The 46,262-nt window shown below is 43.5% G+C and carries 24 protein-coding genes and 2 pseudogenes (1 of these 26 cut by a window edge); 22 read left to right on the forward strand and 4 right to left on the reverse strand.

Going from position 1 to position 46,262, the window contains the following annotated elements; all coding sequences use genetic code 11:
* The 5 genes from TY03_RS02925 to lpxA form a co-directional block, all read left to right on the forward strand.
* Positions 1 to 1,412, forward strand: the 3' portion of a protein-coding gene (locus TY03_RS02925) for a glycoside hydrolase family 3 N-terminal domain-containing protein (protein ID WP_042367159.1). 1,009 nt of this gene lie to the left of the window's left edge; 1,412 of the gene's 2,421 nt are visible here — the last part of the coding sequence; its start codon lies beyond the left edge, outside the window; the stop codon is at positions 1,410 to 1,412.
* 342 nt (positions 1,413 to 1,754) lie between these two features.
* Positions 1,755 to 2,864, forward strand: coding sequence for an efflux RND transporter periplasmic adaptor subunit (locus tag TY03_RS02930; protein WP_042367161.1), 1,110 nt, complete (start codon positions 1,755 to 1,757; stop codon positions 2,862 to 2,864).
* 3 nt (positions 2,865 to 2,867) lie between these two features.
* On the forward strand, positions 2,868 to 6,041 hold the full coding sequence (locus tag TY03_RS02935) for an efflux RND transporter permease subunit (protein WP_042367163.1): 3,174 nt from the start codon (positions 2,868 to 2,870) through the stop codon (positions 6,039 to 6,041).
* 8 nt (positions 6,042 to 6,049) lie between these two features.
* Positions 6,050 to 7,435 (forward strand): efflux transporter outer membrane subunit, encoded by a 1,386-nt coding sequence (locus TY03_RS02940; RefSeq protein WP_042367165.1) that lies wholly within the window; start codon positions 6,050 to 6,052, stop codon positions 7,433 to 7,435.
* Positions 7,436 to 7,453: 18 nt separating this feature from the next.
* Positions 7,454 to 8,224: an acyl-ACP--UDP-N-acetylglucosamine O-acyltransferase gene (gene lpxA / locus TY03_RS02945; RefSeq protein WP_042367166.1), complete on the forward strand. Its 771-nt coding sequence runs from the start codon at positions 7,454 to 7,456 to the stop codon at positions 8,222 to 8,224.
* Between the two features lie 175 nt (positions 8,225 to 8,399).
* Here lpxA and TY03_RS02950 read toward each other — a convergent pair whose 3' ends face one another.
* Entirely contained in the window at positions 8,400 to 9,041 is a 642-nt protein-coding gene (locus TY03_RS02950) for a carbohydrate-binding family 9-like protein (protein WP_042367331.1), read from the reverse strand.
* 128 nt (positions 9,042 to 9,169) lie between these two features.
* On the opposite strand from TY03_RS02950, the gene TY03_RS02955 reads away from it, so the two are divergent.
* The 13 genes and pseudogenes from TY03_RS02955 to TY03_RS03005 all read left to right on the forward strand — a co-directional run bounded on the left by TY03_RS02955 (position 9,170) and on the right by TY03_RS03005 (position 32,115).
* On the forward strand, positions 9,170 to 13,219 hold the full coding sequence (locus TY03_RS02955) for a hybrid sensor histidine kinase/response regulator transcription factor (protein ID WP_042367338.1): 4,050 nt from the start codon (positions 9,170 to 9,172) through the stop codon (positions 13,217 to 13,219).
* A gap of 103 nt (positions 13,220 to 13,322) precedes the next feature.
* On the forward strand, positions 13,323 to 14,861 hold the full coding sequence (locus tag TY03_RS02960; protein WP_042367168.1) for a sulfatase-like hydrolase/transferase: 1,539 nt from the start codon (positions 13,323 to 13,325) through the stop codon (positions 14,859 to 14,861).
* A 541-nt stretch (positions 14,862 to 15,402) separates the two neighbouring features.
* Complete coding sequence (locus TY03_RS02965; RefSeq protein ID WP_081713030.1) at positions 15,403 to 17,115, forward strand: SusC/RagA family TonB-linked outer membrane protein; 1,713 nt, start codon at positions 15,403 to 15,405, stop codon at positions 17,113 to 17,115.
* 148 nt (positions 17,116 to 17,263) lie between these two features.
* The gene (locus TY03_RS02970; RefSeq protein WP_042367170.1) at positions 17,264 to 20,386 is read left to right on the forward strand and encodes a SusC/RagA family TonB-linked outer membrane protein; all 3,123 of its coding nucleotides are present in this window, start codon (positions 17,264 to 17,266) and stop codon (positions 20,384 to 20,386) included.
* Positions 20,387 to 20,451: 65 nt separating this feature from the next.
* Positions 20,452 to 21,409, forward strand: a pseudogene (locus tag TY03_RS02975) (IS982 family transposase).
* A 15-nt stretch (positions 21,410 to 21,424) separates the two neighbouring features.
* Complete coding sequence (locus tag TY03_RS02980) at positions 21,425 to 23,233, forward strand: RagB/SusD family nutrient uptake outer membrane protein (protein WP_042367175.1); 1,809 nt, start codon at positions 21,425 to 21,427, stop codon at positions 23,231 to 23,233.
* A gap of 30 nt (positions 23,234 to 23,263) precedes the next feature.
* The gene (locus tag TY03_RS02985; protein WP_148335559.1) at positions 23,264 to 26,260 is read left to right on the forward strand and encodes a SusC/RagA family TonB-linked outer membrane protein; all 2,997 of its coding nucleotides are present in this window, start codon (positions 23,264 to 23,266) and stop codon (positions 26,258 to 26,260) included.
* A 15-nt stretch (positions 26,261 to 26,275) separates the two neighbouring features.
* Complete coding sequence (locus TY03_RS02990; protein WP_042367177.1) at positions 26,276 to 27,955, forward strand: RagB/SusD family nutrient uptake outer membrane protein; 1,680 nt, start codon at positions 26,276 to 26,278, stop codon at positions 27,953 to 27,955.
* A gap of 108 nt (positions 27,956 to 28,063) precedes the next feature.
* Complete coding sequence (locus TY03_RS02995; RefSeq protein WP_148335560.1) at positions 28,064 to 29,191, forward strand: hypothetical protein; 1,128 nt, start codon at positions 28,064 to 28,066, stop codon at positions 29,189 to 29,191.
* Positions 29,192 to 29,210: 19 nt separating this feature from the next.
* Positions 29,211 to 31,442 (forward strand): polysaccharide lyase family 8 super-sandwich domain-containing protein, encoded by a 2,232-nt coding sequence (locus tag TY03_RS03000; protein WP_148335561.1) that lies wholly within the window; start codon positions 29,211 to 29,213, stop codon positions 31,440 to 31,442.
* A 179-nt stretch (positions 31,443 to 31,621) separates the two neighbouring features.
* The gene (locus TY03_RS23160) at positions 31,622 to 31,792 is read left to right on the forward strand and encodes a hypothetical protein (RefSeq protein WP_394330865.1); all 171 of its coding nucleotides are present in this window, start codon (positions 31,622 to 31,624) and stop codon (positions 31,790 to 31,792) included.
* Positions 31,773 to 31,952: pseudogene (locus tag TY03_RS23165) on the forward strand (DDE transposase); the annotation flags it as partial. The gene TY03_RS23160 and the pseudogene TY03_RS23165, both read left to right, overlap by 20 nt.
* Positions 31,885 to 32,115, forward strand: coding sequence for a hypothetical protein (locus TY03_RS03005; protein ID WP_187373968.1), 231 nt, complete (start codon positions 31,885 to 31,887; stop codon positions 32,113 to 32,115). The pseudogene TY03_RS23165 and the gene TY03_RS03005, both read left to right, overlap by 68 nt.
* A 21-nt stretch (positions 32,116 to 32,136) precedes the next feature.
* On the opposite strand, the gene TY03_RS03010 is transcribed toward TY03_RS03005, so the two are convergent.
* From TY03_RS03010 to TY03_RS03020, 3 genes are read right to left on the reverse strand one after another with little or no spacing between them, the layout of a single operon-like run.
* Positions 32,137 to 33,105 (reverse strand): DUF5017 domain-containing protein, encoded by a 969-nt coding sequence (locus tag TY03_RS03010; protein ID WP_042367181.1) that lies wholly within the window; start codon positions 33,103 to 33,105, stop codon positions 32,137 to 32,139.
* A gap of 28 nt (positions 33,106 to 33,133) precedes the next feature.
* Positions 33,134 to 34,825 (reverse strand): RagB/SusD family nutrient uptake outer membrane protein, encoded by a 1,692-nt coding sequence (locus TY03_RS03015; protein WP_042367182.1) that lies wholly within the window; start codon positions 34,823 to 34,825, stop codon positions 33,134 to 33,136.
* 21 nt (positions 34,826 to 34,846) lie between these two features.
* Positions 34,847 to 37,990, reverse strand: coding sequence for a SusC/RagA family TonB-linked outer membrane protein (locus tag TY03_RS03020; protein WP_042367183.1), 3,144 nt, complete (start codon positions 37,988 to 37,990; stop codon positions 34,847 to 34,849).
* A 634-nt stretch (positions 37,991 to 38,624) separates the two neighbouring features.
* Between TY03_RS03020 and TY03_RS03025 the strand changes: the two genes are divergently transcribed.
* The 4 genes from TY03_RS03025 to TY03_RS03040 all read left to right on the forward strand — a co-directional run.
* Positions 38,625 to 41,717 (forward strand): SusC/RagA family TonB-linked outer membrane protein, encoded by a 3,093-nt coding sequence (locus tag TY03_RS03025; RefSeq protein WP_042367184.1) that lies wholly within the window; start codon positions 38,625 to 38,627, stop codon positions 41,715 to 41,717.
* A gap of 34 nt (positions 41,718 to 41,751) precedes the next feature.
* Positions 41,752 to 43,248 carry a RagB/SusD family nutrient uptake outer membrane protein gene (locus tag TY03_RS03030; RefSeq protein ID WP_042367186.1) on the forward strand — a complete coding sequence of 499 codons (1,497 nt, stop codon included), beginning with the start codon at positions 41,752 to 41,754 and terminating at the stop codon, positions 43,246 to 43,248.
* A gap of 114 nt (positions 43,249 to 43,362) precedes the next feature.
* Entirely contained in the window at positions 43,363 to 45,573 is a 2,211-nt protein-coding gene (locus tag TY03_RS03035; protein WP_042367187.1) for a beta-N-acetylglucosaminidase, read from the forward strand.
* Positions 45,574 to 45,650: 77 nt separating this feature from the next.
* Positions 45,651 to 46,262, forward strand: a 612-nt coding sequence (locus TY03_RS03040) for a tRNA-dihydrouridine synthase family protein (RefSeq protein WP_042367189.1), incomplete at its 3' end; no start/stop codon positions are given.

A 46,262-nucleotide genomic window follows, 5' to 3' on the forward strand; every position in this document is an offset into this window, starting at 1 on the left:
TGGAATTTATACAGACCAAACATCAAACGGCTCCAGATTATGATGATGCCGTAAGACAAGCACTTGAAGCCGGCTTAAATGTACGTACTCATTTTACTTCACCTGCAGACTTTATACTCCCGGTACGCCGGTTGGTTGCAGAAAATAAGCTATCACTGGCTACGATTGACCAGCGGGTAGCCGAAGTGCTGAGTGTAAAGTTTCGTCTTGGCCTGTTTGACTCTCCTTATGTAAAAGATCCCAAGGAAGCCGATCGGCAAGTCGGTGCGGACAAGCACCTTGACTTTATCATGAAAATGCAGCGTCAATCACTGATCCTTCTAAAAAACGATCAACACCTATTACCGCTCAATAAAAAGCAAATCCGAAAAGTTCTCGTTACCGGCCCGCTGGCTGACGAGGATAATTTCATGATCAGCCGATATGGACCCAACAGACTACCGACAAAGAGTGTATTAAAGGGACTACAGGAATATCTCAACAATGAAGTAGAAGTTGTATACAGTAAAGGATGCAACATAACCGATGCAAACTGGCCTGACAGTGAATTAGTGCCAACGCCCCTGACATCTGATGAGGAACAAGCTATTCAAGCAGCTGTGGCACAAGCCAAAGAATCAGACGTTATCATTGCTGTTTTAGGAGAGGATGAACACCGGGTAGGAGAAAGCCGCTCCCGAACATCACTCGATTTTCCCGGACGGCAACAGATACTTTTAGAGGCTCTTCACAAAACGGGCAAACCCATCGTATTGGTATTGATCAACGGACAACCGTTGACAATCAACTGGGCTGACCGCAACATTCCTGCCATTTTAGAAGCATGGTTTCCCAGTTATCAGGGAGGAACAGTGATTGCAGAAACCCTGTTCGGTGATCATAATCCAGGTGGAAAACTAACGGTTACTTTTCCCAAAAGTGTAGGTCAGATAGAGCTTAATTTTCCGTTTAAGAAAGGTTCTCACGGTAAACAATACCAGGCCGGTCCAAACGGATCGGGAAATACACGTGTGATTGGTTCATTATATCCTTTCGGACATGGGTTAAGTTACACAACATTTCATTACTCCAACCTACGCGTAGATAGTCCACAGAAGGGTACACAAGGAATTGTCCGGATCAAGGTCGATATTAAGAATCAGGGACAGCGAACCGGAGACGAAGTTGTACAGCTTTATATACGTGACAAAGTAAGTAGTGTTGTTACCTATGACTCTCAACTAAGAGGGTTTAAGCGTATCACCCTGTCGCCGGGTGAAGTTCAAACCGTACAATTTGATCTTACTCCTACAGCTTTTCAACTGCTAGACAAAAACATGAACTGGACGGTTGAACCTGGAGTATTTGAGGTTCGTATCGGCAGTAGCTCGGAAGATATTCGCTTAAGAAAAGAAATCGAATTATCCGAATAAAACAAAGTCTTTTGGTGAGAGCGATATTAGTAAAAAGCTAATATCGTAAAAGATTTATATAGATTTAGCCAAATCCTCTCAAAGCATTAGCAATCACAAGATTAAGTAAAATCTATTGATTGCTAATGCTTTTTAATAGAAGCAGCTATCTTAATTTCAGAAAAACATAGTTAAAAAACTACACTTCCGAGAACACTTATATCAATATTTAGACTACTTTTACAGCGAAAACTTTGCAGACCCTCGAAGTTTTCTCGTTTTGATATTCAAAGCTCTATGAATATTATGAACTCACATACAATAAGCAAATTAATAAGTAAACACTGAATATAAATCGAAAGTATGAGAAGTAAAGTTGTATTATTTGCATTTTGTTTAGCTCTATTTGGCTGTGGCCAAAAGGGGCAAATGGGAATGGGTGGCGTACCAGAATATGCCGTGATGACATTGCAGCCAACCAGCAGCGATTTAAACAGTACCTATCCCGCTATCATTAAAGGAAAACAAGACATTGAAATCCGTCCGCAAGTAGCCGGATTTATTACGAAGGTTTGTGTCGACGAGGGATCGGTTGTACGCAAGGGGCAAACCTTGTTCATTATCGACCCCGTACAATATCAGGCAGCTGTTCAATCGGCCGAGGCGAGTGTACAGGTAGCCAAGTCGGGAGTCGCAACGCAGCAACTGACTGTAAACAATAAGCGCGAACTACTGAAGAAAAACATCATCAGTCAATATGACATGGAAATGGCTGAGAATCAGCTTGCCTCGCAAAAAGCATTGCTGGCGCAAGCAAATGCCCAGCTGATCAATGCACGTCAGAATTTGTCATTTACGAATGTAAAAAGTCCGTCGGACGGCGTGGTAGGAACCATTCCTTTCCGTGTAGGAAGCCTTGTCAGCTCCTCGATCGCGACCCCACTAACTACTGTTTCAGACATCTCTGAGATGTATGTTTACTTCTCCATGAATGAAAAGCAACTGCTCGACATGACCCGAGAAGGAGGAAGCATGAAAGAGATTCTGGCAAAAATGCCTCCCGTACGGCTTCAACTAATTGATGGGACTCTTTATGCCGATAGCGGTCGGATAGAAACCCTGAGTGGGGTAATCGAGCAAGCGACCGGTGCCGTAAGCATGCGTGCTTCGTTTCCGAACAAGCGCAATGTGCTTCGTAGCGGTGGAACCGGATCGGTATTGATACCTTACACCGAAAAGAATGCGTTGATCATTCCGCAAAAAGCAACATACGAAATACAGGATAAGAAGTTTGTCTTTCTTGTAACCGACAGTGCTACTACCCAAACAACCGAGATCGCTGTATTCCCGATCAACAACGGACAAGATTATGTTGTCACTTCGGGACTCAAGGCAGGCGACAAGATTGTGACCGAAGGGGTAGGTACCAGTGTTAAAGATGGCATGAAGATTCAACCTAAAGAAACGAAATAAGCAATGAAACTCGATAAATTTATTAACCGCCCGGTATTATCGACGGTGATCTCGATCATTATCGTTATTCTGGGTATCCTCGGTTTGATATCCCTGCCAGTAACGCAGTATCCGGATATCGCACCGCCTACCATACAGGTAAGTACAGATTATACGGGAGCCAATGCGCAAACCGTACTTAACAGCGTTATCGCTCCACTCGAGGAGCAGATCAATGGGGTAGAGAACATGATGTACATGACCTCTACAGCTACCAATACCGGCAACGCCACTATCCAAGTATACTTTAAACAAGGCACCGACCCCGATATGGCTGCCGTCAACGTACAAAACCGCGTAGCCAAAGCACAAGGGTTACTGCCCGCCGAGGTCACCAAGGTAGGTGTTATCACCAGCAAACGCCAAACCAGTATGTTGATGGGGTTCTCGCTCTATAGTTCGGATGATAAATACGACTCGGAGTTCCTTGAAAACTATGCCAAAATCAATATCATCCCGCAGGTACAACGTGTAAGCGGTGTGGGTGACGCCATGGTGATGGGGTCGGACTACTCCATGCGCATCTGGATGAAGCCTGAGATTATGGCACAGTATAAACTGATGCCGACGGATATTACCAACGCGTTGGCCGAACAAAATATCGAAGCAGCTCCGGGGCAGTTTGGCGATCAAGGCAATCAATCGTTTCAGTACGTAATGAAGTATAAGGGTCGTTTGCAAACCGAAAAAGAGTTTGGCGATATCGTAGTACGCGCCACACCCGATGGTGAGATCTTGCGTCTCAAAGACGTAGCAACGATCGAACTGGGGCGCTTAAGTTACGGATTCCGCAACAATGTAAACGGGCATCCCGGTGTAACAACAATGATTTATCAAACGGCCGGTTCCAATGCAACCGAAATTGTAGGCAACATCAAAACCCTGCTAAAAAACATGGAAAAGGAGCTGCCTCCCGGCGTAAAAGTCGAGATTCTACTCGATAGTACCGACTTCCTTTTCGCCTCTATCCACGAGGTGCTTATCACTTTGTTGGAAGCATTTATCCTTGTTTTCATCGTAGTGTATATCTTCTTACAAGATTTCCGCTCTACGCTGATTCCTACCATCGCTATCCCCGTATCGTTGATCGGTACGTTCTTTATCCTCTATCTGATCGGTTTTAGTATCAACCTGCTCACCCTCTGCGCCATGATTCTCGCCATTGCGATTGTGGTCGACGATGCCATTGTAGTGGTCGAGGGGGTACACGCTAAACTCGACCAAGGGTATAAGTCGGCCCGTATGGCATCTATCGATGCGATGAACGAACTCTCGGGTGCCATCCTCTCCATTACGTTGGTCATGATGTCGGTATTTATCCCCGTAAGCTTCATGAGTGGAACTTCCGGAACATTCTATCGGCAGTTTGGTCTGACAATGGCTTTCGCTATCGGGCTATCGGCACTGAATGCATTGACCCTCACCCCTGCCCTATGTGCCATTTTACTAAAACCGCATAACGCCGATGGCAGCCATAAGAAGATGAGCTTCGTTGACCGTTTTCATACCTCATTCAACGTAGCATACGACAAGACGCTGAAGAAGTATAAGAATGGTGTTCTGCTCTTCATTCATCATCGTTGGTTGGCATTCGGCAGTGTGGTAGCGGGTATTGCCCTACTCATCGGGCTGATGATGGTAACCCCTACCGGATTGGTACCGAATGAAGATACGGGAACGATCTTTGCCGTAGTCGACCTCCCTCCTGCTACTTCGCAGGAACGTACCATTGTTGCCATGGATGAAGTAGATAAGCTGCTTGCCAACACTCCGGGATTAAAGAGCCGGACACAGATCATCGGTTATAGCTTTATTGCCGGACAAGGAAATAACTACGGTACATTTATCTGCAAACTAAAAGATTTTGATAAGCGCGGTAAGGGCGAAGACCTCAATTCTGTGATTGGTCGCCTCTATATGCAAACCAAAACGCAAGTAAAAGACGCCCGCGTCATGATCTTTGCCCCTCCGATGATTCCGGGATATAGTATTACGAATGGTTTCGAGGTGAACCTACAGGATAAGACAGGTGGAGATCTGAACAAGTTCTTCGATGTTACGCAAGAGTTCCTGGCGAAGCTGGCCGAACGTCCGGAGATTGCCACCGCTCAAACAGCGTTTAACCCGAACTTCCCTCAATATATGATCGATATCGATGCGGCTAAATGTAAACAGGCAGGACTTAGCCCCAATACCATCCTGACTACCCTGCAGGGTTATTTCGGAGGTATGTACACCTCCAACTTCAACCGCTTTGGTAAGCTTTATCGGGTCATGATACAGGCCGATCCTACGGCTCGTATCAACCCCGAATCGCTGAACGCTATCAAGGTGCGCAATGGTAACGAGATGGCTCCGATCACTCAGTTTATGACACTGAAGAAGGTGTATGGACCGGACAATATCAAACGCTTCAATATGTATACGGCGATTGCCATCAACGGTTCGCCGGCACCGGGCTACAGTTCGGGCGAGGCGATCAAGGCAATTGAAGAGGTGGCTTCTAAATCACTTCCAACAGGCTATGCTTACGAATACTCAGGTATGACGCGCGAAGAGCAAAGTACCGGTAGCGGCACTACAGCGATCATTTTCGCGCTCTGTTTGGTATTCGTTTACCTATTGCTCAGTGCGCAGTACGAAAGCTATATCCTGCCGTTGGCTGTTATACTCTCCATCCCCTTCGGATTGGCCGGTAGCTTTATCTTTGGCTGGATGATGGGTGTGCAGAACAATATCTATATGCAAATTGCCCTTATCATGTTGATGGGTCTATTGGCTAAGAACGCTATTTTGATTGTAGAGTTCGCCCTCGACCGCCGACGAATGGGCATGAGCATTACCTGGGCTGCCGTATTAGGTGCATCTGCCCGTTTGCGTCCTATTTTGATGACATCTCTTGCCATGGTCATCGGTTTGCTTCCGTTGATGTTTGCCAGCGGTGTAGGTGCCAATGGTAACAGTACCTTGGGAACCGGCGCGGTAGGTGGTATGTTAATCGGTATGATTTGCCAGATTTTCGTGGTTCCTGCACTCTTCGTAGCCTTCCAGTTCTTGCAGGAGAAGGTGAAACCGATGGTCTGGGAAGACATTGACAACACCGATGCACAAACGGAGATTGAACAATACGCTAAATAATTGATAGAATGAAAAAACAGATACTATTCCTGTTGTGTGCAACTGCTCTATTGAGCAGCTGCCACATCTATAAATCGTACGATCGCCCCGAAGATATACAAACCGCCGGTTTGTATCGTGATACGTTGGCGACAGGCGATACCCTGGCAGCGGATACCGCCAATTTTGGCAACCTGCCCTGGCGCGAAGTCTTTACCGACCCGCAACTGCAAGCCTATATCTCGCAGGGGCTAACCGATAATACGGACCTGCAAACGGCTATTCTCAAAGTGAAAGAGTCACAAGCAGCATTGTTATCTGCTCGTCTGGCCTATGCTCCGTCGCTTGGATTATCGCCGCAAGGTACACTGAGCAGCTTTGACAAAGGGGCTGCCACCCAGACCTACTCCCTACCCGTTACAGCCAGTTGGGAAGTCGATCTATTCGGCAAGCTGCTCAATGCCAAACGAAATGCACAAACCGTCTTACTACAAAGTCAGGCATACCGCCAAGCAGTGCAAACACAGATCATTGCCGCCATTGCCAACACCTATTATACGCTGCTGATGCTCGACCAACAGATGATCATCTCCGAGCAAACAGCCGATATCATGAAACGCAACGTAGAAACCATGCGTGCCATGAAAGAGGCGGCTATGACCAACGAGGCTGCCGTATCGCAAAGCGAAGCTGCCTATGCACAAGTACTTGCCTCGCTACCCGCCATCCGCCAAGGTATCCGTGAAACGGAGAATGCACTTTGCATGTTGCTCAAACAAGCACCTCAAGCCGTAAAGCGCAGCACATTGGAGGCACAAAAACTTCCTTCAACGTTTTCGGTTGGAGTACCTTTGCAGTTACTTTCGAACCGCCCCGACGTAAAAGCAGCCGAAATGGCATTAGCTGTGACCTATTATAATACGAACTCGGCTCGTGCTGCATTCTACCCGCAAATTATCATCAGCGGATCGGCCGGATGGGTCAATAGCGCAGGGGGCGTCATCATGAATCCCGGCAAACTATTGGCTTCGGCTATCGGTTCGCTTACACAACCGCTATTCTATCGCGGCACCAACATTGCCCGCCTCAAAATAGCAAAAGCACAACAGGAAGAGGCAAAACTGGCCTTCGAACAAACACTGTTGAACGCCGGTAGCGAAGTAAGCAATGCATTATCTCTTTATCAAACTACAGCTGATAAGGCAAGTGCCCGCGCCTTGCAGGTTGCGTCGGCTCAGAAAGGTTCGGAGTACACCAAAGAGCTCTTTACGTTGGGCACTTCGACTTATTTAGAGGTTTTATCGGCCGAACAGGCATTGCTCAGCGCCCGTTTGTCTCAGGTGTCCGACACCTTCGACGAGATGCAAGCAGTCGTTAGCCTTTACCGGGCATTGGGAGGTGGAAGAGAAGAGTAACTTTAAATATATACGATTATGATTAGTCCGTTAGCTTACGTAGACCCAGAGGCCAAAATCGGGAAAAACGTCACGATTCAGCCTTTTGCCTACATCGATAAAAATGTTGAGATCGGAGACGATTGCGTGATTATGCCCTTTGTCAGTGTCTTAGCGGGCACACGTATGGGAAAAGGGAATAAGGTATATCAGCATGCCGTATTGGGAGCCGAACCCCAGGATTTTCATTATACGGGAGAAGACAGCGAGCTGGTTATCGGCAACAATAACCACATCCGCGAAAACGTGGTGATCAGCCGTGCCACACATAGCGGTTGCCAAACGGTCATCGGCAATGAGAATTTCTTAATGGATCGGGTACACATCTGTCACGATGTACGTATAGGCGATCACTGTGTAGCCGGTATCGGGAGTACCATCGCAGGCGATTGCGTGCTGAACGACTGTGTTATTCTGAGTGGTAATGTAAGCCTGTATCAGCACAGCCGTGTAGGAAGCTGGTCGTTGATTCAGGGGGGAAGCCGTATTTCGAAAGATGTGCCTCCGTATGTTATCATCTCGGGCAATCCGGCCGGATATCATGGAGTCAATGCTACCGTGATGCAACATCATCACAATATATCCGAAAAGATACTGCGGCATATAGCCAATGCTTATCGCCTTATTTATCAAGGAAACTTCAGCTTGTTTGATGCCTTGCAGAAGATTGAAGAGCAGGTGCCGATGAGTGATGAGATTCGCACCATCATAGACTTTTGCCGGGATTCCAAACAGGGGATAGTAAGGTAAGAGGTTGAATGGTCATCTGCAAAAGGGTCGGATGATAACACCCAAAGCGTCCGACCATAGGAAGCAAAGGTTCCGACCATCGCACTAAAAGGTTCCGACCGGTTTTAAACGAACAAAGGATCTTGCCCATGATATAATGCGGCAAGATCCTTTCGTTTATATAGGAAACGGTTGTTTATTCAAATTCTAAGGTACCGAAAAAGTCGGGACGATGGAAATCAGGCTTCTCAATCTCAATGGGGTTCCACGAGAGGAAATGAGGCGTTTGCAGCTCATCACCACATTTGTAGAAGTTGGCTTTCACTACTTTTCCATCGAGCGAAGTGATGTTGTGCTTAAAGAAAACGGTATAAGGAATGATAAGTGCCACATCCCACGATACCTCTTCTACCCGCTCGTCAAACGGTTCGCGACCCAGACTCGACCAACGTTGCACACCCGCCATTAACTCTTGTGGAGCATGTTCGCGGTTGGCACGAGCTGCCCCTGCACCCACAAGAATGGTTCCGATACAGTTGCACTCGAAGTTATAGTATATGCCATCGGCAGCGGGAACAGAGAAAAACTCAACGCATGAATCGGTCCATACAGCATCGTTATCGTTGCTATAGCGAGCCCGTACGGAAGCTTCTTTCACATTGAAATGTAGCAGGATAGCGTCGTCGGTGTGTGCCATACGGAACGCTACTTTGGGTTTATAAGGATAAGCCGACCAATTGACATGGTCAATTGGCTGAAATCCGATTCGCTCTTCATCCAGTAGCTCGGGAAGTGCACTAACAGCTACGTTAGCTACACTGATCTTCTTTACTTTCATATCGTAGTTAGTTTGATTGCGATGTTGTATTAACGTACAAATGTAATCACTTTCTTTCAATCTGCGATAGAGGAATCGAACAAAATGTTATATATTTGTGCCAAACACTACTTAACCTCATGGACATAGTGAAGAAATATTTCCTTTTTTGCCTATTCGTATGCAGCACAATCACCATTTGGGCACAAGACAGAGAGCTAACGTTCAGTCATCTGACAACGAGCGATGGACTTTCACAATTTTCTGTCAACAGCCTCTATGTTGATGAAAATGGCATGCTATGGATTGGCACACGCGAAGGGCTGAACCGCTACAACGGCAATGATATTAAAACCTATAAATTAGAGAAAAACAACCCGCACAGCCTTTTTTGCAATACCGTGATCCGGATTACCGGCAACAAGAAAGGTAAAGTATACCTCTTGTGTACAGAGGGTGTGGCCGAATTCGATCTCCATTCGCAACGCTTCAAAACACTGCTTCAAGGAAATGTAACCGGTATCTACTATAAAGAGGAGCTATATATCGGCAAGAAAAACGAGATATATGTATTCAATGAACATACACAGAACTTCGATTTATATTATCAGTTGGCAGTGAAAGATGCTGCCATATCGAGTTTACACCTCGACGCCAAAGAGAACTTGTGGATAGGTACTGAGAACAATGGTGTCTATAAACTCCTTGCCGGGAAACAGCTGATACATCCGATCGAACGGGGAAACATTACAAGTATTTATGAAGACTCGAAGCAGGAGCTATGGATTGGGAGTTGGGACAAAGGGCTGTTTCATATCGAAACAAACGGAGCAATAGAAAACCTGCGACACGACTCCGCCAACGAGCACAGCATCTCGTCCGACTTTGTAAGAACCTGCTGCGAAGACAACGCAGGCAACATTTGGATTGGTACCTTTCAGGGACTGAACCGGTATAATAAACGTAACAAACAGATAGACAATTATACCCGAAACAGAGACAAAACAGAGGGACTAACCCACTCGTCGATCTGGTCTATCGTGAAAGATCCCCAAGGAACACTCTGGCTAGGAACATACTTTGGAGGTGTAAACTATTTCAATCCGGAATATGAAATCTACACGCGCTATAAAACGGCCGATAACGGACAGAACGGGCTAAGTAGCCCGGTAGTAGGACGCATGACCGAAGATCGGCAAGGCAACCTATGGATCTGTACAGAAGGAGGAGGAATCAACATATACGACCGGAAGAACAAAACCTTCAAATGGTTGAAACAGGAAGCAGGCCGGAATAGTATCTCGCACAACAACGTAAAAGCGATTTACTATGACGAAAAGAACGAAACCATGTGGATAGGCACACATTTGGGCGGACTGAATAAGCTCAATCTTCGTACCAATCAATTCACTCATTATCGTTCTGTGGAAAATGACTCCACCACACTACCATCGGATATCATTCGAGACATCACGCCTTATGGTAATTTACTGATTATCGGCACGCAGAATGGTGTTTCTCTCTTTGACCCGCAAACAGGCCGATGTCAACAACTATTCAAGGATTCGAAAGCCGGACGGGCCATTCGCATTGTAGCCGATCTGTTTATGGATAAAGACAGTACACTCTGGATTGCAGCAACCGGCGAAGGTGTATATACATATCGATTTGACAGTAAACAGCTCAAAAATTATCAGCACCGCCCCGACAAAGCCAATAGTTTAAGCAATAACAACATCAACAGCATCACCCAAGACAGTCAGGGGAGACTCTGGTTCTCTACTTCGGGTAGCGGACTCGATCTGTATTTGCCCGAAACAGACAGTTTTGAGAATTTCGATATGCAACGGAACGGACTATCAAGCGACTGTATCTACGAGGTCTGCGAATCATCTATCGAAAAGGGCAATCTGTTACTTATTACGAATCAAGGATTCTCACTGTTTAACTATGCCGACGGCACCTTTCGCAACTACAACGCCGAAAACGGGTTCCCGCTGACAGCCGTTAATGAAAATGCCATGTACATAACCCGGGATGGCGAAGTGTTTCTGGGAGGAGTACAAGGCATGATTTCATTTCGCGAGAAAAATCTACGTTTTCAACTCAAACCTTATCACATCACTCTTTCACGCCTATTGGTCAACGGACACGAAGTGAGCCCCAATGATGAAACCGGCATCTTGGCTCAGTCGCTATGCTATACCCGGGAGATTACACTCGAAGCAGATCAATCAATGTTCAGCATAGAGTATGCTACCTCCAACTTCATTCCTGCCAATCGAGACGATGTATTCTATCGGCTAGAGGGCTTTTCGGACGATTGGAACGACACGCATCGAAAACAGAAATTGATTACCTACACCAACTTAAATCCGGGTACCTACACTCTCGTTATCAAAGGTAAGAGCGATTTAACAAAAGAGGTGCGGCTCATCATTCATGTACTACCGCCATGGTATAAAACCTGGTGGGCGTACCTCATTTACACGATCATACTAGGCAGTTTGCTCGGCTATTTAATACGGACCTATAAATCTCGCATCAAGCTAAGAGAGTCATTAAAGTACGAACAGAAGCACATTGAAGATGTGGAGAAACTCAATCAATCCAAGTTGTTGTTTTTCACCAATATCTCGCATGAGTTCCGTACACCTCTTACACTCATCGTTGGACAGGTAGAAGCATTGCTTCAAGTACAAAGCTTTACACCACATGTATACGGTAAGATATTGGGCGTCTACAAGAGCAGCATCCAGTTACGGGAACTCATTACCGAACTACTCGATTTCCGCAAACAGGAACAGGGACATATGAAAATCAAGGTGAGTAATCACAACCTGGTCGATTTTCTCTATGAAAACTACCTGCTCTTTCTTGAATATACAAATAGCAAACAAATCAACTTCCAGTTTGCTAAAGAGGAAGAGGTAATCGAAGCGTGGTATGACCAAAAACAGATGCAGAAGGTTATCAACAACTTACTGTCGAATGCACTGAAGCATACCAAAGCAGCAGACACCATTTCTATCAACGTCAGGAAAGAAGGAAATCAGGCCATCATCGAGATACGCGATACCGGAACGGGCATAGACGCTACAGAGATAGATAAAATATTCGATCGATTCTATCAAACAGAGCGACTCGATTCCTTCTCGACCGGAGCCGGAACAGGTATCGGACTGGCTTTGACTAAGGGAATCATCGAGCTGCATCACGGAACAATCCGGGTTGAAAGTGAGCTCGACAAAGGGAGTTGCTTCATCATCACCCTAAAATTAGGCAACGGACACTTTGATAAAGAACAGCTTTCGCTACAACCCGATGCAAGCAGCCAGGCAGACGTATTTAAGCCTCAATCCGATGAGGCAACCGAACTGTTGTCGGAACCAAGCGAGCCGTACAAACGAATTCCCAATGCAAAGATGTTGATTGTTGAAGACAACGAATCGATCTTAAAAATGCTGGTTGATATTTTCCAGCTATTCTATCAAGTAACAACCGCATCGGATGGAGTAGAAGCGTTGGAACGTATACAAGAAGAGATGCCCAGTATTGTACTGAGCGATGTGGTCATGCCGCGCATGTCGGGCACTGAACTCTGTAAACAGATCAAGAGTGACTTTAATACCTGCCACATTCCTGTGGTATTGCTCACTGCCCGAACAGCAGTGGAACATAACATCGAGGGGTTGCGCATCGGAGCAGACGACTATATCACCAAACCTTTCAATATCAATATTCTTATTTCGCGCTGCAATAATCTGGTGAACTCACGCATCTTGCTCCAAGAAAAGTTCAGCCGACAGCCACAGGCTTTTGCCCAGATGTTGGCAACCAACCCGATGGACAAGGAGATGCTCGATAGAGCGATGGATATCATTGAGCGACATTTGGACGACACCGAGTTTAACGTCAACATCTTTGCGCGTGAGATCGGCATGGCGCGTACCAACTTATTCACGAAACTGAAGGCCATCACCGGACAAACACCAAACGATTTCATCCTTACCATCCGCCTTAAGAAAGGAGCAATTATGCTACGAAACAATCCGGAACTGAACATCTCCGAAATATCGGACAAAATTGGGTTCTCTTCATCACGATACTTCAGTAAATGCTTTAAAGACGTCTATCACGTTAGTCCGATGAGTTATCGGAAAGGAGAAGTCGAAGGAGAGGAAAATGATGATCAATAGTTCGATCTTTGTACTTTTTTAGCCCATGTTCGTACGGTGTTATCCTAGCAATCCTTCTTTTAGAGATACCTTTGCACAAAGAAATCCCTAAAAGAATCATATCATGTCTATTTTATCGCGTACACTGCCTCTGCTTCCGGGCATAGCCTTACTGGCTGGCTGTGGCATCAAAGGTCAGAAAGAGACCACAAAGAATAATCTGCAGCGACCCAACGTTATCTATATTTTTGCCGACGACTTGGGTATTGGTGATTTAAGTTGCTATGGAGCAAACAAAGTAAGCACTCCCCACATTGACCGTTTAGCAGGACAAGGAGTGCAATTCACCAACGCTTACGCTACTTCGGCCACCAGTACACCCTCACGTTTCGGGCTGCTTACCGGCATGTATCCTTGGCGGCAAACAAATACCGGAATTGCTCCGGGCAACTCCGAACTCATTATCGATACAGCCTGTGTCACCATGGCCGATATGATGAAGCAGGCCGGATATGCTACCGGAGTGATCGGGAAATGGCATTTGGGGCTGGGTCCTAAAGGAGGAACCGACTTTAACAAGCAAATCTCACCCAACACACAAGACATCGGTTTCGACTATGAGTTTGTTATCCCAGCTACGGTAGACCGCGTACCTTGTGTGTTCGTAGAGAACGGACGCGTAGTCGATCTCGACCCGAACGATCCCATCCAAGTAGACTATCACAAGAAAGTAGGCAATTGGCCCACAGGCGAAGAGAACCCGGAATTAGTGACCCTCAAACCCAGTCAGGGACATAATAATACGATTATCAATGGTATTCCCCGTATCGGTTGGATGACGGGTGGACAAGCTGCATTGTGGAAAGACGAAGAGATAGCGGATGTGATTACCCAGAAAGCAAAAAACTTCATCGCGATGCATAAGAGCGAACCTTTCTTCTTATACATGGGTACACAAGATGTTCACGTTCCGCGTATCCCCCACCCTCGTTTTGCAGGCAAGAGCGGATTGGGCACACGCGGCGATGTTATCCTACAACTCGACTGGACGATTGGCGAAATAATGCAGACGCTTGACAGCCTTCAATTGGCCGATAATACGATTTTCATCTTTACCAGCGACAATGGTCCGGTTATTGACGATGGGTACCAAGACGAGGCTCGCGAACGACTCCACGGACATACACCGATGGGTATTTATCGTGGCGGCAAATACAGCGTTTATGAAGCGGGTACGCGTGTTCCTTTCATCGTTCGCTGGCCTGCCGGCATTAAACCGAGCAAGCAACAGGCTTTATTCTCACAAATTGATGTATATGCTTCGCTGGCTTCGCTACTTAATCAGCCCATAAAAGCAAATGCTGCTCCCGATAGTGAGGATCACTTAAATGCCTTATTGGGCAAAGAAGCTACGAACCGGGATTATATCATTCAGCAGAACCTGAATAATACATTAGCCATCATTCAGGGGCAATGGAAATACATTGAGCCTAGTAACCAATCAGCCATTGAGCCTTGGACAAAGACCGAACTAGGCAATGATAAGAAAGCACAACTCTATGATTTATCAACCGATCCGAGCGAAAAGCGAAACATAGCAGACAAGCATCCGGAGGTTGTAAAGGAGTTATCAGCAACACTGCAAGCAGTAAAAGCTAAATAACACCTAGAAACAGAAAGGCTTCACTTGCTCTATCATTTTGCAAGTGAAGCCGTAACTATGGAGCTAAAAAATAATTAAGGTCAATATAGATCTGATTCTCTACTTTACTTCGATAGTTATTTCCTAAAGGACCGCTTTACCAAGATCTACATTGGCTTTGCCAGCCAGAAAACTTACGTTTAGTTGTTCGAATAGCATACACAAGTATGTATGATATTATACATCATCTGTACGTATTTCACCCATTTTTTAGCAAAATTTTATCTAGTTTTGCAATACTAAACGATTGGATCGTCACCAATAATTCATACACATACTGATATCCATTGATTGACCTAACAATACAAATATCGGAACCTATTAATTAGTATTATGCGCCGTGAGCGATGTACTCCAAACACTATATAGCCTCTATTATTAACCTTAAAAGGCACAAACCTTATAACATAAAAGAGAATACTAGCAAACGTCGGCTTAGAAAGCTACACTAACCTATTTTTTTAATATAGAACCAAGGCGGTTCATTCAAACCATCAATATTATGATTAAAGACAGATTAAAGATAGCACTTTGGCTATCGATTGGCATGTTTTTTGTTCCTACGATCGTATGGGCACAGGTCATTATTACAGGCACAGTTTCTGATAGTTATGGCCCTGTTATAGGGGCCAATATCATTGAGAAAGGAACGACTAATGGCGTAATCAGCGACATAAACGGAGATTTCAAACTCCAAGTAAGCAACACAAAAAAAACCATAATAAAGGTAAGTTATGTCGGCTACAAAGACAAGGAGATTCCCTTGAATGGTAAAGTTAAATTCCATATAAATTTGGAAGAAGACTCAGAAACTCTGCAAGAAGTAACTGTGGTTGCTTATGGTATTCAAAAGAAAGAGACCTTAACCGGGGCTATTTCATCGGTAAAGACCGATGCGCTGCTTGCCTCCCCCAATGCGAGTGTCGCCAACTCATTAGCAGGTAAGATTACTGGTCTGTCGTCGGTACAAAACAGTGGACAACCCGGAGCTGAAGACCCGAAAATTTTTGTACGCGGTGTGGGCTCACTCACTGAAGGCGGAGCAGCACCGCTCACCTTGGTGGATGGCGTGGAGCGTAATTTCTACCAAATGGACCCTAATGAAATTGAAAGTATTACGGTATTAAAAGATGCTTCGGCAACTGCCGTTTTCGGTGTACGTGGTGCCAATGGTGTGATTTTGGTTACCACCCGACGCGGCACTGACAGCCGTGCCAAGATTTCACTCAGTTCATCGGTAGGTATTTCTCAAATTGCACAATGGGTGGAAATGAGCGATGTGTATACCTATGCCCAATTATATAATGAGCAGGAGCGTAACGACGGACGGGAGGAGATTTTTAAACCCTACGACTTGGATCGATTTGAAAAAGGTGACAATCCCATTATGTATCCCAATATAAATTGGCGCGACTATATGGTAAAAACAGCCTCGATACAGGCTCAACACAACCTGAATCTTTCGGGAGGTACAGATAAGATACGTTACTTTGTGTCGGTAGGTTTCCTCTATCAGGACGGATTACTGAAAGATTTCGGTACCAATGATAGTTATAAGTACAAACGCTACAACTACCGCACCAACCTTGACTATTCTATGACCAAAAGCACCACTTTGAAATTGGGCATAGATGGTATTGTGGGCGATCGTCAGGAGCCTACCAATACCAATATTTGGAAAGATCTTTCTATCTCTCAACCTTTCTCCGGTCCCGGTTTGGTCAATGGCAAGCCCATGACTTCGAAAGAACATTACAGCAGTATTCTTTACAGAAATCCTTTTATTATCACCTACGGTAAAGGGCACAGCAACAATGTTGCAAACACAATGAACCTCGATTTGCATTTGGTGCAAAACCTTAATTTCATCACCAAAGGGTTGTCGGTTGAAGTAAAAGGAGCTTATAACACTGATTACTCGGTAATCACCATCCGGAGAGGAAACATAGAGACTTATACCCCGTACTTTGAATCGGAAATCAACGGCTCGGAACTGAATGTAGGCGACTCCGATTTTAACTATAACATTGTACACCGCATCAGTGGAATCAATTCGAAAGACAGCTGGGAACAAAATAACAACCGTGGACGTAATTGGTATTTCGAGACCAACGCACGCTACAATCGCAAGTTCAACAACCACAATATGGGCGTTCTATCGCTCTATAACCAAAACAAGAAATATTATGGCCCATGCGCAAAAGTCCGTGGATGACAATTACGCATGGGCCGTTAATGCTTTTCTTCTATTCTCTTTTGAATAGACTTCTAATAGATAAGAAATGTGAACGAAATGTAATAACTTAAATTAAATTTTTATGAAAAGGAAAATCAGATTTAAGATAGCACTTTGGCTATCACTCATGATGTTTTTTGTGCCTACGATGGCTTTAGCGCAGGTCATGGTTACAGGTAATGTCTCTGATGATATGGGACCTATTATTGGTGCCAATATTATAGTTAAAGGTAGTATTAGCGGTGTTATTAGTGATGTGGATGGAAACTTTAAAATACAAGTACCGAATTTGAATAAAGCTGTTCTGAAGATAAGCTTTATTGGTTATAAAGAGCAAGAAGTACCACTAAATGGCAAGAATCACGTCAAGGTAATCTTAAAAGAAGACTCTGAAATGCTGGAAGAGGTTACGGTAGTTGCTTACGGTGTGCAGAGGAAAGAGACTCTGACAGGTGCTATATCTTCTGTTAAAACAGAATCTTTACTGGTATCGCCCAATGCCAGTGTAGCAAACTCATTGGCAGGTAAGATTCCGGGATTTTCGTCGGTTCAGTCGAGCGGACAGCCAGGTGCCGAAGACCCTAAAATTTATATTCGTGGCGCCGGGGCTTTGACGGAAAGTGGTTCTTCGCCTTTGATATTAGTGGATGGTGTAGAACGTAGTTTCTTCCAAATGGATCCTAACGAGATTGAAGATGTGACGGTATTGAAAGATGCTTCGGCTACAGCTGTATTCGGGGTGCGCGGTGCCAACGGTGTAGTTTTGGTAACTACGCGCCGCGGTGCAAAAGGTAAAGCCAAGATAGCGGTTAATTCATCAGTAGGTATACAAACTCCTACCCGTATGCTGCACAATGCCGACAGCTATACATACGCCACTCTATTCAGAGAGCGTGAAATAAATGACGGTCGCGATCCGGATAGGTATTTCACGGACTATGATTTGGAGCGTTTTCGTTTGGGCGATGAGCCTATTATGTATCCAAGTATGGATTGGCGCTCCTATCTATTGAAAAAATCAGCCATACAAACACAACACAATCTTAATATATCGGGCGGTACTGATCAGGTGCGATATTTTATTTCCGTAGGGTATCTCTTTCAGGACGGCCTTTTCAAAAATTTCGGGAATAGTTCGGAAGGATATAGCTACAATCGCTATAACTATCGTACCAATTTGGATATTGATATTAGTAAAACCACTCTTCTGAAGCTTGGTATAGGTGGCGTTGTGGGTAATCGAAAACAATCAGCGGTTCCGGAAGATGGAATGTGGAGAAACATGAATAACAGTCAACCGTTTTCTAGTCCAGGTGTAATTGATGGAAAAGCAGTCGTTATTCCTAATAAGTATGGTGATATTGTAAACAGCGATCCTGTGACAAATATTTATAATCGTGGTTGGCTCAAGACTATGACCAATACATTGAACATGGACTTACTGCTAGTGCAAAAGTTGGATTTCCTAACCAAAGGACTTGCAGTAGAAGTGAAAGGGGCTTATAATACCGATTACATCTTCAGAAAAGGTATGACAAAGCAGGCTAGCCGTTATCGATTGTATAGTGCCTATTATCAGTCGGAACTGGAGAATCCTGAGATGAACCCTACCGATCCGAACTACAATAAGTCAATTGTTTATTTAGTCTCTGGAAATGAAGACGGCCCAGCGTATAGTGAAGGTGATGGTCGTGGACGTAATTGGTATTTCGAGGCCAGTTTAAGATATAATCGAAAGTTCGGTGATCACAATGTAAGCGGTTTGTTACTGTATAACCAAAACAAAAAGTATTACCCCGGACAGTTGAGCTTTATTCCTACAGCCTACGTTGGTTTGGTGGGTAGAGCTACTTACGATTACAAGTCCCGTTACTTGGCGGAGTTTAATATTGGTTACAATGGCTCCGAAAACTTTGCACCGGAAAAACGTTTTGGTACTTTCCCTGCTTTTTCGTTGGGATATATTCTTTCTGAAGAGAAATTCATGAAAAATATAAAGTTCCTTGATTTCCTGAAATTCAGAGCCACAGTCGGTCTGGTTGGTAACGATAATATAAGTAATAACCGTTTTCTTTATTTGCCAGATAGCTATGATATAGATAAGAGTGGTACAGACAGAGAATGGGGAAATAATCAATGGGGCTATAATTTTGGTTATGACAATGCCACCGTTATGAAAGGTACGTTGGAAAACCGTTTAGGTAACCGCAATGTGACTTGGGAAACTTCCTTGAAGCAGAACTATGGTATCGACATTAATTTTTTTGATAACCGTTTGAAAACCAAGTTCGATTACTTCATTGAGAAGCGTAAAAATATTCTGATTGCACGTAAGACCCTTCCAGGTATCACAGCCTTTACCCCATCTCTGCTTCCTGTGGTGAATATGGGAGAAGTTGAGAATAGAGGCTATGAAATTGAACTGAACTGGAACGACCGTATCGGCAATGATTTCAGCTATTACCTGAATGCTAACATATCTTATGCCAAGAATAAGATAATCTTCCAGGATGAAGTGGAGCCTAACGAGCCTTATCTATGGCGTACGGGCAAGCAGGTAGGAGCTGTGTTCGGTTATATATCCGATGGTTTCTATCGTGAAGACGAATTCAATATCACAACTGATGCGAAAGGTAAAAAGGTATATACCTTGAAAGAGGGAAATCCGGTTACGCAGATTGCTGTACTTCCAGGTGATGTGAAGTATAAGGATTTAAATGGGGATAAGTTTATTAATGAGGATGACCAGTGTCAAATAGGATCTTCTTCACGTCCTAATTATATGTTCGGCTTGAATTATGGTTTCGACTATAAAGGTTTCTTCTTTTCAATGAACTGGACAGGCGCTGCCGAGCGTTCAGTAGTGCTAGGTCATATGTTTAGCAACCCGTTCGGCGGAACATTGATGGAATATCAAACAGAAGGTATTTGGAGACCTGAAACGGCTGAGGTAGCCACTGCTCCCCGTCTCTCAAAAGATCATGCCGACTATAACCATCGACAATCAGATCTTTGGGTAAAAGATGGATCTTATTTAAAATTAAAGAACTTGACAGTGGGATATAACTTCATAAACCGTCCGGCCTTGAAGAAACTAGGTATCAGTCAGTTGGGAATTAAATTTACAGGCTATAACCTGTTGACTTTCGACCATCTCAAAATTATGGATCCGGAATCCAATCCAGATTGGTATAATGACCGTTATCCGGTAATGAAGATTTATAACTTGGGTGTGAATATTACTTTTTAAAAAATAATATGATTACCCGTTGGCGGAATTAATTATCTAATAAGATGTTTTAAAATAAGTTGTACATATTCGTGATATTTAGTATATTAGAAGTGAGCAAACTTTTTAATATGTCATCACTCTATGCACAACTTATATGCAATATTCGCAAAATTTCTCCACATTTGCAAGGAGTTTTCTGATAATCTTGTAACCGAACACGGTAACATACCTCGCCCCGGAGTTGTTCCTCGTTTTTCTGATTTAGAAGTAGTTTCTCTTAGCCTTACGATGGAGTCTATTGGTTTGGATAGTGAAAACTACTTATTTTCCAAACTAGGAGAATACTCCAATGAGCTGCCACATCTAATTTCAAGAAGACAATTTAATGATCGTAGGAAACTCACAGCCAATCTCTGTAAAGAGATACGCGAAAGAATTGTGACTGAAATTGATGGTGGGGAAGAATTCTTCTGTATAGATTCAAAGCCAATAGAGGTTTGTCGTATTGCCAGAGCTAAACGCTGCAAAGTTGGCAAAGATGACTATGAACGTTCACCTGCATTTGGATATTGCGCTTCACAAAAACTTTATTACTATGGCTACAAACTACACGCAGTCTGTGGATTAAACGGTGTGATACACTCCTTTGATTTGACAAAGGCAAACGTTCATGACATTCATTATCTTCAGGATGTAAAGTATGAATATCAGGATTGTAGCCTGTTTGGTGATAAAGGATATATTGGAACTGAGGTACAATTGGATTTATTTGAAAGTGCTAACATTAAACTGGAAGTACCTTACAGACTCAATCAAAAGAATTGGAAGCCAACATTTATTCCTTTTGCTAAAGCAAGGAAAAGAATTGAAACACTCTTTTCGCAGATGTGTGACCAGTTCATGATGATAAGGAATTATGCCAAAGACGTCAATGGGATTTTTACTAGGATAATCAGTAAGATTAGCGCTCTTACGATTTTGCAATACATCAACAAAATGAACAATAGACCTATTGGAAGGATTAAATATGCGCTAATTTAATTCCGCCAACGGGTTATGATTATGAAGAAATATATAAATAGCTTGTTCGTGGTTTTTTCGTTGCTATTCGTAGGATGTGACGATTTCAAGTTTGGTAATGCCTTTCTTGAGAAACCTTTAAGTGACGAGGTGAATATAGACAGTGTGTATGCGCATAAAGTATATGCTGAACAAGCATTGGCGCAGATCTATCATACGCTTCCAGACTTTCAACCTCAGGCCAATCGCTTGTCATGGGGTATATTGGAGTCTTTGACTGATTTGGCGGATATGACTAAAGGTGGAGGTAACAGTTATCATAAAGGCACTATGTCGGCAGCCGATCCGGGTGGTGGTCCTTATCAGATGATTTATAACGAGGCTGATGGAGCAATGTCTGCTACTTGGGGTATTCGTAAAGCTTATATATTCCTGGACAACATAGATCGTGTACCCGATATGACGGATGAAGAAAAGCGCACCCGTAAAGGAGAAGCTAAAGCTATCATGGCTTTTCATTATGTGCAAATGTTCCGTTATCTGGGAGGTATGCCATGGATTGATCGTGCCTATGGTCCCGGAGATGAAATGAAATTTACCCGTATGACGGTGCAAGATATGGTGACAAAGGTGCGTAACTTAATTGATGAGGCTGCCGCCATGCTACCATGGGAAGTAGAAGCTGCAGATGACGGACGTATGACAAAGGCTGGTATGATGGCATTGAAAGTACGTTTTCTGTTATTTGCTGCCAGCCCCTTATTCAATAGCGAACAACCATTCAAGTCGGGAGAGGCTTCTAATCGGCACTATACATGGTGGGGAAATTATGATAAGAGCCGTTGGCAAGATGCATTAGACGCTGGTTTGGCGTTCTTGCGTGAAAATCAAAATAATAATAACTTCTATCAATTAGTTAATACAGGTAATCCGCGTAAAGATTTCTGGGATGGGTATTTTACCCGTTACAATCATGAGATTTTGATATGTAGTCATCGTTATACGAAATGGAATGTGAATAGTAAGGCTATTTCACAGATTAGATATGGAGCAGGCCATCCTACTATGAATTATGTAAATATGTTCCAAATGAAAGATGGAACAGAGTTTGACTGGAATAATCCGGTGCATGCTAAATATCCTTTCTTTGATGCAAAAGGCAATATGGTTCGTGATCCACGTCTGTATGAGACTGTCATTGTAAATCAGGACAAAATATTGGGACGTAAGGCAGAAATATACTGGAAAGGACGTGATGCTCCGAATCGCATGGGAGGAAAGGGTAATGGTGACTTTATTTGGAATAACTATGCTATCTGTGGTATAGCAGTGCGCAAGCATACACAAGATTTGAGAGTTGATGTGCAGAATAAGTTCTATGAATGTCCATTGCTACGTTTACCAGAAGTTTATTTGAGCATAGCTGAAGCAATGAATGAGTTGGGCAAAGCTACGGAGAAAGACGAATTTGGACGCGATGCTTACGATTATGTCAATTTAGTTCGCGACCGTGTAGAAATGTGGGGTTATACTAAAGAAATGATTACTCCAGGAAAGGGTTTGCGTGAAGCCATTTTGCGTGAGAGAGCGTTGGAGTTTGGTTTTGAAGAAGTACGCTACTTCGATATCAATCGTTGGAAACACAAAGATTATTTGGATATCACTCGTTATACGTTGGATACATGGAAAGAAGCAGACGGTTCTTATCGTCATGAATTGACGCAATTCTTCCCAAACAAACGTATATGGGTAGAACTTTGGGATGATCGTTACTATTTGACTCCACTTCCATTGATAGAAATCAACAAGAAGTATGGTTTGGTTCAGAATCCCGGTTGGGAATAATGAAATTCTAATTATTAGCACAAATGTGATATGAAAAAAAGAAATATATTGATATTTGGAATGGCCGGTTTGTTTTCACTCGCAACCATGGCTCAACAGACGGTTACAGGAATAGTACAGGATCGTTATGGCATTCCAATGAAGGGAGTGGCTTTGTTTACCGTAGGTGCACCAGAAAACAAAGTGATAACTGGTGAAAACGGAGCATTTGTTCTCAAAGCGGACGAAGGAGACTATATCGAAGTGAGATATGCCGATGGTAAAGTAAGGCGTGTATGGGTATCAGATAAGTCAGTGAAAATTTGTTTGACCGATGTGGATTTCTTGGTAGAGAATAGAGGAGTAGAGTATACGGAACGTGAACAAACGCAGGCTGTCACCACGATTTCCGGTGAAGCGTTAAGATCAAACTCTTCTCCCAATCTGACCAATGCGTTAAATGGCTTATTCCCGGGATTAATGGTGAAGCAAAATACCGGTTGGACGAAGAATGCCAGTTTGACAGTTCGTGGAGGAGGCTCTTTGAGAGGGGCTGAACCCTTAGTGATTGTAGATGGAATACCTCGCCCTTTAGAATATGTCAATGGGAACGAAGTGGAAAGTATTTCTGTACTGAAAGACGGAGCCGCTACTGCTTTGTGGGGATTGCGTGGAGCTAATGGTGTAATTGTAGTTAAGACGAAACGAGGCCTGTATAATACTAAAAGTGTAAACGTAAATTATACCTTTGGAATGGGGATGCCCATCAATCAGCCTAAATTTGTAGACGGATATACTTATGCACAGATGAAGAATGAAGCGTTGTATTATGATGGTCTGGAACCACAATACAATCAAGCAGCTTTAGATGCTTTTCGCGATGGTTCTCGCCCGGACTTGTATGCGAATACTAACTGGATGAGTGAAGCGTTGCGTAATCACACTACAAACCATCAATTGAACCTCTCTTTCAGAGGAGGAGGGAAGTCTTTGCGCTACTATGCGTTGGTGAATTATAAGAACGATCAGGGTATTTTGAATGAAAGTCTTACTCAACTTTCCGAACGTTATGATGCGCAAATGAAGAAATATGACTTGAATGCTCGTATTAATTTGGATGTTGACATTACCAGTTCTACCACGGCTACTTTGTCAATGTTCGGTCTGTTGCGTGAAGAAAATCGCCCAAGGATCAGTGAGGGAACCATGTTTTCCTATCTATATAACACTCCTTCGGCAGTATATCCGATTCGTACCTCTTCTGGTGAATGGGGAGGAAGTCTGTTATTCCCGAACAACCCTATTGCCGAAATTGCCGATATCGGATATTACCGAACTGATCGGCGTCTGCTACAATCAAATTTACGTATTCATCAGGACTTGTCTATGCTGGCGAAAGGTTTGAGTGCAGAATTATCCCTTGCGTATGATAATGATGCCGTTTTTCAAGAGACTGGTACACAAAGCTATGTTTATGAACAGAATGACCTGATATTGAATCCGAATACGGGAGAATATGAAATCGTGACAGAAAAAAAAGGTGAAGATAAAGCTCTATCTATTAATAATAATAATCTGAACAGTCAGTACATGCGCACGGTACTTGAGGGTAAGATTGGTTATGACCGTGCTTTTGGTCGTCATGCCGTGAATGGATTACTTCAATATTGGCAACAGTCCTATGTTCCGAAAGGTAGAAATAATTCCATGTATCGTCAGTCATATATGTTTGCAGGAGGATATAACTACGACAATCGTTATGCACTGAACGTAATAGTGAATCGTATGGGTACCAGTGTATTGAGCAGAAATGATAAATATCGTACTTATCCCTCCGTATCGGCTGCTTGGATACTTTCCAATGAGTCATTTATGAAGAACCTGCAGATAATAGACAATTTCAAGTTGCGCGCCTCCTGGGGACGTTCGGGCAATGACAATATTGGCTACGAACTAGATGTACGTTACTGGGAAAGTACTGGTGGTTATCAATTCGGTGTTACTCCAGCAGGTTCTTCCGGTATGCATGCAGGTACATTGGCTATAGAGAAGCTTGACATTGAGATAGCAGATAAATATGACGTAGGATTTGATTTGCAGATGTTGGACAAGCGATTGTCTTTAGCTACGGATTTCTATATGGATAAGCGGAGAAATATATTGGTAAGTAATAGCTCTCTGTATTCTGCAGTGATTGGAGCAGGGATTCCCAGCCAATGCATCGGTGCGGTCGACACGAAAGGTCTTGAACTATCGTTGGTTTGGAGAGATAAAGTAGGTAAGAACTTCAACTACTATGTAGGTGGAAATTTCTCGTCCATGAAGACTGAAATTATGGAAAACGGTGAAGGATATCAGCCTTATAGCTACCTGTATAAGAAAGGTAATCAACTGGGACAGAATTATGGTTTGGAGGCTATCGGATACTTTAACGATTGGGATGATATTAAAAAAAGTCCTGAACAAACATTCTCTGATGTACGTCCGGGTGACATTAAATATAAAGATCAGAATGGTGACAATCAGATTAATGAACATGACGTTGTGTCTATTGGACATTCTATCAATCCTGGTTTTTTCTATGGCATCAATTTAGGGTTCGAGTACAAAGGTTTTGGTATTGATATGTTGTTTCAGGGTGCTGGGCAATTGAGTCGTATGTTGAATACGGCAAGCGTATATTGGCCGTTGCGCAACGGTAAGAGTAACTTGTCAAAGTGGTATCTTGAAGACAATGTACGATGGACTGAAGAAACTAAAAATAGTGCAACGTTGCCTCGTTTGACTACACTTAATAATGCTAATAACTTCCGTAGTAGCACTCAATGGCTGGCAGACGGTTCTTATTTAAAATTGCGTAACTTGAATATTTACTATAACCTGCCTCAGAAATGGATAAAACCTATGAGAGTAAATAAATGTCAGGTATATGTAAGAGGTAATAATCTGTTTTCTTGGGACCACATTGATTATGCAAATTGTGAGGATATATCTGTCAACTATCCAGACTTAATGTCTGTGTATGTAGGTTTAAATATTAACTTCTAAAAATAACAGAACAATATGAAACTAAAGAAATATATTACTTTTCTGGCTGCTATGGCTATATTGAGCGGTTGTGATTTTCTGGAGTTCGACGAATCACAAGGGCTTAATAAGAATCAAGCTTATGCAACTTTTGAAAATATTCAGAAGCAGGCTACGGCCATCTATCGCAAACTGTCGTCCGACTATGGTGTTATTGGTGGTGCATTACGCGAATCGGCTACGGATAATGCAATGTATACTGAAAAAAGTAATGCCGTGAATGATGTGTACACCAACAAATGGAGCTCGATTAACTTAATTGATAATCAGTGGGGAGGTTATTATGAGCTGATTCACGATGTGAACCTCTTTTTGGAGAACTATACGGAGGAAGCACTCGACATCTACAAGTGGGATAAAAATTTTAAAGATGATTTGACAAAGGTACGTATGGCATTGAAAGAAGTGAAAGTTTTGCGTGCTCTCTATCATTTTGAATTAGCCAAACGTTATGGAGACATCCCTTTGGTACTGAAAACCTATAAATTGAATGAAATTAACGACGTAAAGAAATCGTCTTTTCAAGATGTAATCGACTATATTGATCAAGAATGTGCTACGCAGGCTCCAGAACTTCCAGTGTCATTCAATGATTTTGTCGGTAAAGAGGTTGGTCGCGTGAACCGTGGCGCCGCTTATGTCATCCGTGCTCGTGCATTGCTTTATGCTGCCAGTCCGTTGTTCAACAAGGACAACAACACGGAACTTTGGAAAAAAGCGGCTGATGCTGCATACGAAGTAATCAAACTGAATACCTATCGATTGGAAAAGATTGACAAAGATCCGTTGTGGAATAAAAGCGGTAACGATGTTTTGCCTTCCAAACAATTAATTTTTGAAACGCGTGGTAGTACAAATAACTCTTTTGAGAAGAATAATCTGCCAGTCGGTGGTTTCGGAGTAGTGTCGCTTGGCCGAAATGTTCCGACACAAAACTTGGTGGACGAATATGAAATGGCAGACGGTGTTCCGTTTGACTGGAACAATCCAGATCATGTAGCTAATATGTATTATAATGCAAGTGGAAAGGCTACTCGTGACCCTCGTCTTTATCAGAATGTGTTGTGTAACGGCCGAACCTTTATGAAGATTAAGTTGGAAACTTACGAAGGTGGTAAAAATGGTGTTCCATTGGATGGTGCCACTACTACAGGCTATTATTTAAAGAAGTTGGTAGATGAAACGGTATCTTTGGATCCGGTGAAGCCGATTTCCAAGCCTCACCATTTTCCGACTTATCGTTACGCCGAAGTTTTACTGAACTATGCTGAAGCTATGAATGAGTGGAAAGGACCTGACTATACGGATGCCACTCATCCGCTTTCTGCCCGTGATGCGTTAAATCAAGTTCGTTTGGCTGCGAATATGAAAGAGGTAGTTGCCGTCAATCAAACCGAATTTCGAGTGAAGGTACGTAAGGAACGTCGCATTGAACTGGCTTTCGAAGATCACCGCTTTTGGGATATTAGACGATGGAAAGAAGGTAAACTTGTGCAAAATATCTACGGTGTGAAAATACAGAATGACAATGGAATACTCTTATACAAAAAAGAAAAGGTACAAGAACGTGTTTGGGATGACAGAATGTATCTATATCCTATCCCCCAAAATGAAATTTATGTGAATAATAACTTAACACAAAATCCAGGATGGTAAAATCATCTACAAGACTTTTAATAAAGAATTAGTGATGAAAGGTAAAGAGAGGGATTGTGAGATTCTTCTCTTTACCTTTCATTGTATTTTTTATAATATCAATTTATAATGAATCATTATGCAGAAAAAACAATTATACTTTTTCTTTTGATTTGTACGCCTATGTTGTCCATGACACAAGAGAAAGAAATGAAATTTGCTTTTCACAATTATAACCGTTATTATGGTGAAGCTCGTCAAAAGAAGGATGATGTGAAAGGTGAAGCGATGCTGATATTACGAGATACTTTTGCAAAAAATCCTTATAGGTATCATTCTATGAGTACGGACTTAACAGTGCAGGAGTGTCTGGAACAATTGGATGCGAATGGAGTATTTTTAGGGTTGAAAGATTTGGAGGAAGGTTTACGAAAAAATGGGGGCTTTCAGAAGATATCTTCAAGTTCGCAAAACAAAATAGGCCTATTCCTTACAGATGCTTTTAATCGTATTTGGAAAATAGCAGATACTTATCGTAAAGGAATGATATCTGAGGAACAGGCACTTTCAAACAAAGTGTTGAAAGCTATCCTCCATTACGGCACTATTGAAGCCGGAAGACCAAATGATGGTCCTCGTTTGCATACTTCTTGTTTTGCTATGCCGACAGTAGCCTCCAATATATATTTCTGTTTCCTAAAACAGATGGATAAGGCAGAAAATGGACAAGGAGAAGATTTACTAAAAGAAGCTTGTGTTATGCTGAAAGTTATTGGACTGCAAGCCTGGACACAACCTTTGCGACATGACGAAACAGATCTAAATGTAGTTTCAATTCCTCGTTTTCGTAATCACGTATGGTGGGTGGGTGGTAATGCGTTGGGGTATCGTTCCTTGTTGCCGATAGCTGCCATGTATAGTTCTATTCCGATGATAGATTTGTTATCAGAAGTTTGTCAAAAGGATTGGTATTATTATAAAGGCTACAACAAGCAGATGAGCATCACATTTGACGAGCAGGGTAATTCTTATCTTGAAAAAACACCTGGTATGTACTGCACCCTAAGTGATAAAACCGGTAGCGAATGGAAAAAGTTCAGCTCTACTTTCTATATTCTCGAAAACATACTGCTAATGTTGCAGTTCAAGTTGCACACATCAGGTAATGTAGGTCACGTACCTGGTTTCAAACTTACCGATAAGAGTAACGTAGATTTCTGGATTGACGAAATCGCTCTTTCAGAAGCAGAAGATTAATCACCAAAAAAAACAATATATGAACACTTTAAACAGATTACTAAGACGGGTGCTGATACTAGCTCTGTCACTGATTGTCCCCTTTAGTATCCTTGCATTTAATGGATGTATCGATAAATCGGTCATCGATGATATATACATCGATAAACCGGATATTCCGGAAGAACCGGGTAAGATAGAAAAAGACCCTGATTTTATAGCTACCTGCCATAAAATCATCGAAAACATTGTAAAAGAAGAGACTGGCGGTTTGGACATCAACTCACTCGATAAAGCAGTAGAAGACAATCTGAAAAAGTTGAATCCTGACGGTTCCGTGAAAGGTTTGGATTATACTGTTTACGAAAATAACGAGTGGAACCTGCGTACACATTTCGATGTGCTACTCTCTATGGCTAAAGCTTTTGCTTTGCCCAAAAGCAAATACTACAAGGATATGGTTTTACTCGAACGTATTGCCGATGGTCTTATTTATTGGGACGATGCCAACCCCAAAGCTGCCAACTGGTGGAACATACAAGTCGGTATAGCCAAACCGTTGGGTGTGATTTTAGCACTCACTCGCTCAGGTGAAGATCCTAAATTGAGTAGTAAAGTCCTAGGTAGAATGGTAAGATACATGCAATTGAATTGTGGTGACGTAACCAAGCAAACGGGTGCCAATGCTATCGATATAGCTTTACATTGGATTTGCCGAGGTGCGGTGTGGGAAGACCAAAACACCTTAAATACCGGCTTGCAAGAAGCATTCAAGCAACTGAATCGTGTGAGTAGTAATCAAGAAGGGATTCAATATGACGATTGTTTCTTCCAGCATGGTCCACAGCTTTATATCGGGGGATACGGTACTGTATTCTTAGATGGTATACTTAAAATCGTACAATATGCCAACGGCAGTAAATTCGCTTTGGCAGGTGAACAACTCGCCACTTTCCAGAATTTGGTAAAGGGTATCATGCTGAAAAGTCTACGTGGGAAGAGCGAACTGTTTAATGAGATGGGACGCAGTGTAAGTCGGCCAGAGGCTTCTGACACTCGCTTCTGGCTCGGACGGTTGGACAAACTGGCTGAGGCAGATCCCGCTAACGCTTCAGTTTATCAGAAAAACAAAACATGGATTGAAACTAAAAACTATAGCGGTGCCGAAGAGTCATTAACCCAATACTTTGTAGGCGACTTCACTCTCTATCAAGGACCTGCTTACACCATGAGTGTGCGCTCAGTTTCAAGTCGTACTTCTCGTTGCGAAACCGGTGGTAATGGAGAAAACTTGAAAGGTTACTACATTTCAGACGGTTCTACCGCCATACAGCGTACCGGTGAGGAATATTTTGACATCTACCCCGTGTGGGATTGGAATATGGTACCCGGTGTAACCGCACTTCACCAAAAAACGACGCCTAAGGGTAAGGATTGGGGGCAATTGGGCAATACCAACTTCACCGGTGGCGTAAGCAATGGGAAAATTGGGAATTCGGTTTATAAGGTAGATAATAGTAACGATAAACTTGACTTGAAAGCCAATAAATCGTGGTTCTTCTGGGGTAAAGAAGTGGTGGCCATGGGTAGCGGTATCACTTCAAAAGCGACCGAGGAGGTACGTACATCGGTCAACCAATGTTTATACAAATCCGGTGCAAGCTACTTGGCAGACGATATTAAAACACCTGTAAACTTAAACAGCGCAATAGCCAATAAAAACATTAGGGCCATTTGGAACGATGGGATAGCTTACTTCTTTCCCGATGGGCAAAAGGTAAATATTACCGCTCAAAATAAGACTGAAAACTGGAAAACTATCAATACCACTAAAAACAAAATACAAAACATGGATGTGCTTACCCTTTGGTTAGGTCACGGTGCAAACCCCTCACAATCCACCTATAGTTATGTCATTGTCCCAGGTATGAGCGAGGCAGAAATACAAACTTACAAAGTGAAGTCAGAGATTTTAGCCAATCAAGAGGGTCTGCATGCTGTACGCAACGATGGTGTGACGCAAATTGCATTCTTTTCAGCTGGTACATTGACCACCGACGAACTAGAACTCACTGTCGACAAACCTTGTGTGATGATTGTTAAGCCCACAAACAATGGTGCCAATATAGAGGTGGCAGATCCTAGCCACTCACTGAAAGAGTTGACTATCATCTTAAAGAGTGGAAACAAACAAACCTCACGAAATACAACTGTATTTGCCTCCGACGGTACTCGCAAAGGTCAGACACATAGCCTGAACCTCACATTCTAACAGATATGTAAGCAAACGACTCTTTAATAAGACGTGTCCTTACCCATTGTTCTATATCTTAAGGAAAAGCAAAGGAACAGAAATAGGCTGAATTTCAAGAGAGGGATTCAGCCTATTTGATAAATATGTAAAAGGTTTAACGGACACCAATAATCCATTACAAATATTCAAACACAGAAGTGATAGTAAGTGCCATCCGTCAGGAACTCTCCGAGCAGTTGGATATAGATTCTCTTCAGCAGATTCGATGTGAGTACTGGAAACCTTATATGAATAACCTTCATGTCTGCATGACCGATGCCACCTGCTATGAAAGCTATATGCTGAACCTCTTTCAAGGCTTTCAATGAAGGGATACGTCTGAAAGACTGTATTCGGTTACAACAGAGACTCACAAAGACCCGTGTTAAAGCTCTCGGAGCTGATTCTATCTATGCCAACAATGAAAATCGTAAGTTTTGTACCCAATATGGCATTGCCACTTCGTTTGTACGAAAAGGAAGAGCGGCTTAAATTGATTCCGGAAGAAAATGGGAGAAGAAGAGAGAGCTTCTTCAAAACCAGCATGTCTGTATGTCTGCTTTTTTGTCAAAAAGAAGAGAAAACAGAAAGGCTTCACTTGCTCTATCATTTTGCAAGTGAAGCCGTAACTATGGGGCTAAAAAATAATTAAGGTCAATATAGATCTGATTCTCTACTTTACTTCGATAGTCATTTCCTTCAAGACTACTTTACTACCATCTACGTTGGCATTGCCAGCCAGAAAGCTTACCGTATATCTGCCCGGAGTGTTAAATGTATAGCTATAGCTTGTTATGGTTCTATTGATATCTTTAATAGCCTCGCCGGTATCGGGGGGACAGCTGTTGAGCTTCATCTTTTCACTAATCAGCCAGTCATCATTATCGGCCCAGGTAGCGTGCGTATTGTTTCCTCCTTGTATCTGAATCTTATTTAGTTTTACCAACTCAATCAAGCTCCATGTACCTTGGATCAAGCTTCCCGAGACAACTTTCTTATAGCAGTTATTCTCTTTATTGGAGGGCTTAATATCGAAGCAAGAGAAGTTCATTCCGTCTCCTTTTATTTCGACAAGAGATCCGTTTTTCAGTTTATTAGAGACCAATAAATCGGTAATGATGATGGTACGTTGAGGCGTTGTTTGTGTATTGCCTTTGTATTGAAAGGCAAGTACAAATCCGCTTTGATACTCTTTCAAATCGAGGTTTCCCGTTTTTGTCACTTTACCGTCGACTATTTTGCATTGTTCGGTTATATCGTTCCATGCGTGTGTCTGGATCAAAGAACGGTCGGCTACAGTATCTTTCTGTGTCAATCCGGGAAAGTCTTTAGAGAGATAAACCTTCAATGCATTCGTCTGGGTACCGTATTTAGAGTCTACCGTAAACGAAAGGGTTGACTGCTCGATCTCCGAAGGGTCCAGTTCTATCCGGTCTCTGTTGACATACTTATGCCCGTCTTCACCCGAAAAGAAAGTGATAAAATTAGGATTCCCATCGAACTGAAACAGCACAGGTTCGCCGGCGGTAACCACCGTTTTATCGGGGGTTACATTAAAGTCTACATCTTCGATGGTCATTTTGTTGCAGGCACTCTGCAACAATAAAACAGCCATCCCACCTATAAATATATATTTTTTCATATTGTACTCTTTTGATTGATTAAAACATTTATTTCCAAGCAGCACTCTGTTGCAAGAGTTTGTTCAGACCCAGTTCACGATTGGGGATTGGTAACCATTTATACCGCTCGGTGGCGTTATTGGCATAACTAACAGCAAACTTCTTGCCCGATGACCAACGAGAGTCGGCCGTATTCAAAGCAACCAATCGCATGGTGGATACGTACTCATCCCAACGAATGAGGTCGTACTTACGTGTTCCCTCAAAACAAAGTTCGCGAGCCCGCTCGTCTTTAACCAACTGTTTAAACGAAGCGTAATCCATGCCGGTAACCTCAGCCACACCGGTAATGCTTCTGCGGCGAACCTCATTGATAGCATCATAAGCCGCCTTTGTAGGTCCGTTATTTACTTCATTCTCAGCTTCGGCAACCATTAACAGCACGTCGGCATAACGTAGTATGGGGTAATTGATCGGGGTCTGGTTCTTGTCGCGTGGAAGAACCTTTTCGTACTCACGACGGTATTTCCCGGCATTACGCTCTACGTATTCGGTAGCCGTAAAAGTTCCTTTATCCGCACCATCTGCATCCGTTCTTTTATCGCCCTTATATCCCCAATACCCTTTCAGATACTCGTTCTTCGAATTCTTCACATAGCGATAAGGGGCAATGTTCCAATCTCTGCGTACATCGGGGTGAAGTTTCTCTTTGAGACTTCCTTGTTCAAAGCCATCATCTACCAGGCCGTCGCCGTTCAAGTCATTATACATATCCCATAAGTTGAGTGTACAAGAGATAAAGCCGTAGCTATACCCCTCCGAAGAGGTGGTGGCATCTCCATTGGCAATACCGATCGTATTACCGATACGACCCGATCCTTGGTGTGCATCCTGACGGTTGCCTTTCATCTCGGCTTCCCAGATAGACTCCCGGTATTTCGTATCGACTACATCAGCAGCCAGGTTAATAAACACCTCTTTGTAATTGGGGTTCAACCGGTGTTTCGCATCCTTGTTTACTTGTTTTGCCCAGAAGGCAGCTTTCTCGTACATCGGTTTACCCCCATTGGTAGGCCAGCCTGCCATTTTGAGATATACACGGGATAAGATACCACGTACGGTCGATTTATTGATGCGTCCGGCAGGAACCTGATCTATCTCAGCGACCATTGCTTCGGCCTCTTCCATCTCTCTTACTACATTCTCAAGCACCGTTTTCATCGGTGTGTTAGGTATATCAACGTCCGTTACCGACTTCTGAGAGGTGGTACTATAAGGTACATCTCCCCAAGATTGTGCAAGCAAAAAGTAATAGTAAGCGCGCAGAAACTTTGCTTCGCCGCTATAGAGTGTCAAGGTAGCACTATCCATGTCGGGCACACGACCTATCTCTTCGAGCAGAAAGTTGATGTTATTGATTGCATCATACAGATTCTTCCAAAGGTTGAGTACATCGTTATCGCTGGTACTGATGTTATTATTGTAGATACCTACCGGAATCGTATTACGATCGTAGTAGCCCAAATCGTCGGTACCAACCACCATCAGCGGATATACGTTACCGTACAATGCATCTTGAGTGAGGCGGTTATAAGCTGTGGTCAATGACATAAAAGCCTCCTGCTTGTTCTTAAAGAAGTTCTCGGGGGCTACAAAGTCCTTCGGAACGGTATTCAGGAAGTCGCACGATCCCAGACAGAGAGAGAGTGCTATGATGGAAATTATCTTATTGCATTTCATTGTCTTTTCAAAATTTAATGGTTAAAATCCGATGTTTAATCCCACTGAGAAGTTGTAAGCCCGTGGATAAGCGGAGTAATCAAATCCCGGAGTCAAAGCCGAGTTACGCACAGACACCTCGGGATCGTAACCCGAATAAGAGGTGAAGGTAAGCAGGTTATCGCCCGATACAAATACTCTGGCAGACGATAGCGTCCACTTCTTAACCAACGTAGCGGGGAAATTATAACCCAACGACAAGGTTTTCAGTCGAATATAAGAACCGTCTTCGATCACACGCGATGAGAACACCTTAGGGCCTTGACCACGCACGGCAGGAGTGTCACTATTCGGATTCTCCGGTGTCCAACGATCGGCATAGGTAGCAAACATATTCGTATCCTTTCTGGGCTCTCCGTTCTCGAACAACAGGCGGTTGGCATTGATAATGTCATTGCCATAAGACCATTGGAAGAAGACAGACAGGTCAAAGTTCTTATACGTAAAGTTATTGGTGAATCCACCCGTATGCAAAGGATGTCCGCGACCGATAATCGTACGGTCATCATCGTTTACCGATCCGTCTCCGTTGATGTCTTTATACTTAGCAGTTCCCGGTTTGATGCTGCTGCGGTCTCCTCCGTTATTGGGCACATTCGCTTTTAAGATGTAATCTCCCGAGGCTGTTTTATCAAAATCCTCGTATTTATAAGTTCCCTCGTAAACAAAGCCATACATCAGACCAACCGGCTGCCCCACCTGTGCTATATAGGAAGGAGTTTGGTAGCCGTTATCAAAAGAGACAGTGCTCAACAAGGTTTCCTGACCGGCATTTAAATCGAGAATCTTTCCCCGGTTGAAGGATATATTGAAGTTTGTGTTCCAAGTAAACGTTTTCGTTTTGATATTCTGTGTTTCAATCGTCAGCTCCAATCCACGGTTCTGCATCTTTCCAATATTCTTGAAAGCAGTTGAGAAACCGGTTGTGAAGGGAAGATCGGCATTCAACAACAAGTCGTGAGTCACCTTATTATAAACATCTACTGTCAGGCTGATGCGATCATTGAAAAAGCCCAGGTCAAGACCGAGATTGGTTTGAGCGGTTGTTTCCCATTTCAAATCGGCATTAGGTAGCGAGCTAAGGGCGTATCCCGGATAGTAGCTATTGGCAAAAGGATACTCGGTAGTCACACTTGAATATAGTTTGGCATAAGCGGCAAAGTCAGATACGCGGTTGTTTCCGGTCAAACCCCAACTTAGGCGAACCTTACCATTGCTCAACCATCCCGATGCGCTTTCGGCAAATGCCTCCCGGTTGAAGTTCCACGCTGCCGATGCCGAGGGGAAATAGCCCCAACGGTTGTTTGCTAAAAATTTAGAAGAACCGTCCGAACGGAAAGAGGCAGTCAAGTAGTACTTCGCATCATAATTATAGTTCACACGAGCCAAATAAGACATCAGTTTCGATTCCGACAAAGCAGATTCGACCTTGATCGGTGTGCCCTCGTCCATTCCGCTCATACCCAGTGCCTCATTCGTAATCTGCTGAACATCCATGCGGTAGTATTTGCTATAATCACTCTGAAAAGTGATACCTGCCAGCATGTTGATATTGTGCTTCTTCTTAAATGTTTTTACATAAGTAAGAATATTCTCATTCAACCAAGAGCGATTCTCCTCGGTACGCATCGAAGCATTCACACCCTCCGAACGACTGGGATTACCGTAGCGCGTTTTCGAGTTATTGAATGATTCGCTCAATACATTCTTCAGGCGATAACCGGCTGATACTTTCGCCTTCAATCCATTCAGAATTTTATATTCTACAAAAGCATTCGCTACCAGGTTGTCTTCGATACGCTTTCTATACTCTTCGCGAGAAGAAAGAATCGGGTTGAAACGATAGTCGTTGGCTTGATCAACGGCAGGGTCGTACAAAGAGTTCAGCAGGTCGGTATCGTCGTAAGTAATCGGGCGATATCCCCATACACTATACATCAAACTACTGGTAGCACTCGATACCGTGCTCGATGGAGAGGCACCATTGGTGATGGCACGCGTATAGTTGGCATTCATATTGACTGAGAAACGATCGCTGATTTTCTGATCCAGGCTCATACGACCTTGATAACGCTCAAAATCGGAATTCATAATAACTCCCTCCTGGCTCAGGTAAGAAAGCGAAGTGCTGTAACGCGTTCCATCTTTACCACCGGTCAATGATGCATAATGATTGTTTGTAAGAGCCGTACGGAAAATCTCATCCTGCCAGTCATAATACGGCACATGGCGATAATAATCGAGGTTTCTGATAACCTGATTGTCTCCTTCGCCTATCGGGCTAAAATAGGTTTTATCCATTTCTGCTTTCGTACGCACTTCTGTTTGCAGTTTCACAAACTCATACGGATCAAGCATATCAAGCTTATTAGTTATTTTCTGCACGCTAAAGCTACCGTTGTAGGTCACAGTCGGTTTACCGGCTACTCCCTTTTTGGTGGTAATGATAACAACTCCGTTGGCACCACGTGCTCCATAGATAGCCGTAGCCGAAGCATCTTTCAATATGTCGAGTGATTCGATATCGGATGGGTTGATCGCAGCGGCATTGGCATCTTCGACAGGAAAACCGTCGATAACATAAAGCGGTGCATTCGACTGAGTCAAGGAGTTATTACCACGCACTACAATATTGAAGGTAGATCCCGGCATTCCCTCATTGGACGAAACCTGAACTCCGGCAATACGTCCGGCCAAAGCCTGATCGAAACTGGCGATAGGAGTTTTCATCATATCGGTAAGGTTTGCCTTTCCGGCAGCACCGGTGAAATCGCGTCTTTTCACTTCGGTATAACCGGCCGAGATAACCACTTCATCGAGTGCCATCGCGTCTTCTTCCAACACAATTTTCACTGATGTCTGGTTGCCTATTTTAAATTCTTTCTTTTGATAACCGATAAAAGAAGCGGTTAGAACGCTCGATTTATCGGGAGCATTGATGGAGAATTTGCCATATAGGTCGGTAATTGTTCCAATGGTAGTGCCTTTAATAGAGATATTAACTCCCGGCATTTCTTCGCCGGAGGCATCAGTAACCACACCGGTTACTTTGATTTGAGATTGGGCAGAGATTCCTGTACTCAGCAAAATAAGTATCAGTAACCATCTAAACTTTGCTATTTGCATAAATAATTAGATTTGATTAATAACATTTGGGGTCCATTAAATAATTAATTCGTCGACAAAACTACATCTCCTTGACCAAGTAGCTATGATCTTTTCATTCAAAAAAAGTTCAAAATCATCCATTCCAGCACTTAGTGAGGCGTAGGCAGTCCTAAATAAGCTGTTTCAGCACGAAAAAGCCGACAAAAATACACATCTTCCTCAGACTTTACGTACGATATTATCAAAAAAGTAATCGCATCTATCGCCCGACGAAGAGCGATAAGTTCAAGTTCTGACAACATATTTCACGTTGCATAGAAGAATGTACTTTCTTAAGATGCAAGAGTACGTACTCAATGGTGCAATCATTAGTATATTAACGACCTGTTAAATACGTACTCTTGCATCCTATAATAACGTACTCTTTTAATCGCTCATTTTCAGTAAGATAGGAGCTTCTTTTATTCATATATCAGTGCACACGCCTATTCAACATGTAAACAATTCGCAATCTCTCCCCATACGAATAAAACCCTTGTACTAATTTGTAGTACTTACGAACGATTCAATAACATGGATTCAATGAGTGATCCTTACTTTTACAGCATAGAAACACAAATCTCTATTTGTTCAACACTTAAATATCTATCGTATGAAAAAAGAAACTTGCATTATCGCAAAGCGATTATGGAGTCTGTTACTGTTTTGCATGCTAACCCTGCAAATTACTGCTCAGCAGACCGGTACAATTACAGGAGTGATTACTGATACCTCGGGAGAGCCGGTGATCGGTGCCTCTGTTCTTGTCAACGGAACGTCAAACGGTACCATCAGCGATCTGAATGGTGCATTTACTCTCACCCATGTACCCAATAACGGTACTATCACCGTCTCTTATATCGGCTATATTTCGCAGGCCATCTCCGTCAACGGAAAGAAAAGCTTTGCGATTAAACTGCTCGAAGACGCAAAAGCACTCGACGAAGTAGTCGTGGTAGGCTATGGTGTACAGCGCAAGAGTGACCTGACCGGCTCGGTTGCTTCGGTGAAAGCGTCGGACGCGTTGAAGAGTACTCCTTCGGGCAACGTGAGTGATGCGCTACAAGGACGCATGGCGGGCGTATCAGTCCTTTCAGGATCGGGAGACCCGAGCAAAGACAACACCATTCGTGTGCGGGGTATCAACTCAATCACTGCCGAAGGGGGACCATTGGTGGTTATCGACGGATTCATCGGTGGTTCGCTCAAATCGCTTAATCCATCCGACATTCAGTCTATCGAGGTGCTGAAGGATGCCTCAGCCACAGCCGTATATGGTTCGCGCGGTGCCAACGGTGTTATACTGGTAACAACCCGTACTCCGAATAAAGACAAACTGACCGTTTCCTTCAATGGCTTCGTTAATCTTAAAACCGTAGCCAAATATCCTGAGACACTCTCTCCATACGAATTTGCCAACCTAGCCAACGACTACGGAAAAGAGTACTCCCTATCGCAGAACAAACCTGCTATAGTATATTACAATGATGCTCAACTGGCCGCGTTCAAAGAAGGCACTGCCGGATTCAACTATGCCAAAGGAATGTTCAACGATCCGGCTATGGCACAGAATTACGAACTATCCGTTGCCGGCGGCGGCGAGAAAACCACCTTTCTGGCCTCATTAAGATACGAGGGAAACGAAGGTGTGATTAAGAAGTCTAAAAACGATATTTTCTCTTATCGCTTGAAAGTAGATACCAAAATCCGTAAATGGATGAAAGCAGGTATGAATCTTTATGGGTATTACAATCAGTCGAGCGGGCCGCGTATTACACAATACGACGGACTCATCCTACATGCAATGTACTTCCCCAATACAGTAGAGCCTTTCGACAAAAACGGTGATTATAACAATCGGTTTCCGATGAACGGCAACGCCACATATAACCCAATGGGACATATCAATGAAACCAATAACAACAATCAGCAACTGAATAGCCGCTTACAGGGGTACGTAGACTTCTCCATTCTGGATGGATTGACCTTTCGCACACAGTTGGGAGTTGATTTCGAGAATAGACTGGCAACAGACAGTCAGGGCGAACGAAGCTACAATTATTCGAAAAACAGTCAGACCATTGCCAATGCACGCAGCGAGTGGAATATGGGTTGGCTCAATACCAACACCTTAAACTACGTAAAAGAGTTTAATAAGAATCACCGTATTAATGCTACCGCTGTTTTCGAACAGTCGTACAACAATGAATATTGGCACCGTACGGATGCATCGAATCTATCCTTCGCCGATCGTCTGGGTTCGGATGCATTGGGTTGGGCGGATCAATTCAAAGGTTCTTCGAACCGTGAAATTACCACACTTATGTCGGGTATGTTCCGGGTGAACTATGTATTTATGAACCGATACATGTTAACAGCCTCCATTCGTGCCGACGGCTCATCGCGTTTGGCTCAAAAGTGGGACTATTTCCCCTCGGCCGCCATTGCTTGGGACATAAAGCAAGAAGCCTTTATGCGAGACGTAGAACTGATTGATCAATTCAAAATTCGCCTCGGATACGGATCGGTAGGTAATCAATCGGTGGCTCCTTATCGTATCTACTCAAAGATGGAACCTAAACCCAACGCCGATGGTACCACCTCCTATTCGGCCGGACGCCCCTATTCGCCCGACTTGAAATGGGAACGCAATGATCAGATCAATGCGGGTATTGATTTATCACTCCTCAATGGACGCTTCAGATTAAGCATGGACTGGTATGATAAACGGTCCAAAGACATCTTGTTAGAGTTAGCACAACCGGTACACATGGGCTATCCTTCCATCCTTCGCAATGCAGGTGAAATTCGAAACACAGGTATCGAATTCACCATTGGAGCTACGCTACTCACTACCACCCATTGGCAGTGGCAAACTGATGTAACACTATCGCATAACAAAGGAACTTTTAGCCGTATCCCCACACTCGATAAAACACAGCAGCAAGCCGGTAGCTTTGAGAATCAGTTATTCAAAATGATCGAAGGCGAAAAGTTAGGTACATTCTGGGGGCATACATACGAGGGCGTATGGCAAGAAAGTGAAATTAATGCCCCATTCATCGATGCAAAAGGTAATCCAAACGGTAAAACGAACGGAGCAACCTATAATATCCAAGCAGGTGTTGCCAAATATAGAGATGTAAATCTTGACGGCAAAATCAACAATGACGACATGGGCATTATCGGCAACGGACAACCTATGTTTAATTGGGGCTGGAGTAACAACATCAGTTATAAAAACCTTGATTTATCCCTATTCATCGTAGGCTTTCACGGATTCGATATCTATAATGCGACAGATCAGATAGGCTATAATACGGTATCGGGGCAGAATATGGAGAGTATTACCCCAAAACGAGCCTTTCTGAATCGATGGACTAAAGATAATACAAATACTGATATCCCTGGATTCATTTATGAGAAATCACCTATCAAATCATTTAACAGTCGATTTGTAGAAAAAGGCAGCTTCGTTAAACTAAAAAGCATCACAGTCGGATATACATTACCGGCAACTATTTGCAAATCGATAGGGATAGAGACCTTACGTGTATATGGTTCTATACAAGATCCATTTCATATCACAAATTATTCGGGACTCGACCCCGAAGCAACTATGGGTTCACCACTTACACAAGGAGTCGATTGGGGAGCATATCCTAACAGCCGTAACTATCTAATTGGTGTAAACTTCTCTTTTTAATTGAATACATTTAATAAACTTAAGAATCAGCTATATGAAAAGAATACTATATACCATACTAACTAGTGTGTTGCTGCTCGCCACTTCATGTGTAGACCTTGACCAAGAGCCAAAGTCATTTATAACCGAGGAAGAGTATATCGAAACGCCCAAAGATGCCGCATCGGTAGCACGAAGCGTAACAGGACTATACAATAATCTCTGGCAAGAAAACTACGGTTTTAATTGCCGGATCATGCGTATCAACGTATTAGCCGATGATATTGTCGGATCTCCAACGAAATCCGGCAACGTTTTAAACTATTATACCGACCTTATTCCTAATCTGTTTGCAAATAACGATGACTTTTTTGTCCCTTGGAGTTGTTTTTACACAACCATTATCAATAGCAATAAAATTATAAATGGTACTCCGATTCCTACCGGCACCGAGAACGAAGCCAAAGCAAAAGAGTTACAGTCAATCGTAGGCGAAGCCTATTTTCTCCGCGGATTGTGTTATTTTTATATCGCCCGCCTATTCGGTGATGCTCCACTGATTCTGGACAACTCGACTGTTTCGGTGAATCAGCCCCGCATATCCGTCGCAGAGCTCTATGAAAAAGCGATCGTGCCAAGTATGAAGCAAGCAGTAGCTTGGCTGCCCGAAAAGAGCCGTACGAAAACCAGTGCCTCTCCAACCAAATGGGCAGCCAAGGCTTGTTTGGCTGATATCTATATGACTATGGCCGGATGGCCCTTGAAAAAAGGAACCGAGTACTATGCACTTGCAGCTACCGAAACAGAGGATATTATCAAGCACTCCGGTTTGAGCTTATCCAAAGAGTATAGCGATTTATGGAAAGAGGCACTGAAAGGCAACACCAATGAGCATATGTTCGCTATGCATCATTCCGCAGCACTGAAAGTGCCCAGCCAATACGGTAAGTCGTTCTATCCGGTAGACTTCTCTCCCAAAGCAGGATGGGCCGATTATTATGGAAGCGAAGCTTTTATGCTAAAATACCCGGAGGGCAAACGTAAAGTATGGAATTATATGCTTGAATGGCCGGTTTCTTCCACCAAGACAGTCAATTACAAGCAGAGCAAAGACGGATTACCGGCTATCTCAAAGTATTATGATTACAACGAAGGAGCTCCTGCCAATAGCCCACTAAGCAACGGAATTACCCCTTTCTATCGATATGCCGATGTATTGCTTATGTACGCAGAAGCCTCTAATTTAGCAACAGGTACAGTGAATCCACTCGCCTTAAAATGCATACAAGAGGTACAAACTCGTGCAGGGGTAGCCACACTGACTACCACGACGGACTCTAAAGCTTTTGATACAGCCGTCTTTGCAGAACGTGGCTGGGAGTTTGTGGCAGAGTTTAAACGTTGGTTTGATCTTGTACGACGCGAAAAGCTTAGCGAGGTTAAGCCCGAAAAGTATGCAACATCACTATTCAAAGCCAACAATCACTATTATTTACCCATTCCATATACACAAATCGACATGACCGGCTGGGCAAACAATGCAGGATATTAAGCAATCAATTTGCTAATACATACAATAATACAGGGATACTTACGTTTTTATACGCAGGTATCCCTGTATTTTTACAAACATAATCATTGAATAAACACATAATTAATTAGTATCATGAAGAAGAAAAGTGTCCTTTTCATCGGAACATTGCTTCTCAACAGCATCGTTCTTGCACAAACAATCAACGTGCAGCCGCAACCACAGCAAATAGCCACAACCGGCAAAAGAATTACCCTACCCACCACCTATACACTCACAGGTGCCGAAGAGGCTAACCCGATAGCCGTTTCCAAACTACAATCGTTGCTCAGTTCGCAGCCTGGCAAGAAAGGATTTCGTATTCTTATCGGTGAAAAGGGAGATAAATCGATTCGAGCCTTCAACCGCTTTATTCCGACACAGGCCGAAGGGTATTATTTAAAGATAGACAACAAGCAACTGGTTATAGCCGGAAACAACGAACGGGGCACTTACTATGCCATGCAAACATTACTCCAGTTGCTAAAAGACAATCAGTTGCCCGAGATAGAGATAACAGACTTCCCCGCCATCCGCTTCCGGGGAGTTGTCGAAGGCTTCTACGGAACTCCATGGAGCCACGAAGCACGCCTGCGTCAACTACAATTTTATGGCGAAAACAAAATGAATACCTATATCTACGGACCTAAAGATGATCCGTATCACAGCGCACCAAACTGGCGATTGCCCTATCCCGAGAAAGAAGCAAAGCAACTGGCCGAACTGGTACAAAGTGCCCACGAAAACGAAGTGGACTTTGTATGGGCTATCCACCCGGGACAAGACATTCAATGGAACGATACCGATCGCAACCTGCTGATCGCGAAGTTTGAAAAGATGTACGAACTCGGTGTACGCTCGTTTGCCGTATTCTTCGACGATATTTCGGGCGAAGGTACCAATCCCGACCGTCAGGCTGAATTGCTCAATTACCTCGATGACCATTTCGTGAAGGTTAAAAAAGATGTTACTCCGCTTATTATGTGCCCTACCGAATATAACAAAAGCTGGTCGAACCCTGCCAAAGGATACCTGACTACATTGGGGCAGAAGCTGAATAAGTCAGTCCAGATTATGTGGACAGGCGATCGCGTAGTATCCGATATAAGCAGCGAAGGCATCGCATGGATCAATGAGCGTATTCAACGCCCGGCATATATCTGGTGGAACTTCCCGGTATCGGACTATGTACGCGATCATTTATTGATGGGTGCTGTTTATGGCAACGATACTCAAATAGCCAACCAGATGTCGGGGTTTGTCAGCAATCCGATGGAACATCCGGAAGCATCCAAGATAGCCATCTTCGGAGTAGCAGACTATGCATGGAATCCGCTCAAGTATAATCCGCAAGAGGCATGGGAGCGAGCCATCCGTACGCTCTTGCCACAAGATGCCGCTGCCTTACAAACATTTGCCAACCATAACTCCGATTTAGGAAACAACGGGCATCGTTATCGCCGCGAAGAGTCTGTTCAACTACAACCTTTGGCAGACCGCTTCCTGACTCACTATACGCAAGGTACCTACCATACAGCAGAAGCAGACAGTTTGCAGAAAGAGTTTGAACGCATCGTCGAATCGGCCGATCTGCTATTGGTCAACAAAGAGAACGAACCATTGATTCAGGAAATGACCCCTTGGTTACAGCAGTTTAAGTTGATGGGACAAATGGGGCAAGAGGTTCTTACTCTCGCCGCAGCCTATCAAAACAACGACCAAACCACGTTTACGAATAAGTATAAGCACATCAAAGCCCTTCAGCAACTCAGCTTCGGGATCGATCAAACGTACAACCAGAATCCATATCAACCGGGAGTTAAGGTCGGCACCAAAGTATTGCAACCACTGATCGACAAAACATTCTCAATGGCTACCGAACGGTACAATGAGAAATACGGCACACAACTCAATGCAACGACCTCCTATTCGCCTCATAAGTTGGTTACCAATATAGAGCAACTAAAATATCAGCCGTTGCAGATCAAAACAAACCGTATCATGATCTCTCCTCTGCTCGAAACAGTTAAATGGCCGGCTTCGGGAACACTCACCATTGAGTTGGAACGCCCGTATACAGGCAAAAACATCGAGATGGATCTGGGTGTAAAAGAGGTGGCAACCTGGGGAAGCCTTGAAGTATCGCCCGACGGAGTGAACTGGACCCTCGCTAAACTAAAGCAAGAGAACAATAAAGTGACAGTAGATTTGCAAAATAGCCCGATAAAAGCCGTACGTTTCACGAATACAAGCAATCGCGAGCAAGAGGTTTACCTGCGAAGATTTGTCATCACAGCAGACAAATAAGCATAAATAAGAGACAAAGAGTACGTATTTTCTCGAACTTACGTATCTTTGTCTCAAATTCAATATGCACGTTTATTATGACTCCACTTCACTTCGCCCCTTTGCAGGGTTATACAGAAGCACCTTATCGCGATGCACATGCCACTGTATTCGGTGGCATCGACACCTATTATACCCCTTTCGTTCGCATAGAACGGGGAGAGTTCCGTCGGAAAGACACTCGCGATATTGAGCCTGAAAACAATCATGTAGCACATCTCGTACCACAGCTAATAGCCTCGGACGTAGAGAAGGCGAAAACGATTTTAGCCCTTTTCATCGAGAAGGGGTACCGGGAAGTGAGTATCAATTTAGGCTGTCCGTTTCCGATATTGGCCAAACGACATAACGGTTCGGGCATGCTTCCTTATCCCGAAGAGGTAAAGGCCTTGCTTGCCATTGTTGAGCAGTACCCCGAGATTCGTTTCTCGGTCAAGATGCGCCTTGGTTGGGAAAACCCTGAAGAGTGCTTGGCGTTGGCGCCGCTACTCAATGATCTGCCATTGGAGCATATTGCCTTGCATGCACGCTTAGGTAAACAACAATACAAAGGAGAAGTCGACCTCGATGCATTTGCCGCTTTCGCCGATATCTGTCAAAAGCCGCTTATCTACAATGGCGACCTATTGACCGTAGAGGATATACAACAA

It is taken from the genome of Bacteroides neonati, assembly GCF_000499785.1.
In the GTDB taxonomy this organism is placed as follows: Bacteria; Bacteroidota; Bacteroidia; order Bacteroidales; family Bacteroidaceae; genus Bacteroides; species Bacteroides neonati.

What these genes read in the sequence shown, in the direction of transcription:
- TY03_RS02965 (WP_081713030.1), top strand. Translation starts at nt 15,403, where the DNA reads ATGATTAAAGACAGATTAAAGATAGCACTTTGGCTATCGATTGGCATG.
- TY03_RS02930 (WP_042367161.1), top strand. Translation starts at nt 1,755, where the DNA reads ATGAGAAGTAAAGTTGTATTATTTGCATTTTGTTTAGCTCTATTTGGC.
- TY03_RS02935 (WP_042367163.1), top strand. Translation starts at nt 2,868, where the DNA reads ATGAAACTCGATAAATTTATTAACCGCCCGGTATTATCGACGGTGATC.
- TY03_RS02985 (WP_148335559.1), top strand. Translation starts at nt 23,264, where the DNA reads ATGAAAAAAAGAAATATATTGATATTTGGAATGGCCGGTTTGTTTTCA.
- TY03_RS02960 (WP_042367168.1), top strand. Translation starts at nt 13,323, where the DNA reads ATGTCTATTTTATCGCGTACACTGCCTCTGCTTCCGGGCATAGCCTTA.
- TY03_RS02940 (WP_042367165.1), top strand. Translation starts at nt 6,050, where the DNA reads ATGAAAAAACAGATACTATTCCTGTTGTGTGCAACTGCTCTATTGAGC.
- lpxA (WP_042367166.1), top strand. Translation starts at nt 7,454, where the DNA reads ATGATTAGTCCGTTAGCTTACGTAGACCCAGAGGCCAAAATCGGGAAA.
- TY03_RS03020 (WP_042367183.1), bottom strand. Translation starts at nt 37,990, where the DNA reads ATGCAAATAGCAAAGTTTAGATGGTTACTGATACTTATTTTGCTGAGT.
- TY03_RS03030 (WP_042367186.1), top strand. Translation starts at nt 41,752, where the DNA reads ATGAAAAGAATACTATATACCATACTAACTAGTGTGTTGCTGCTCGCC.
- TY03_RS03005 (WP_187373968.1), top strand. Translation starts at nt 31,885, where the DNA reads ATGAAAATCGTAAGTTTTGTACCCAATATGGCATTGCCACTTCGTTTG.
- TY03_RS02970 (WP_042367170.1), top strand. Translation starts at nt 17,264, where the DNA reads ATGATGTTTTTTGTGCCTACGATGGCTTTAGCGCAGGTCATGGTTACA.
- TY03_RS02950 (WP_042367331.1), bottom strand. Translation starts at nt 9,041, where the DNA reads ATGAAAGTAAAGAAGATCAGTGTAGCTAACGTAGCTGTTAGTGCACTT.
- TY03_RS02995 (WP_148335560.1), top strand. Translation starts at nt 28,064, where the DNA reads ATGAATCATTATGCAGAAAAAACAATTATACTTTTTCTTTTGATTTGT.
- TY03_RS03015 (WP_042367182.1), bottom strand. Translation starts at nt 34,825, where the DNA reads ATGAAATGCAATAAGATAATTTCCATCATAGCACTCTCTCTCTGTCTG.
- TY03_RS02980 (WP_042367175.1), top strand. Translation starts at nt 21,425, where the DNA reads ATGATTATGAAGAAATATATAAATAGCTTGTTCGTGGTTTTTTCGTTG.
- TY03_RS03010 (WP_042367181.1), bottom strand. Translation starts at nt 33,105, where the DNA reads ATGAAAAAATATATATTTATAGGTGGGATGGCTGTTTTATTGTTGCAG.
- TY03_RS03035 (WP_042367187.1), top strand. Translation starts at nt 43,363, where the DNA reads ATGAAGAAGAAAAGTGTCCTTTTCATCGGAACATTGCTTCTCAACAGC.
- TY03_RS03000 (WP_148335561.1), top strand. Translation starts at nt 29,211, where the DNA reads ATGAACACTTTAAACAGATTACTAAGACGGGTGCTGATACTAGCTCTG.
- TY03_RS03025 (WP_042367184.1), top strand. Translation starts at nt 38,625, where the DNA reads ATGAAAAAAGAAACTTGCATTATCGCAAAGCGATTATGGAGTCTGTTA.
- TY03_RS02990 (WP_042367177.1), top strand. Translation starts at nt 26,276, where the DNA reads ATGAAACTAAAGAAATATATTACTTTTCTGGCTGCTATGGCTATATTG.